The following is a 56,386-nucleotide window of genomic DNA, read 5'->3' on the forward strand; positions in this document are numbered from 1 at the left end:
TGCTTGATGGTGCTCCAGGTGTTCCCGCCGAGAGTGACCGGTACCTGGGTGTTGAGTTGGCCGTTGCCCTTGCCGGTGTAGATGTGGAGGGTGCCGTCACCCCAGATGGCCATCAGGTCGTCGATACCGTCCTTGTTGAAGTCACCGGCGGCAAGGTGCTTGATGGTGCTCCAGGTGTTCCCGCCGAGAGTGACCGGTACCTGGGTGTTGAGTTGGCCGTTGCCCTTGCCGGTGTAGATGTGGAGGGTGCCGTCACCCCAGATGGCCATCAGGTCGGCGACGCCGTCGCCGGTGAAATCGCCCTTGGTTATCTGCTTGACGGTGGACCAGGTGGTGCCGCCGAGCTGCGGGATGTGGGCGTCGAGTTGGCCGTTGCCCTTGCCAGGGTAGGCATGCAAGGTGCCGTCGCCCCAGACTGCGCTGAGGTCGGCGATCTTGTCGCCGGTCAGGTCGCCCTGCGCTGCGAACGCGGTGCTCGTGATCCACGGGTGCACGTCGTCGATCCGGGTCGCCACCGCTCCGGTACGGGTCTCGGAGGCGGGCGTGCCGAGGCAGCCGCCCTGCCAGGACCTGCTGGTGACGGCCACCAGCTGACGCGTGCTGCCCGCCTCGCGCAGGACGGGGCCGCCGGCGTCGCCCTTGCAGATGACCGAGTCGCCGACGGCCGCCAGATCGACGGTGCTGGCGCTGGCGGTACCGGCGGTGAAGGCAGCTGTATGGAGCCGGTCGGGTACCCAGTCGGTCTTCGTGCGTCCGAATCCGGCCGCGCGCAGGTTCTCCCCGCTGGCGGCCGGCGTGCTGGCCAAAGCGATGGGCTGAACGTTGTTGACGCGGGTGGCCAGCTTCACCATGACCAGGTCCCGGTCGGGGTGCGGGACGAGTTCGACCGCGCTCCGGACAGCGCCGGTCGTGCTCTGCTCCAGGTCCGGGCGGCCTAGGGTAACGGTGGTGAGGGACTGAGGTTTGCTGGGGACGTTGCCCGTCGAGTCGGCGAAGCAGCTCGCGGCGGAGAGGACCCACTGCGGGGCCACCAGGCTGCCGGTGCATGCGCGGCTGGAATCCCCGATCACGATCTGCGCGGTGTAGCCGTAGGAAGCGGCGTCCGCATTGGTTCCCTGCAGGGCCTGTGAGGGCGAGCTGAGCAGACCGATGGCTATCGCTGTGGCGGCGGCGCCGCCGATCCAGGTTGCGCGTGTGCGCGTGTGCGACATGACGTTCTCCGGTAGGTGAGTCAGAGTGGTCTCGCTGCGACCTGAAGCGGTCGAGGAGATCGGGCAGTGGAGAGAGGCCCCCACTTGCCTTGTGCCTTCTGGACAAGGCGCAGAGTCGGTTCAGGGGGAACCGCATCGCCGTGTGGCTGATCAGCGCCTCACCGTTCGCCGTTACTGGGAGGTCGTGATCCCGATGAGGTCGTGGTCGCGGCGCTGCGGGTCGGCAGTCTCCCCGACGGCCTTCCACTCGCTCGAGGCAACGCTGATGTTCTGCTCGCTGCCCTCAGCAGTCAGTGTGACATCGGTCTGGTGAGAGGCACCGCCCCTCACTCCATAGACCGTGGGAATCTCGAGGCTTAGGTGACCGCTCTTTCCGGTAACGCGGAAGCAGATCTTGCCCTTGGTCCGTGAGTACACCTCGAGCAGTCCGCTGGCCGAGGAGCAGTCGGCGAGCGTAATGTGTCCGTCACCGCGCTTGAGGACGAGGCCGAGTTCAGCCTGGATTCTGTCGGCATCCGGATAGCTGAAGTCTTCGACGGGGTAGGGCGGGAGTTCGCTGGTGGCAGCTTCACCGGAAGCCGATGCCTCGGTGGCAGACACCATGGTAGAGGCAGTGGCAATGCACGCTGCGGCCGCCGCAGCCGTCGCGATAATGCGATGTACAAGCTTCATACTTACTCCTTCAGAAATCAGAGAGAGAAGTAGAACCCTTCTCTTCCGTTCTTCAAGGTCGCGACCGTCTGGTAGCGGCCCAAGAGGTGAGGGCGCGCACAGGCGCCCTAAGCGGAACCTTAGTTCCGGGCTCGCCGCTTGCGGCGGAGTGGAGTCAACCGATAAGAAAGGCAACCACCGCCAGGACGACCGCAAAAGTAACGAGGAACACGGCCGCCTGTTTGTTGGCATTGTCGTCCGCTGGTTGACCTGCCCGCTGCCGAGCCTTCTGGCGAGCGAACCATCTGGCAAAGATGACCCTCGTGATCACCACTGTTAGCGCGATCAGCGTGAAGATGAAAAGTGCGTCTTTGCTCTCATAGTCGCGGGCCGCTGACTGCCCGGCGGCACTTGCCGCGCCGGCCAAGGGGACGGCGAGTGCCGCCAGTTTTTGCCGTCGAGTAGTGGCCATGGAAACTGCGGCAATCCCCAGGGCGACTCCGGAGAGAGCGGAGAGTACCCACCACCCCGTAATAGACAAATGGGATGTCAGCACAATTCCTCGCTGTTCTCGGTTTATGCACCCGGTGGGGCGATGAGGGAGGAGCGTTCTGACGTCTCCGCCTCACCGTCAGGTGTCTCTGCGTTACCAGGTCAGCAGGCCGATGACCGCGGTCGTCACATCTTCGGCGAGGCCGGAGACCGTGGCACCGACTTCTTCAGCCAAGCCGAACTTATCGAAAAGGCGGCCCTTGCCGAAGAATGCGGCGCCGAGTATGAACACCCCGACGGCAGAGTGGAACTCCGCACTTCTCCAGCCGTACGCCTGTCCGGTGTAGTAGGCACTCCCGCCCTGGAGAGTCAGGGAAGCAGCGCCAAGCACAAGAGCAGCTGTCCCAAGGGCAGGTGAGGCCGGTGACGGTATCAGGGCGAGTCCGCCGACCACCACTGAGGCTGTGCCAGCGATCGTGCTCCAGTGCCCGAGGACAGAAGCCCATTCCTTATCACTGCTGACGTCCTCAGGCCACAGACCCCGATCCACATACCAGGGCTTGTCGCTGTCGGAGGTCTGAGACGGGTCGGTCCCGCTTTCCTGGTTCCTCTTCGCTTCCTCGGCTGCCTTCTTTGCAGCCTCGGCCGCTTCGTCCTTTCGCTTGGTCGTCACGATCTTCAGCGCGTCACTGGCGGCGTCAGCCGCCGCTTTCGCGTCGTGCCCGGCCTGAACGGCGGAGGACTGCGCCGCAGTAGCGGAGGTCTGCGCAGCCGACGCGGACGAAACGGCCTGCGCTGCGGAAGATACGGCCTGTCTCATCGAATAGTTCGCCGAACGGGCCGCACCTCGAGCCACGGACGCCGCCTGGGTCGCCTTGGCCGCCGACTGAGCTGCTGCTGCGGCCGATGCGTCAGCGGCATCAGCGTGTGTCTTTGCCTGGTCAGCGAAGTTCGCGGCGTCCTTCGCGTGGTCCGTCGCCTTTTCCGCCCACTCGGCTGCGTCGGCAGCGGCCTGGCGGGCATCCGCGGCCGCCTTGGAGGCGAGGGCCGCGTCCACGAGTGCCTGAGCCGCGACCTTGGCAGCGTGGGCGATGGCCGCGCGCATAGCGGCGACATGAGTGGTGTGATCTTCGTCCAGCCGGGCGATGTTGAACTTGTCCCGGACGACGAAACTCCTCCGCATGAGGGCTGTGCCCTCCAGAACGATCTGCGCAGCCGACTTCATGTAGGGGCCGCCTGAATCAAGGAGGCTGAACACCTCGACGCGGTCGTCCTCCTTCACTGCCTCCGCCAGCTCTACGGTGAGGAAGCGGTGCAGCGCCATAGCGCTTCCGTCTGCCAGGGCCGCCTGGGCCTTGGCCTTGACGGCCTTCCCTGGATTCTGGTTCAGAATCTCGAACACCGCGACGCGGTTCTGAGTGGCTGCTGCTTCAATGACCCCGACAGTGAGGAAGTTGCGTGCAGCGTTGGGGTCATCGCTGGCCAGAGCAGCGTGTGCCGCTTCGGCCACGGCGGCCGTGCCCGCCTTGGCCGCGGCCAAAACGGTTTCCCGGTCGTCCTGCTGCTCGGCAAGAAGTCGGTCGGCATCGATCCAGTTGATGACGTCGTGGTCGGTGCCGGCGAGAGCGAACTCGGCGGCCTGCCGGGTCCAGGTGCCCTGAGAGACAAGCAGCCCGATGGCTGCCTTGCGGCCCGCCGTGACAGCTGCGGCTGTGTCTCCGTCCCGCAGCGCCGCGTCGGCAGCAGCGATGAGGTTCTTGATGTCGGTGGCGGTCTTGTCCGCCTGCGTGCGCTCCCTGGCAGCCCGGTTAAGTTCCTCGGTCTCGGCCTGGGCTCTGAGGCGGGCTTCCTCGACTCCGAGTTCCGTGTCCTCAGCGATGCGGGCGATCTCCGCCGCACGCGCCGCCTGCTCGACGGCCTGGGCTTCCTTGACCGCGTTGGAGGCGGTAGTCGCGGCCTGTACCGCAGCCTCTGCGTAGGCCTTGGACCGCTCGGCGTACTCGATCGCCTTGCCAGCGTTCGCGGCGGCGTCCTCGGCCGCCACCGCTGCCTTCTCCGCGTGCGCGGCGGCACTGTTGGCGGCGTCACGCGCTACGCGGGCGGCGCTGGCGGTCCTGTCCGCCAGCGTCCTGGCAGTGCCTGCGGCTTTGGTGGCCCGTGCGGCTGCCGCGTCAGCCTCGGCAGCTGCCTGCTTCGCCTTCGCGGCCTGAGATTGGGCGACACCAGCGGAGGCGGCCGCTGAGGCGGCAGCGTTGGCAGCCGCAGCAGCGTTCTGGGCCGCACTCGCGGCCGCAGAACCAGCAGAGGACGCTTGCTGAGAAGCAACAGCCGCCTGATCGGCGGCCGCGGCAGCGGTCCGCGCACGGCTTGCAGCGTCACGCGCACCCTGCGCGGCCTGACGCGCAGCCGAAGCCTTGGAGGCGTCCTTGGAGGCAGCGATCGCCCCGTTGTAAGCGCGCGACGCCGCGTTACCGGCCGCGGCTGCCGCCGCGGCCGCGGCCTGCGAAGCCTGCGCCGCTCGACTCGAGGCAGCCTGCGCGGTGCGGGAAGCCGATATGGCAGTGTTGGCGGCGCTTGCGGCACCCCGCGCGGCGCTCGCGGCGTCGTTGGCAGCCTGTGCCGACTTGCGGACATCACTCTGTGCCGCAGCTGCTTCCTCCGCGGCCTTGAGAGCGGCGGCCTTCGCTTTCTCGGCTGCTTCCTTCGCGCGATTGGACGCAGCAACCGCCTGTTCTGTCTGGAGCTTCGCCCTCCTGCCCTCACGTTCCACGATCTCGACCAGCTGGTCGATCGTCGCGGTCTCCTCGTCACGCGCTCGCGCGATGAACTGCCCGGAAGCAAGGAACTGGTGGATCGCGTTGGGCGAACCGTCGCTCAACGCGCGCTCGGCGTACTTCTTCACCTCAGGTGAAGCGGCGTTGAGGATGGCGAAGACCTCAACCCTCTCGTCCTCCTGCTGAGCGGTGAACCGGGTCTCCTCCAGGAACTTCCTCAAGGCCGACTCGGTGCCCGTGTCCAGAGCCTTCCTGGCCTCCCGCTTCACACCGGGGCCGCTGTTGTTCATCACAGTGAACACCGCCGCCCGCAGGTCCGTCTCGACAGGTTGCACGAAGCCGTCTCGCAGGTAAGCGGCGATCGCCTCGTCTCCGGCGGACAAGGCGGCGCTGGCTGACTCCCTGACCGACTTGTCTGCGTACGGAAGCGCTGCAAGAACGGCGAAGCGGTTGTCGTCCGCCTTCGCAATCGGCAGCTCGTTGGCCAAGAAGTTGGAGACGGCCGGAGGAGAGCCGACAAGGGCTGCGGCAGCAGCCTCGCGAACGGCGCGTCCTCCGGTCTTGTACGCCCATACCGCTTTGCCCCGGTCGGTGTCGGGCAAGCTGCCCGCAGCCGGGGTGTCTGCATCAGTGGCATAGGCAGGCCTGGTGCTCAAGCTGATGATTGACGGAAGAGCCGGGACGGCAGCGGCACCGGCCAGCGCGGTGATTACCCGGCGTCGACTCCAGAACGACGGTGGCGACACGTTCACGTTTCCCCCCCACGGGATGGAACAGTTCGAGAAACGGCACAGTCACACACGCCAGCACTTTCACGCCGACCCTAACTGGGTGCCGCATTAGCTGATTGCCGTACTAGCCGTAACACTATCCGATCTTAGAATGAATGTTCGCATGCGGGGTCCTGGCGGTGTCGCACCGATGGACGCGCAGGTGTCATTCGGCCTGGCCGCACCGAGGTTGATACACGGCCGGGTCACGTCTCGTGGAGGCCGCCGAGGGCACGTGCAGATGCGTCACGTCCTGGAAGCCTTGGAGGCGAAGCTCCCGAAGGCTACCGGGGATCTCGACGCCGCGCAGGCAGACCTGCTGGCGTTCACCGTGTTCCCACACGAGTTCTGGCGGCAGATCTGGCTGAACAACTCGCAGGAGCAGCTGAACAAGTAGGGCTGGCGTCGCACCGACGTGGTCGGCATCTTCCCCGACCGCACCGCCCTGATCCATCTGGTCGGCACCGTTCTGGACGAGCAGAACGACGAGTGCACCGGCACCCGCCGCTACATGGGGCGCTCGGAGACAGAACCGCGTCCGGTGTCCTGAGCGGCGCGGTCCTTCTACAGTCGGCCCCGCAGGGACTTCGAGCTGATCCCAAGCTCCCGGGAAACTTCGGTCACGCAGGGCTGTTGCAAAATCACGTGATCTTGTGGCGGTGCTGTTCAGGGGCCGATGACGTGGGGAGCGTGTCGTACACAACGAAGCTCCGTTGGTGCGAGTGACCTTCCCAAGTCTCTTGCACCCAACGGAGCTTCGATGTGCCGTCAGTCTGTCACGCCGTGCCTGGTCAAGTTGCCCGCCCTGGCGGGCCTAGCCGGGCTTCCGCTGACAGAACGGCTGGTCAGACTGCCCGACCCGCGCCGTCCGCGCGGGGTGCGTCACCCGTTCGTGAGCGTGCTGCTGATCGCTGCCTGCGCGGTCCTGGCCGGTGCCCGGTCCTACGCGGCGATCGGTCAGTGGGCCGCCGAGGCCCCGCAGGACACCCTGACCCGGCTCGGCGCCCGGGTCGCGACGGCACTTGCCGTGCGTATCCCCCCAAGCGGTGCCACGATCCGCCGAGTGTTCTCCGCGGCCTGTCCCGGGGGCCTCGTCGACCTGCTGGGCACCGACCCGGCCGGGACGGACGCGCTGGCCGTGGACGGGAAGACGGCTCGCGGCTCCCGCCGCCGTGCCGCACCGGCCGCTCACCTCCTCGCCGCGATGACCCGCCGCGGCGAGACGGTCGCCCAGCTCCGGGTTCCGGACAAGACCAACGAGATCGCATGCTTCACCCGGCTGCTGTCCCCTTACGACCTGGCAGGCGTCGTGGTCACCGCTGATGCCCTGCACACCCAGCGCGGTCACGTCCATTTCCTTCACGAGAAGGGTGCCCGCTTCCTCCTGGTCGTCAAGGACAACCAGCCGACCCTGTTCAAGACCCTGCGCTCATTGCCCTGGAAGCACGTCACCGCCCGCCACGCGGATCGCGATGTCGGGCACGGACGGCGCGAGCTGCGGGGCGTGAAGGCTCTGACGGTCACCGGCTTCGGCGTGGACTTTCCCGGTGTCGTCCAGGCTGCACGAATCATGCGGTTCCGCACCGACGCCACGACCGGCTGGCTCACACGCAAGACCATCTACGCCGTCACCGACCTGGCCTCGAAGGAAGCATCCCCGCAGCGACTCGGTCAACTGGCCCGCTCCCACTGGGGCATCGAGAACCAACTCCACCACGCCCGTGACCGCACCTTCCACGAGGACGACTCCAAGATCCGCACCCGCAACCTACCCCGCGTCATGGCCGGCCTGCGCAACCACGCGATCAGCACCCTCCGCCGGGCCGGACACCGCAACATCGCCGCCGCCTCCGCCACCTCTCCTACAGGCCCCACACCCGGCCGCTCGACCTCATCGGCCTGCCCTGACCAGCAAACTCACAAGATCACGCGACTTTGCAACAGCCCTGTTCGGTCACGGCAGGCGGAATTCTCCACCGAAGCTGACTGCTCAGCTCCTTGCCGGCCTCCTACGGGGCGATGCTGGTGCTGACATGGGTGTGGTAAATCATTGCTGCCGCTTGCAGCTCTCTGCGGCGTTCCTCGGAACTTTCCTGGCGTGGGCGTGGCTCATGTGGGCTTGATGTCCCTGGCCGTGATAGGGTGCTGCCGCCGGTGTGGAGCCGTGCGGGAGGGGCTGGCACCTGTGGGTGCGGGCTGGTAGGGCCCACCCAGGCCCCAGGCCTGGTGCATGGCGTCGGCGAAGGCCGCGGCCAGTTTGTGTTCGCCCGCAGGGCTGGGGTGGGTGCCGTCGTAGGTGTCGGTGGTGAGGGTGTACGACGGGGGGACGGAGGCCAGGAGGATCGGGGAGGCGGGGGTGGAGAGGTCCGCCGTCGTCTTGGCGAGGAGTTCGTTGAAGCGGGCGCACTCCGCGGCGAACGGGGCGTCCGTCGTGGCGCGGATGTTGGGGATGACCGGGAGCAGCACCAGGCGGATGTGGGGGTTGGCCGCGCGGGCTTCGGCGATGAAGTGGTGGGTGTTGGCGATGGTTTGGGTGCTGTTGGTGTAGAAGCCGAGGTCTATCAGGCCCAGGGAGACCAGCAGGATGTCCGGCCGGGCGGCGGTCGCCGCTTCGCGGATGGCCGGGGCCATATGGAGCCAGCCCTCGCCCCAGCCCGCGAGGTGGCGGCGGGCCGGGGGCGGGAAGGCGGGGTCGGCGTAGGCGTCGGAGGTGGCGGCCGTCGTGGCGTGGTCGTACAGCCCGGTGCGGGGGCCGACGATCTCGTACGGGCCGTCGGACAGCCGGGAGAGGTGCTGCCACATGCGGTAGCGCCAGGTGAAGTCGCCGGCGCGTCCGATGGTCATGCTGTCGCCGACGAACAGAAAACGCATGGGTAACATCCTCGCCGATCGTCGGTCGACTCAGCGATGTGAGGCTCGCCACGCGGGTGGAGAGAGCGCGGACTGGGAGAGCGCCGAGGGGAAGCGCGCCGAGGGGGAGAGTGCCGAGGGGGAGGGCGCGGAGGGGGAGAGTGCGGACGCGGCAGGCGGGGGCGCGGAGGTTGTCGACGGGGAGAGGTAGGCGGTCAGTTCGCCCTTGCCGGGCAGAGCGGGCAGGGGGTGGGCGGTCCAGGTGCGGGCGTAGCGGGGGACCGTCGCGTCCTCGCGGACGATGACCGCCATCGGCATACGGCGGGCCAGATCCTCGAGGCCGGCCACGGTGATCGAGCCGTCGTGGCCGCCGGTCTGGCGGGAGGAGCAGCCCGTGCCGAAGCCGATGCGGACGTATTCCGTGCCGTTGACGACGCACGGGGGGCGTACGCCCAGGCGGTTCAGCTCCGCGGAGATGCGTGTGAAGGCGACCCCGTCCTCACGGTAGCGGGCGGTGATCCGCGTCAGGGTCAGGTACTGGACGGTCAGATGGGCCGCCAGGGCCAGGACGAGGCCCGCGGCGACCAGGCTGCGCGGGCGAACGGTGCGCGCCAGGTGCATCAGGGCGTATGCCGTGGGGAGCGCCAGCAGCGCGTAGGCCGGGAGCAGGAAGCGGGGCGCCGCGTAGCCGATGAGCAGCAGATAGGGGAACGCGGCGAAGAAGCCGGTGAGGGCGGCCATGTTGAGCGCGGTGCGCTGCGGGGTGCGGCGGGCCGCCAGGCACCCGCCGATGACCAGCAGTGGAAGCGCGAAGAACCACAGTGCCGTCAGGGGGTCCCGCCACGGCACGTCGCAGGGGCGGCACAGCGTGCGGCCCGCCAGCGCCCGGACCTGGTCGTCGACGGCGACGTTCCAGCCCAGCTCGCCCTGGATCTCGCTGGCTCGGTGCAGCCGCGGCAGCAGCCCGCCGTAGCTGAGGTACGCCTCCGCCGCCCATGGCGCGCAGCCGATCGCCCCTCCGGCCACCAGTGCCAGCAGCAGCGCGGGGCGGCGTCGCCAGCGCCGTACGCACAGGGTCGCGACGGCGAGGGGGAGTGCCAGCCAGAAGGCGTCGGTGGGGCGCAGGAGGGCGGCGCAGGCGATCGCGGCGGCGAGGCCCGGCAGCGCCCGGCGGGCGGCGGTGTTCCGGCCGCGGGGGCGGAGGTAGTCGGTGAGCTCTCGTGCGGTGGAGGCTGTTGTGCCGTCGGCGGAGGTCCATTGGAGCGACGGGGCCGAGGGGGCCGCCTGGGTGCTGTGGTCCGACGGAACCCCGGCCGCGCGCAGGAAGCAGGCCGTGGCGATGAGGGCCGCGTAGGCGGCCCACAGGTTGGGCATGACCTGAGGCCCGTACAGGAGTGTGATCCACAGGGTGGCGAACAGCACCCCGGCGAGTGCCAGCACACGCACTGGCAGCAGCGGGCGCCACAGCCAGAGGGAGAGCAGCAGCGCGGCCCCGGACAGCAGTGCCAGATAGACGCGCAGGGCGGTGACCGACGAGGTCAGCACCGTCATGGGGGCCACGAGGAAGGTGATGCCGCGGGCGCGCGGGGCGCTGAAGAACGCCGCCGGGGCATCGGGGCTGACCTGGCTCACGTACACGGTCTCGTCCCAGCCGAGCCCGGTCCCGGGCACGCTGAGCACGAGCTGGAGGACGGTGAACGCCCCGGCCACGGAGCCGAGCCAGATGAGGTCGCGCAACCGGGACGGGGCGAGCAGGCGGGCGGCGGTGGATTCGGGCGGGTGGCTGACGGCTGAGGTCTGGGTCATGGGCTGCCTGTATATGTCGGGTATGGGGTGGTTTGGAGAGGATGCATCCGGGGTGTCGAAGCGCGTGGGAGGACGCGCCGACACCGACCGCAGGGGATGGCAGGCTTGGGGAATGCGTTCGCCTTCGTACGTCGCCGCCTCGGCAGCCTTCTCCGCTGCCCTCGCCGCCGCAACCGTGCTGACCGGATGTGGCGCCGCCGCCGCCGACGACTCGTCCTTCACCATCAAGGACCAACGGATCACGGAGTCCAGTGGTCTCGCCGCGAGCAAGCGGCACCCGGGTGTCTACTGGACGCACAACGACCAGGACGAGGGGCCTTACCTCTACGCCGTCGACGCGGAGACCGGTGAGACCGTCGCACGGGTCGCCATGCGCGGGGTCGGCGAGCCGCGCGACATGGAAGCCGTCTCCGTCGGGCCGGACGGAGACGTCTACGTGGGCGACATCGGCGACAACCTGGGCGGCGGCTGGGACCACGTCTGGATCTACCGCTTCCCGGAGCCGGAGAAGCTCAGCCCCGAACTGACCGTGCGGGCGACGCAGTACACCGTCCGGTACGAGGACGGGGCGCGGGACGCCGAGGCGCTGATGGTGCACCCCGCCACCGGGCGCGTCTACATCGCCTCCAAGAACGAGGACGGCGGTGGGCTGTACGAGGGGCCCGCCACGCTCACCGCCTCCGGGACGAACGTCTTCCGCAGGATCGCCGAAGTGCCCTGGGTGACCGACGGCGCGTTCTCCCCCGACGGCGGCGAGCTGCTGCTGCGCTCCTACTTCAGCGCCCGAGCGTACGAGTGGAAGGACGGCCGGCCCGGCGCCGACCGCAGGGTGCGCGCGCCGATCCAGCGGCAGGCCGAATCCGTCGCGTACACCCCTGACGGGAGCGCACTGATGTTCGGCACGGAAGGGGTGCAGAGCACCGTCCAGCGCGTGGAGTTGGAGGGGCGGCAGGACAAGACGGAGAACGGCGAGACGGGCGAGAACGGCGGGAGGAACGAGAACGGCGAGAAGGGCGAGAAGGGGAAGGGCGGGGGTGCGGCCGAAGGAGGTGCGTCCTCCTCGGACGGCGACCGGAATCTGACGTACGGGCTCGTCGCCGCCGCGGGCCTCGGGGCCCTCGTGCTGTGGCTGCGCGGCATGCGCCGCAAGGGCTAGCCCACGGGCTGTGGGCTGCAAGGGCTAGGGCACGGGCTGTGAGCCGCAAGGGCTAGCGCAGGGGCTGTGGGCCGCAAAGGCTGAGCCCTGCGCCGAGCCCCTGAGCCCCAAGGGTTGAGCCGCAAGGCCCACGGGCTGAGCCTCGATCCCCAGGGGCCGAGCCTCGGGGTCGGCGCGCCGAGCCCGCGGAGTGATCAGCTCCTCGAGAGGGGGCGCACCTCGTAGTGCAGCGTCCGGTCCCGCTTCACCTTGTGCGCCAGCGGCACCAGCAGCCCGTGCGTGACGGGGTACTTGCGCGCCAGCAGCTTCGCCGCGTGCGCGTTCTCCTCGCTGCCCTGGTCGAGCAGCCGGGCGCGGGCCCTGATCGGCGGGCCGGTCGGCGTGCCGCGCATCGTCGAAGGCGCGAGTTCGATGTCCGGATCGTTCCGCATCCGCTTCGCCTTCCAGGCCTTCGCGTAAGTGCGGACGTAGGCGTGGTCGCCTTCGACGACGATGTTGACGGGCGTGCCGACGCCTGTGCCGTCGCGTTTATGACTGGTCAGCAGGGCGGCCCACTGCTCGACAAAGGGTGTCAGGGCCGGTGTGCTGCTGCCTCCGCCGCCTCTGCTGCCTCTGCCGCCTCCGCTGCTTCCGCCGCCTCCGCTCGTGTCTCTATGGCGCATGTCTCCATGAAGGCACGGCCCGGCGCGGACGTCATCCGCTCGCGGGCCCGGGGCTGCCGGCGCTCCGCTGCTCCGCCCGTTCGCGTACGAGGGTCTCGAAGCCGGCGACGAGGCGGCGCAGCCCGAAGCCGAAGTGGTCGAATTCGGCGAACGCGTCCTTCGACAGGGAGGCCATCAGCGGATACTCGCCGCTCATCATGGCCCGCTCCAGGAACGGGCGCTGCCCCTCCCAGAACGCCTCGTCGCTCAACCCCGTCTGCTGCGCGGCTTCCGCGGCCTGCAGCTCCATCTGGGCGATGCCGTGGACGAAGCTCTGCACGCTGATGATCGCGGAGATCGTCTCGGGGTCGCTCAGACCCATGCCGCGCAGCCCGGCGAGGGCGAGTTCCAGGCCGCGTACAGCGCTGGGGCCCAGCACCGTACGGGCCTGGTTGACCTTCAGCAGCCAGGGGTGGGCGCGGTACTGGGCCAGATGGCCGCGGGCGAGCTTCTCCATGGCCTCGCGCCAGTCGATCTCGCCGGGGGGCGGGGTCGAGGCGCCCTCGGTTGCCTCGCCCTGGACCCTGTCGAGCATCAGGTCGAGCAGCTCGGCCTTGCCGGGGACGTACCGGTAGAGCGACATCGCGCCGACGCCCAGTTCGGCGGCGAGCCTGCGCATCGAGACGGCGGCCAGGCCCTCGGCGTCGGCCACCGTGATCGCGGCCGTGACGATCCGGTCGAGGCTGAGGCCTGGTTTGGGGCCGCGGGTGGGGCGCTCGCCGGTGCCCCAGAGGAGCTCCAGGCTGCGCGCGACGTCGCCGCTGCCGCTCGTTTCGGTCGTCGTCATGGCTTCACCCTAATGCGCTGGACAGAAACTGAGTACGGTGTACTCTCAATCTCGTACGCCGTACTCAGTTGCGTTTGACGATGCGAGCGAGGGGGTTCAGTGAGCGGATACGCGGTGCTGGCGGAGGCGCTGGAGAAGCAGTACGGGGAGGACACACGCGCGCTCGACGGGTTCGACCTGGCGGTGCGCAAGGGCACCGTGCACGGGCTGCTCGGGCCCAACGGCGCGGGCAAGACGACGGCGGTGCGCGTGCTCACCACGCTGCTGCGGCTGGACGGCGGACGCGCCGAGGTGGCGGGCGTGGACGTGGCGCGCCACCCGCGCCGTGTACGCAGCCGGATCGGCCTGACCGGCCAGTACGCAGCGGTGGACAAGCTCTTGACGGGGCGGCAGAACCTGGAGATGTTCGGCCGGCTGTTCCATCTCGGCGGCAGGCGGGCGCGGCTGCGCGCCGCCGAACTGCTGGAGCGCTTCGACCTGACCGAAGCGGCCGACAAGGGCGCGGGTGAGTACAGCGGCGGCATGCGGCGACGGCTGGACCTGGCCGCGTCGATGATCATGGCGCCGGATGTGCTGTTCCTGGACGAGCCGACGACCGGGCTCGATCCGCGCGGGCGCGGCGAGGTGTGGGACGCGGTGCGGGCGCTGGTGGCGGGCGGCACCACCGTACTGCTCACCACGCAGTATCTGGACGAGGCGGACAGGCTCGCCTCCCGCATCACCGTCCTCGACCAGGGGCGGGCGATCGCGGACGACACTCCCGACGGTCTGAAGCGCCGGGTCGGCGGGGACCGCATCGAGGTGGTGGTCGCCGAGCCGTCGGACCTTCCGGCGGCGGTCAAGGCGGTCGCGCGCGTCGCGGACGCGGGCACGGAGCCAGAGACGGCGATGACGGCGACGGCGACGGCGACGACCACGGACGAGAGGGGCTGCCGGGTGCACGCCGCGGTCAGCGGCGACCGGGTGGCGGCGCTGACGGAGGTCGCCCGGACGCTCCAGGAGGAGCGCGTCGCGGTGGAGGACATCGGGCTGCGCAGGCCGTCGCTGGACGAGGTGTTCCTGCGGCTGACCGGACACCGCACGGAGCGCACACACCGCACGGAGCGCACGGAGCGCACGGAGCGCACGGAGAGCGAGGGGGCAGCCGTATGAGCGTCGATCTGCGGGCGGTGTACGCGGGCGAGGAAGGACCGGGCCGCAGGGCCTACTGGGCCCTGGCCGACTGCTGGAACGTGGTACGCCGCGGCCTGACCCACTATCTGCGCCAGCCCTCGTACATTGTGTGGCAGCTGGGCTTCCCGATCGTGTCGGTGCTGCTGTACGGGTATGTCTTCGGCGGCGCGATGAAGCCGCCGGGCGGCGGGGACTACCGGGACTTCCTGCTGCCCGGCATGTTTGTGATGACCATGGCCTTCGGTCTGATGAACACCGCGATCACGATGGTCACGGACGCGTCGAAGGGGGTCGTGGACCGCTTCCGCTCGATGCCGATGGCGCCGTCCGCGGTGGTCGCGGGCCGGGGCGCGAACGATCTGATCGTGGCCTGCGCCGAGCTGACGATCCTGGCGGCGACCGCCCTGGCGATGGGCTGGCGCGCGGACGGCGGCCTTGCCGCGGCCGCCGGAGCCTTCGCGCTGCTGCTGCTCCTGCGGTTCTGCCTGATCTGGGTCGGCGTCTGGCTCGGCCTGCTCATCCCGAGCCCGGAGGCCGCCGGCGGCCTCTACGCGGTGGTCTTCCCGCTCACCATGGTCTCCAGCGTCTTCGTCCCGCCGTCCTCGATGCCGGACTGGCTGGGCGTGGTCGCCGCCTGGAACCCGATCTCCTCGACGGCCACGGCGACGCGCGAGCTCTTCGGCAACCCGGTGGCGAGCGACGGCAGCTGGATCCAGGAGCACGCCGTGCTGATGGCGGTGGTCTGGCCGGCGGCCGTCACCGCGGTCTGCCTGCCGCTGGCGGTCCGCCGCTTCCAGCGACTGAGCCGGTGAGGCCGGTGAGTCTGGTGAGGCCGGTGGGGTTGGTGACCTTGGTGAGGCTGGCTCAGGACTTCTTGGGCGTGGCTCCCCGGAGGAGCGCCTCGACGTCCAGCTTGACCTCCGCCCCGATCGACTCGGGGAGTGTGATCTGCTCGCCGGGGGCGGCGACGCGGTGAGTGTCGTACGTCCGCTCGGCGGGGTTCGGCTCGGTCAGGACGTGGATACGGCCGTGCTTGCCGTCGATGATCACGTAGACGGGGATCTGCGCCTCGGCGTAGGCGGCCACCTTGTCGCGGAGGTCCTGCTGGTAGTTGCTGGAGGTGACCTCTAGGGCGAGGCGGAAGCAGACCGGGTCATAGCAGTTGCTCTTGACGTGGTGTTCTTCGAAGTCTGCGTCGACGAGCGCGAGGTCCGGGATGGCGAAGTCCTCCGGGCCGCCGGGCAGCCAGAGTCCTACGTTCTGCAGCACTTCGGTTTCGCCGCCGTCGAGGCCGGCCATCATGAAGGGACGCATCAGCTTCGTCAGGCCACGAGCATGGGCACCGTCGGCGGGCGGGGTCGCGGTGAGAATGCCTCCGATGATCTCGACGCGATAGCCGGGAAGCTGCTCAGTCAGCTTGTCCGCTGCCTCAAGCAGGGTCACCGGCTCGTCGTGACAGGGGTGCTCGACTGCTGCGGCAGACATGAGGGCCTCCTGTTGGCTGGTGTCGAGACCATCGTCGTAGGCGGATACGCCCTGCCGTGTCCGTTCTCCGTACGGTCACCTGTACGAGTGAGGGCCCGCCGTGGCGGCGGGCCCTCGTAGTGCAGTGCACTGCGAACGTCAGAGGCGCTCGATCACATAGTCCACGCACGCCGTCAGGGCCTCGACGTCCGCCGGGTCGACCGCCGGGAACATCGCCACGCGCAGCTGGTTGCGGCCCAGCTTGCGGTACGGCTCCGTGTCCACGATGCCGTTGGCCCGCAGGGTCTTGGCGACCGCCGCGGCGTCGATCTCGTCCGCGAAGTCGATCGTGCCGATGACCTGGGAGCGCTTGGCCGGGTCCGTCACGAACGGGGTCGCGTACTTGGAGGCGTCGGCCCAGCTGTAGAGCGTGCGGGAGGAGGCGGCGGTGCGGTTCGTCGACCAGGCCAGGCCGCCCTGGCCGTTCAGCCACTTCAGCTGCTCGTTGAGCAGGAAGAGGGTGGCCAGCGCCGGGGTGTTGTACGTCTGGTTCTTGCGCGAGTTGTCGATCGCGGTCGGCAGGCTGAAGAACTCCGGAACATGGCGGCCCGACGCGTGGATGCGCCCGGCCCGCTCCAGGGCCGCCGGGGAGAACACGCCGATCCACAGGCCGCCGTCCGAGGCGAAGGACTTCTGCGGGGCGAAGTAGTAGACGTCCGTCTGCGCGATGTCGACCGGCAGACCGCCCGCGCCCGACGTCGCGTCCACCAGCACCAGCGCGCCCTCGTCCGCGCCGTCGACGCGCTTGATCGGGGCCGCGACGCCGGTCGAGGTCTCGTTGTGGGTGAAGGCGTAGACGTCGACGCCCGCCTCCGCCTGCGGCTCGGGGTGGGTGCCCGGCTCGGAGGAGATCACGGTGGGCTCGGCCAGCCAGGGCGCGAGCTTGGCCGCCTTGGCGAACTTCGACGAGAACTCACCGAACGACAGATGCTGCGACTTGTTGTCGATCAGACCGTGCGTCGCGATGTCCCAGAAGGCGGTGGAGCCGCCGTTGCCGAGGATCACCTCGTAGCCCTCGGGGAGCGAGAACAGCTCCCGTACGCCCTCGCGCACCTCGCCGACCAGGTTCTTCACCGGAGCCTGGCGGTGGGACGTGCCGAGGAGAGAGGCGCCCGTGGCGGCCAGCGCGTCCAGCGCCTCCGTGCGCACCTTGGAGGGGCCCGCGCCGAAACGGCCGTCGGCGGGCTTGATGTCAGCGGGAATCCGGATCTCAGCCACGGGCGCGAGCGTATCGGTTCTGCCGGGCGCGCGGTGACGCGGTCCGGCGGCTGAGACGCACACGTACACGCACATACACACACGTGCACGCGCTTCCGCACACGTACACAGGCGTACACACGCTTCCGCACGCATCCGCTCACGCATCACGCGTCGCGCGCCCGGGACGCGTCACGTCGGGCGGCGGCCCGACAGCTTCCGCAGATGGTCCACCAGCGCGATCAGCACGAACTTGCTCGACGAGTGGTCGCGCGCGTCGAACTCCACCATCGGCACATCGTCCCCGAGCCCCAGCCCCGCGCGGATGCTCTCCTCGCCCTCGAACGGCCCGCCGAAGTCGTTGGCCGCCACGATGAACGGCATCCCCAGATGCTCCAGACGGTCGATCGCGGGCCAGGCGTCGGCCAGGCACCGGGTGTCCACCAGGACCACCGCGCCGATCGTGCCGCTGAAGATGCGGTCCCAAAGGAACCAGAACCGTTCCTGGCCGGGCACGCCGAACAGGTGCAGGACCGTGTGGCCGCCCCCGACGGCGTCCGAGGCGCCGTCCAGGGTGATACGGCCGAAGTCGAGGGCGACGGTGGTCGCGATCTTCCGCCGGATTCTCGCCGCCCGGCTCATGGGCTCTTCCGTGTGCAGCGGACGGATCTCGCTGACGGAGCGCACCATCGTCGTCTTGCCCACCCCGAAGCCGCCCGCGACGACGATTTTGAGGGCGTGGGGCGCGCGGGGCTGAGGCGTCGCGACGCGGGTCATCGCTGCTCGTCGGTGCCGGTCAACATGTCTGGCCTTCCGGGGTGACGGGGCGTAGACGGGGTGTGTAGCGGGCTGTGGTGTGGAGCCGTGGAGCTGTGGTGCCGCGCCGTGCCGTGGAGCTGTGGGTGCCGTCCCGTGCCGTGGTGCGGGTCGGGCGCGGGCGCGGGTCGCCGTGGTGCCGTGGTGTGGTGCCGTGCGTCGCTGACGAAGTGGGGGTCAATATAGGGGGGTTGAGGGCCGCGGGAGGCGGTTCTCGGCAGGGTCGGCATCGCCTCCAGGTGTGACGCTCCGCACGTGGGCATGCTGGGCACATGACGCAACAGCAGGCACGGGGCCCGGCGCGCGGGCTGGCGGAGGAGCTGACGCGGGCCGTTCGGGGCGAGGTGGACTTCAGCGCCGCCGCCCGCGCCCTGACGACGATGGACGCCTCCAACTACCGGCGCGTCCCGGTCGGGGTCGTCGCGCCGCGGGACGCCGCCGACGTCGCCGCGGCCCTTGAAGTGTGCCGTGCGCACGCCACGCCCGTCGTGCCGCGCGGCGGGGGCACCTCCATCGCCGGGCAGGCCACGGGAGTCGGCGTCGTCCTGGATTTCACCCGGCATATGGACTCGATCGTGGGAATCGATCCGGACTCGCATACGGCGGTGGTGCAGCCGGGCCTCGTCCTTGACGAACTGCGGGACGCGGCACGCCCGTACGGACTGACCTTCGGCCCCGACCCGTCCACGCACAGCCGGTGCACGCTCGGCGGGATGATCGGCAACAACTCCTGCGGCGCGCACTCCGTGGCCTGGGGCACCACCGCGGACAACGTCGCCGAGCTGGACGTGCTGACGTACCGGGGCGCCGCGCACCGCCTTGCGCGCGGCTTCGGCGGCGGGCCCGACGGGGTGCGGGAGCTGGCCTGGGGGAATCTCGCGCTGCTGCGGACCGGATACCCGGAGAATCTGCCGCGCTGTATCTCCGGCTATGCGCTGGACGCGCTGCTGCCGGAGAAGGACGTCGACCTGGCACGGGCCTTCTGCGGCAGCGAGGGCACACTCGGGGTGGTGACCGAGGCCGTTGTGCGCCTGGTGGACGCGCCGCGCGCGCGGGCGCTCGCCGTGCTGGGCTACCCGGACGAGAGCGCGGCGGCCGAGGCCGCGGCGGGGCTGCTGCCGCTAGGGCCGCTGACCGTCGAGGGCATGGCCGAGGACCTGGTGCCGGGGGTCCGGTCGCTGCCGCGGGGCGGGGCCTGGCTGTTCGTCGAGACCGGAGGAGACACGGCGGCCGGGGCGCGGGCGCGGGCGGAGGCCGTCGCGAAGGCGTCGGACGCGCTGGACACGGCGGTGGTGGACGACCCGGCCGGGATGCGGGCGCTCTGGCGCGTACGGGAGGACGCGTCCGGGACCGCCACCAGGACCCCGGACGGCGGAGAGGCCTGGCCGGGCTGGGAGGACTGCGCGGTGCCTCCCGCGCGGCTCGGCGCGTATCTGCGGGACTTCCGGGCGCTGCTGGCGGCGCACGGGCTGCGCGGCACTCCGTACGGGCACTTCGGCGACGGCTGCATCCATGTCCGCATCGACTTCGATCTGCTGAGCGCTGGCGGCGTGGCGCGGTTCCGGGCCTTCTCGGAGGAGATCGCGGAGCTGGTCGTCGCGCACGGCGGATCGCTGTCGGGGGAGCACGGCGACGGGCAGGCACGGGCCGAGCTGCTGCCGAAGATGTACGGGGACGAACTCGTGGGGCTCTTCGGCCGCTTCAAGGACCTGTGGGACCCGGACGGCGGGCTCAACCCCGGCATGCTGGCCCGGCCCGACCGGCTGGACGAGCATCTGCGCTTCGAGGTGCTGCCGCGGGAGCGGGTGGCGGTCGAGTTCGGCTACCCGGAGGACGGCCGGGGCGGCGGGGACTTCTCGGCGGCGGTGCGGCGGTGCGTCGGGGTCGCCAAATGCCGGGCCGCGGCGACCGGCGGCGGTCCGGGGGTGATGTGCCCGTCGTTCCGGGCCACGGGCGAGGAGATGCACTCCACGCGCGGGCGGGCGCGGCTGCTGCACGAGATGCTCGCGGGCGAGGTGGTGACGGACGGCTGGCGGTCGCAGGAGGTGCGGGAGGCGCTCGACCTGTGCCTGTCCTGCAAGGGCTGCCGCAGCGACTGTCCCGTGGGCGTGGACATGGCCACGTACAAGGCGGAGTTCCTGCACCACCACTACGCGGGGCGGCTGCGGCCCGCCGCCCACTACGCGATGGGCCGGCTGCCTCAGTGGCTGCGGGCGGCCGCGCCGCTGGCGGACGCGGTCAACGCGGCGGCGGGCGTGCGACCGCTCGCGGCGGTCGCGAAACGCCTCGGCGGGATCGCGCCCGAGCGGCAGCTGCCACGGCTGGCGGGGGAGACCTTCCGGCGCTGGCTGCGCAGACGCCAGCGGGACCGGGAGACGGTGCTCGCCGAAGGCCGTACGGCGGTGCTGTGGCCCGACACCTTCACCGAGCACCTCTCACCGGAGGTGGGGCGTGCGGCGGTACGGGTGATGGAGGCTGCGGGCGTGGGAGTCGTGCTGCCCCAGGGGCGGGTGTGCTGCGGGCTGACGTATGTCTCCACGGGCCAGCTCCGGCGGGCGCGCACCGTCATGCGGCGCACCCTGGACGCGGTCGAGCCGCTGCTCGATCTGGGCGTGCCGGTGGTGGTGCTGGAACCGAGCTGCGCGGCGGCGCTCACCACCGACCTCCCGGAACTGCTGACCGGCGACCCCCGCGCACGCCGCCTCGCGGCCCTGGTGCGCACCTTCGCCCAGGGCCTCGAGGAGTGCGCCCAGCCGGACTGGTCGCCACCGCGCCTCGACCGCCCCGTCGTCGGCCAGACCCACTGCCACCAGCACGCCGTGCTGGGCGACGCGGCGGAGCGCCGCCTGCGGGAGCGGGCCGGCCTGACAGGCGAGCTGAGCGGCGGCTGCTGCGGGCTCGCGGGCAACTTCGGCTTCGAGAAGGGCCACTTCGAGGTCTCCGCGGCCTGCGCGGAGGAACAGCTGCTGCCGTCGGTGCGGGCCGCGGCCCCCTCCGCGGCGGTCCTGGCGGACGGCTTCTCCTGCCGCACGCAGCTGGACCAGCTGGGCGGCGTGCGGGGGCGGCACCTGGCGGAGCTGCTGGCGGACGCGCTGCCGGAGGAGGGGGCGGTGGAGGTTCCTGACCGGCCTGGCGGGCTTGATGGGCCTGGCTGACGCGGGTGCCGGAACTCGCCGCCCGGCTCGTGCGGGATGTACGCCTCAGGAGATGTACGGCTCCGTCGAACGCAGGCCGTGGTCGATACGCGCCCGAAGCGCAGGGTGCACCGGGTAGCCGTCAAGTTCGGCCGGGGCCACCCAGCTGACCTCCGCCGCTTCGGACGGGTCGGGTGCGATGCGGCCCCCGACGACGCGGGCGCGCAGGCAGATGTTGATGGGCTGGCGCACTTCGTCGATCCTGTCGCCGTGCCAGTAGGCGATGACATGGTCCGGTGTCGAGAACACCCCGACCAGCCCGATGACTTCGACCTCCAGGCCGGTTTCCTCGCGGCACTCCCGTACCCCCGCCTGCCCGACGGTCTCGCCCTTCTTGACCCCGCCCGTGGGAATGGTCCACAGGCCGTTGTCCACTCGCTTGAGCAGCAGCAGCCGCCCTTGGTCGTCACGGACGAACACGGACGCCGACGTCTTGCGGCTGGTCGGCTTGGGGGCGTCCGGGGCCTGCCAGTAGTCGATGCGGCGGGTGCGTTTGCTCATCGGGACTCCGTGACGACGATCTCGGCGGGCCGAACCCTGCCAGTTCCTCATTCCCGGGACCACAGCCCCGCCCCTACTCTGACTGAAACGGCACACGGAGAAGGGGCACCATGGACATCCCCGAGGATCTCAGCACCGGCGAACGCATCCGACTCCTCCGAGAATCCCGGGGCATGTCCCGAGCCGTGCTCGCCGGGATGTGCGGCCGTGGCCCCGACTGGCTCAAGAAGATCGAGTCAGGCGAGCGGGAGCTGCGCGCCAACCACCTCGTACTACGTCTGGCCGCCGCACTCCAGCTCTCCGACGCCTCCGCGCTGACCGGCTCGACTCAAGTCGGCCAGACCGTGCCGATTGGCCGTCTTCAGCATCCGGCCATGCCCGCGATCTGGGACACCGTCATGAACACGCGCCTCTCCCTCACCGCATCTGCAACGCAGCCCGATGTGGCCGGGCTGCAGGGACGCGTCGACCAGACGTGGCGGCTCTGGCACACCTCAAGCCGCAACCGCACCGAGGTCCTCAAACTGCTCCCACCACTGATCCGGGACACCGAGAACGCGACCCGGGCACTCGACGGCGACCAGCGCCGTGCCGCGCTCGTCGCGGTCTCGGACGTCTACCGCCTCACCGGGCAGGCCACCGCCTATATCGCCCCAGCGGAGCTGGCCTGGGTGGTCGCCGACCGGGCGATGACGGCCGCGCGGGATGCGGACCAACCGGCTGCGATCGCGGCCGCCGCCTGGAACATGGGCAACATCCTGCGTGAGACCGCGTATCCGGATGAAGCCCTTGGGGTGGTGACGGAGGCCGCCGAACTGATCCGGTCCCACCTCGACGACGCTCCGGATGACTGGCGCGGCATCTACGGCGCGCTCCAACTGCACGCCGCGGTCACGGCGGCGCGGGACGGCAGGTCGGGAGACGCGTGGCGCTACTGGGGCGCCGGTGATCAGGTGGCGAAGTCGCTGCCCGCCTCGTACGTGCACCCGTCCACCGTGTTCGGCCGGGCGAACGTCGACTTCCACGAGATCAGCGTGGCGGTCGATCTGAAGACCAGTCGCCAGGCGCTTTCCGCGGCGAACGACGTCGACCCGGACGAGATGCCCTCGGTGGAGCGGCGAGCGCGCTTGTGGGTGGAGGTCGCCCGTGGGCATCTGCAACGGGGGGACCACACGGCCGCGCTGCATGTGATGCAGCTCGCGCACCGGATCGGGGCGGAGACGGTCGAGTACACGCCGTCCGCTCGTACGGCGGTGGCCGAGCTGTGGCGGGATGTGCCTCGGGCGCTGCGCCCGGAGGCGGCGAGGTTGGCAGGGCGGATCGGTCTGCGCGAAGCAGGGTAGGGGGACACCGGGGGTAGCGGGGACGTCCTGTCCCCGTTACCGCGTGGTAGCGATCGTACGGTGACGGCCCGTCAAAGCCGATACCTGGAGAGCTGATGGCCACAACCTGGCATGCCTCACCGCGTCCGGGCGCGCCGCCCATGGGCGATGCCGACACCGGAGAGATCCGCGTACCACTGGACTTGTGGTGCGTCGACAGGCCGCAGGGTCAAGCCGATCTCGTCCTGTCCCGCGTCGAGGCCGAGCACGTGTATGCACATCTGTCCCGCCTGCTGAACCAGCCGCGGCTGTCGCACCCGCGCACCGTCCACCCGGCAGCGAGGGGAGCGTCGTGACCGTGTACGGACCGCTCCCAGTCCACCTGCTGCCTCCCGGCGACGTCCCCGACCCCGCGCCCGGATGCGGTGTCTGCGCGGCCCTGGCCCAGCAGCGTGCCGCAGCGCTCGCCGCCGGGGACCGGTCGAAGGCCGTGGACTGCAACGTCGAGCTCCGTAACCACCCCCACACCACCGGGAGCGACGCATGAACCCCGCAGCGAACCCGACGAGCCTCAGTACGGCGGGGATGCGGGTGGACGCCGAGCGGTTGCTGGCCTGTACCGCCGATGTGCCCGCGTACGACGGGCTGCATGAGCTGACCCTGCGGCTGCGCGGACATGTGATGTGGCTCGTTCCCGTCGTGAGCGACCGGATCGCCGCGTACCCGCGCAACGACGACGCCTTGGCCGCCGCGCTGGGCGGCGTCGCCCGGGCTCACCGTTGTCTTGATGAGCAGTTGACCGGCGCCGGCCTCACCCAGGCCGTCGACTACGCCCGGCGTCTCGCCCGCACGGTGCTCGCGCTCACCGGCTGCCTGGCCCGGCTTGAGCAGGGCTGGGGAGGGGATGCCTGAGGCGGGTCACGTATGCCGTTCCGACGTCACCTCGTGTGCCAGGGTGGACAGTTGGGGGAGCGCCGGGTGGGCCGGGCCCTGGCGGTGGGCCAGGAGGACCGGGATGTCGGGGGCGTCCGGGAGCGGGCGGTAGGTGACGCCTGGGTACGGGTGGAGCGCGGCCGTCGATGAGCCCGAGACGCCCGCGCCGCGGCCTGCCGCGATCGCGGTGAGCCAGTCGTCCGTGTTGGCGACGGTCAGCACGGCGGCCGGCCGGGCGGAGGGCGGCCACAGGTCGAGGGTCGTCGTGCCGGAGACCGGGTTGAGGATCACCGGGAGCGCCGCGAGGTCGGTGAGGGTGAGCGACGGGCGGTCCGCCAGCGGATGGTCGGAGGGGAGCGCGGCGACGCGGGGCTCCGTGAAGAGCAGCTCGGTGACCAGGCCGGGGACGTCCGCCGGGCCCCGCAGCACTGCCGCGTCCACCTCGCCGCGGGTCAGGCCCGCCGTGATGTCGTCGATGCGGAGGAGTTCCAGCGGGGTCTCGGGGTGCTCCTGTTGCCAGCGGCGCAGCAGGGGAGTGGTGTACGGGCCGAGCGCCGACCAGGCGTGGCCGAGCCGCAGCGGCCAGCGGCGCAGCCGCCCCGTGTCGAGTGCCTCGTCGAACGCGGCCACCGCGGCCGCCGCCTTGTCGCGGAAGGCCCTGCCCTCGGCCGTGAGTGCCACATGGTGGGTGGAGCGGTCTACGAGCAGTACGCCGAGGGCCCGTTCCAGCGCGGCCAGTGTGCGCGAGACCGCGGGCTGGGTGATGCCGAGCCGGTACGCCGCGCGGGTCACGCTGGACTCCTCCGCCACGGCGAGGAAGCAACGCAGATGACGCACCTCGATGCTCATGCTTCACAAGCATAACCGCAGACCAATAGACATTTCACTGCGGACGCGGCAGTCCCTACCGTGGGGCGGGTGAACAGCGAGACAGCGACGAGGGGTGCGGCCGGGCCCGCGCACCCGGCCCGCCAGGCGGGGCAGCAGGCGGGGCAGGCCGGACGGCCCGCAGGGGTCACGGAGAGCGGGCGCGGCGCGCAGGGTGGCCAGAGTGGGCGGGCCGGGCAGGGCGGGCGGCGCGGAGGGCCGTCCCTCGGGCCCGTCTCGCTCGTCGTAGCGGGCGCCCTGTCCGTGCAGTTCGGCGCAGCCGTCGCCGTGCTGCTGATGCCGCGCGCCGGGGCCCTCGGCGTCGTCACCCTGCGGCTGGGGCTCGCCGCCCTGGTGATGCTCGCCGTCTGCCGCCCCCGGCTGCGCGGGCACTCGCGCGCCGACTGGGGCACGGTCGTCGCGTTCGGCGCCGCCATGGCGGCCATGAACACGCTCTTCTACCAGGCGGCCGACCGCATCCCCCTCGGCGCGGCCGTCACCTTCGAGGTGCTCGGCCCGCTCGCCCTCTCCGTCATCGTCTCCCGGCGCTGGGTCAACCTCGTCTGGGCCGGGCTCGCCCTGGGCGGCGTGGTGCTGCTCAGCGGCGGCGGCTTCGACCGCCTCGACCCCGTCGGCGCGGCCTTCGCGCTCGCCGCGGGCTCGATGTGGGCCGCGTACATCGTCTTCAGCGCCCGCACCGGCCGCCGCTTCCCGCAGGCGGACGGCCTGGCGCTGGCCATCGGCGTCGCCGCGCTGCTCACCCTGCCGCTGGGCGTCGCCGAGGCCGGGACGACGCTGATCACACCCGCCGTTCTCGTCCTCGGCCTCGCGGTCGCACTGCTGTCGTCCGTCCTGCCCTACACCCTCGAACTGCTCGCCCTGCGCCGTCTGCCCGCCTCCACCTTCGCCGTGCTGATGAGCCTGGAGCCGGCGATCGCCGCGGGGGCCGGGTTCCTGGTGCTGCATCAGGCCCTTTCGCTCGTCGACGCGTTGGCGATCGCGCTGGTCATCGCGGCGAGCATGGGAGCGGTGCGGACGCAGGTGGCCGGAAAGGGCTAGTGCCCCTCCCGGCAAGCTTTGCCCTGTCGCGCCGCCCTGCACGCACGCTCGCTGCGTTGGCCAAAAGCCCAAGTAGCTCCGCTACGAGGGCTTCCGGCCGCCTTGCGATCGCACGCACCGGACGACGCTCCTTGACGGGCAAACATTGCCGGTCGCGGCACTAGAAATCAAAGCAAGCATGCTTGCTTGTTTTTGTCGGCGCTGCCATGNAAATCAAAGCAAGCATGCTTGCTTGTTTTTGTCGGCGCTGCCATGCTCCAGGGCACTGACGTCGTGCCCCGAGGGAGCGCCTCGTGTCCGATCCCGTCCCCGCCGCCGTGCCCGTCCCCATCGCCGTCCTCGACGATCTGAGACAGGAGAGCCGTGAGCTCGACCGGCTGGTGAGGGAGCTGAGTCCCGAGCGCTGGCGCACCGCGACGCCCGCCCCCGGCTGGACGGTCGCCCATCAGATCGCCCACCTGGCCTGGACCGACGCCGCCGCGCTGCTGGCCGCCACCGATCCCGACGCCTTCGCCGCCGAGGTCGAAAAGGCCCTCGGCGCGCCCGAGTCGTTCGTCGACGAAGGCGCGCGGGCGGGGGCCGCCGCGCCGCCGGACGCACTGCTCGCCCGCTGGCGGGAGGGGCGCGAACGGCTGCAGCACGCCCTGCGCGCGGCCCCGCCGGGCGCCCGGCTGCCCTGGTACGGCCCGCCCATGGGCGTTGCGTCCATGGCGAGCGCCCGGCTGATGGAGACCTGGGCGCACGGCCAGGACATCGCAGACGCACTCGGAGCCGTACGCAGCCCGACCGCGCGGCTGCGGCATGTGGCCCGCATCGGCGTCCGGACCCGCGACTACGCGTACGGGGCACGGGGGCTGACGCCGCCCGCGGACGCGTTCCGCGTCGAGCTGACCGCCCCGGACGGCACGGAGGTGTGGGTGTACGGCCCCGAGGACGCGCCCCAGCGCGTGACCGGCCCCGCCCTCGACTTCTGCCTGCTCGTCACCCAGCGCGCCCACCGCGCCGACCTCGCGCTGCGCGCCGAAGGCCCGGACGCCGACCGCTGGCTGGACATCGCCCAGGCGTTCGCCGGACCGGCGGGCCTCGGACGCCCGCCGAAGGGGTCGATATGACGGACCCGGTCCTCCGGATCGGCAACGCCTCCGGCTTCTACGGTGACCGATTCGACGCCATGCGCGAGATGCTCGAAGGCGGCGAACTGGACGTCCTCACCGGGGACTACCTCGCCGAGCTCACCATGCTCATCCTCGGCCGGGACCGGCTCAAGGACGCCCGCCTCGGCTACGCCAAGACCTTCCTCCGTCAGCTCGAGGAGTGCCTCGGCCTCGCCCTCGACCGCGGCGTGCGCATCGTCGCCAACGCGGGCGGGCTGAACCCCTCCGGCCTCGCCGACGCCGTGCGCGGCCTCGCCGAGCGCCTCGGCGTCCCCGCCCGCGTCGCCCATGTCGAAGGCGACGACCTGCTGGCACGCGGCCGCTGGGGCGCGGGCGTGCTCACCGCCAACGCCTACCTCGGCGGGGGCGGGATCGCCGCCTGTCTGCGCGCCGGGGCGGATGTCGTGGTCACCGGCCGGGTCACGGACGCGGCCCTGGTCACCGGCCCGGCCGTCGCCCACTTCGGCTGGGACCCCGAGGACCCCGGGTACTACGACGCCCTCGCCGGGGCCGTCCTCGCGGGCCATGTGCTGGAGTGCGGCACCCAGGCCACCGGCGGCAACTACGCCTTCTTCGCCGGACACGACGCCCGCTCCCTGCGCCGCCCCGGCTTCCCCCTCGCCGAGCTCCGCGCCGACGGCTCCTCCGTCATCACCAAACACCCCGGTACCGGCGGCCTCGTGGACGTCGGAACCGTCACCGCGCAGCTGCTGTACGAGACCGGCGGCGCGCGCTACGCGGGCCCGGACGTCACCGCCCGCCTCGACACCGTACGGCTGGAGCCGGACGGGCCGGACCGGGTGCGCATCTCCGGCGTACGCGGTGAGGCCCCGCCCCCCACCCTCAAGGTCGGCCTCAACCGCATCGGCGGCTGGCGCAACGAGGTCGTGTTCGTCCTCACCGGACTCGACATCGAGGCCAAGGCCCAACTGGTCCGGGACCAGCTCGAAGACGCCTTCGCCGCGGACGGCGGCAGACAGCGGCCCGCGCATGTGCACTGGGAGCTCGCCCGCACCGAGCGGGAGGACGGCGACACCCAGGAGCGCGCCAGCGCCTATCTGCGGCTCGTCGTCCGCGACGGCGACCCGGAGAAGGTGGGCCGGGCCGTCAGCGGCGCGGCCGTCGAGCTGGCGCTCGCCAGCTACCCCGGCTTCCATGTCACGGCCCCGCCCGGCAAAGGCGCGCCCTACGGCGTCTTCGAGGCGCGGTACGTCGACCTGGGCGATGCGCCACACACGGCGGTGCTGCCCGATGGGGAGCGGGTGGCCGTCTCCCCTCCCGCCCGTACCGAGCCGGCCGCCCCGGCGCACTCGCCCGCCTCCGTGCGCCCGTCCGCCTCCGTGCACTCGCCCGCCTCCGTGCGCCCGTCCGCCGGGCTGCCCGACCCGCTGCCGCCGGGACCGTGCCGGGCCGCGCCCCTGGGCCTCGTCGCTGGCGCACGCAGCGGCGACAAGGGCGGCGACGCCAACGTCGGGGTGTGGGCGCGCTCCGACGAAGCCTGGCGCTGGCTGGCCCACGAGCTGACCGAGGACCGCTTCCGCGCGCTGCTCCCGGAGACCGCGGGACTCGTCGTCGTACGCCATGTCCTGCCCAATCTGCGCGCCCTCAACTTCGTGGTCGAGGGCATCCTCGGCGAAGGCGTCGCCGCACAGGCCCGCTTCGACCCACAGGCCAAGGCACTGGGCGAGTGGCTGCGTTCGCGGTACGTCGACATTCCGGAGGTGCTGCTGTGACGGCCATCGACATTCCGGAGGTGCTGCTGTGACGGCCATCGATGTCAGGGGCGCCGAGTACGCCGCCAACCGCGAGGCCATGCTCGCCAAGCTGGCCGACCTCGAAGCCGAGCACGCCAAAGCGCTCGCGGGCGGCGGCGAGAAGTACCGCGCCCGCCACCGCGACCGCGGCAAACTGCTCGCCCGCGAACGCGTCGAGCTGCTCCTCGACCCGGACACGCCCTTCCTCGAACTGTCCCCGCTCGCAGCCTGGGGCAGCGACTACCCGGTCGGCGCGTCGATGGTCACCGGCATCGGCGTCGTCGCGGGCGTGGAGTGCGTGATCACCGCCAACGACCCCACCGTGCGCGGCGGAGCGTCCAACCCCTGGACCCTGAAGAAGGCCCTGCGCGCCAACGAGATCGCCTTCGCCAACCGGCTGCCGTGTATCTCGCTCGTCGAGTCGGGCGGCGCGGACCTGCCGTCCCAGAAGGAGATCTTCATCCCCGGCGGGGCGCTGTTCCGGGACCTGACCCGGCTCTCTGCCGCCGGGATACCCACGATCGCCGTCGTCTTCGGCAACTCCACGGCCGGCGGGGCGTACGTCCCCGGCATGTCCGACCACGTCATCATGATCGAGGAGCGGTCGAAGGTCTTCCTCGGCGGGCCGCCGCTGGTGAAGATGGCGACCGGCGAGGAGAGCGACGACGAGTCGCTGGGCGGCGCGCGGATGCACGCCCGCACCTCGGGACTCGCGGACTACTTCGCGGTCGACGAACCCGACGCGCTGCGGCAGGCCCGGCGCGTGGTCGCCCGGCTCAACTGGCGCAAGGCGCATCCGGCGCCGCCGCATCCCGTCGTGCCGCCGCGGCACGACCCCGAGGAACTGCTCGGCATCGTCCCCGGCGATCTGCGCACCCCCTTCGACCCGCGCGAGGTGATCGCGCGAATCGTCGACGGCGTCGACGGCGCTGACGGCGCTGACGCTTCGGATGGATCGGACGGGTCGGGTGGTTCGGGGTTCGACGAGTTCAAGCCCCTGTACGGGCCGAGCCTGGTGACCGCGTGGGCGCGGCTCGCCGGGTATCCCCTCGGGGTGCTGGCCAATGCGCAGGGCGTGCTGTTCAGCGAGGAGTCGCAGAAGGCGGCGCAGTTCATCCAGCTCGCCAACCAGCGCGATGTTCCACTGCTCTTCCTGCACAACACCACCGGCTACATGGTCGGCAAGGAGTACGAGCAGGGCGGGATCGTCAAACACGGCTCGATGATGATCAACGCGGTGTCGAACTCGCGCGTGCCGCATCTGAGCGTGCTGCTGGGCGCGTCGTACGGGGCCGGGCACTACGGCATGTGCGGACGCGCCTACGACCCCCGCTTCCTCTTCGCCTGGCCGAGCGCCAAGTCGGCGGTGATGGGGCCGCAGCAGCTCGCGGGCGTGCTGTCGATCGTCGCGCGGCAGTCGGCGGCGGCGAATGGGCAGCCGTATGACGACGAGGCCGACGCCGCACTCCGCAGCATGGTGGAGCAGCAGATCGAGTCCGAGTCGCTGCCGATGTTCCTGTCCGGTCGGCTGTACGACGACGGGGTGATCGACCCGCGCGATACGCGGACCGTGCTGGGGCTGTGTCTGTCGGCGATCCACACCGCGCCGGTGGAAGGCGCACGCGGCGGCTTCGGCGTCTTCCGGATGTGAGGGCTTGGAATGGTGCTTCGTTCTGTGCTGGGTTCTGTTCTGGTCGCGAACCGCGGGGAGATCGCCTGCCGGGTCTTCCGCACCTGCCGGGAGCTGGGCATCGCTGCCGTCGCGGTGTTCTCGGACGCGGATGAGGGCGCGCTGCACGTGCGGGAGGCGGATACGGCGGTACGGCTGCCGGGGGCGGCGCCCTCGGAGACGTATCTGCGCGGCGATCTGATCGTCAAGGCGGCGCTGGCGGCGGGCGCGGACGCGGTGCACCCGGGATACGGGTTCCTGTCGGAGAACGCGGACTTCGCGCGGGCGGTCGAGGACGCCGGGCTGGTGTGGATCGGGCCGCCGCCGGCCGCGATCGAGGCGATGGCGTCCAAGACGCGGGCGAAGGAGCTGATGGGGCTCGCTCAGCTGGACCCCGCTTCGCTGACCGAGGGCGATCTGCCGGTGCTGGTGAAGGCCGCGGCGGGCGGCGGCGGCCGCGGCATGCGGATCGTCCGCGAACTGCCCCTGCTGGAGGGGGAACTGGCGGCGGCCCGGGCGGAGGCGGAGTCGGCCTTCGGCGACGGCGAGGTGTTCGTCGAGCCGTACGTCGAACGGGGCCGGCACGTCGAAGTCCAGATCGCCGCGGACGCCTTCGGCACGGTGTGGGCGCTGGGCACGCGGGACTGCTCGCTCCAGCGCCGCCACCAGAAGGTGATCGAGGAGTGCCCGGCGCCGGGCCTGCCGGACGGGGTGTTCGGCGAGGTGCGCGGGTCGGCGGAGCGCGTGGCGCGGACGGTGGGGTACCGGGGAGTGGGCACGGTCGAGTTTCTCGTCTCGCCCGACGGCCGGGCGCACTTCCTGGAGATGAACACGCGGCTGCAGGTGGAGCACCCGGTGACGGAGGCGGTGTACGGGATCGACCTGGTCGCCCTCCAACTCCGCCTTGCGGAAGGGGCGGCGCTGCCCGACGCCCCGCCGGCGCCGCACGGGCACGCGGTGGAGGCGAGGCTGTACGCGGAGGATCCGGGGCGGGGCTGGACGCCGACGTCGGGCGCGCTGCACGCGCTGAGCTTCCCCACCCGCCCGCCCTCGTCGGTCGGGGGCTCCGCCCCCGACACCCCTGGCGGCTCCGCCGCCAACGCCTTCGGCGGCTCCGCCGCCTGGCCGGGCCCGGCCGCCGCGCGTGGCGCGGGCGGCGCGTCGGCCGCGGGCGGTGGTGTTGCGGGTCTGTCGGCTGAACCGGCGTCGCGTGCGCCGGGTGCGGCGGTGAACGTCGGGGGCGGCTTCGGCACGCCCGGCAGCCCGGCTGAACCTGCGGGTTCGGCTGGGGGTGGTGGTGTTGCGGGTCTGTCGGCTGAACCGGCGTCGCGTGCGCCGGGTGCGGCGGTGAGCGCCGGGGGCGGCTTCGGCACGCCCGGCGGTCCGGCGGGCCCGGAGAACGCCGCGGTGGGCGGAGACGACGCCTCTGCTGCGGTGGACGCGCATGCCCTCGCGGGCCGCCCCGCCGCCCCGGCGGCGCGCGCTCCGGTTGCGGCGGGCGTTGTCGGGGGCGAAGGCCCGGCCGCCCTCCCCTGGGTGCGGGTGGACGCCGGATACGCCGCGGGGGACGCCGTCGGGGTGCACTACGACGCCATGGTGGCAAAGGTGATCGCGTGGGGGGCCACCCGGGAGGAGGCCGTGCGGAGGCTCGCGGACGCGCTGCGGCGGGGGCGGGTGCACGGGCCGGTGACCAATCGGGAGGTGCTCGTACGGTCGCTGGAGCATCCGGAGTTCCGCGAGGGACGGATGGACACCGGGTTCTACGAGCGGCATCTGGCGGAGCTCACCGCGCCCGCCGGCGGCGAGCGGCACGCCGCGGTGGCCGCCGCGCTCGCGGACGCGGCGCGGCGGGGCGGGACGGGCCCCGGCGCATGGCGGAATCTGCCGTCGCAGCCGCAGACGAAGACATACGGCGAGCACACCGTCCGGTACCGCCGCACCCGCGACGGCGGGTACGCGCTCGTGGACGAACCGGGCGTGCGCGTCGCGGGTGTGACACCCCGGACCGTGTGGCTGGAGATCGACGGGGTCGTCCGGCGGCACGACGTCAGCGTGTACGGCGCGGCGCCGGAGCGGGTGTACGTCGACTCGGTCGGGACCGGCAGTCACGCACTCCTCGTCCGGCCCCGCTTCCCCGACCCGCAGGACCGCACCGAACCCGGCTCGCTGCTCGCCCCCATGCCCGGCACCGTCGTCCGCGTCGGCGAAGGGCTCAAGCCGGGGGCGCGTGTGCGGGCCGGGCAGCCGCTCGTCTGGCTGGAGGCCATGAAGATGGAGCACCGCGTCGACGCTCCCGCCTCCGGCACGCTCACCGCGCTCCACGCCGTCCCCGGCCGCCAGGTCGAGGTCGGTGAGCTTCTCGCCGTCGTCGACGAAGCACGGGACGACGCGGGGACCGGCGCGGGGACCGGCGCGGAGACCGGCGTAAAAGCCGAAGCGAAGGCCGACATGAAAGCCGACATACAGGACGACATACAGGACGACATACAGGACGACATGCAGGAGGACGAACCATCGTGAACCTGATCCTGGAAACGGAAGAGCACACCCAGCTGCGGTCCGCCGTCGCCGCCCTCGGCCGCCGCCACGGCCGCGGCTGCGACCCCGAAGCCCTGTGGACGGAGGCCGCGAAACTCGGCTATCTGGGCGTCAACCTCCCCGAGGAGCACGGCGGCGGGGGCGGCGGCATCGCCGAGCTGTCCATCGTGCTGGAGGAGCTGGGGGCCGCGGGCTGCCCGCTGCTGATGATGATCGTGTCGCCCGCCATCTGCGGCACCGTCATCGCCCGCTTCGGCACCGAGGAACAGCGCCGCACCTGGCTCCCCGGCCTCGCCGACGGCTCCCGCACGATGGCCTTCGGCATCACCGAGCCCGACGCCGGATCGAACTCCCACCGCATCACCACCACGGCGCGCCGTGCGGACGACGGCGGCTGGGTCCTCACCGGGCGCAAGGTCTTCATATCCGGCGTGGACATCGCCGACGCCACCCTCGTCGTCGGCCGCACCGAAGACGCCCGCACCGGGAAACTCAAGGCCTGCCTGTTCATCGTCCCGCGTGAGACCCCCGGCTTCACCCGTTCGCGGATCGACATGGAGCTGCACGCCCACGAGAAGCAGTTCGAGCTGGTCCTCGACGAGGTGCGCCTCCCCGCCGACGCCCTTGTGGGCGACGAGGACGCGGGGCTGCTGCAACTGTTCGCCGGGCTCAACCCGGAGCGCATCATGACCGCCGCGTTCGCCATCGGCATGGGCCGCTACGCACTGGACCGGGCCCTCGAATACGCCCGCGACCGCCAGGTGTGGCAGACCCCCATCGGCGCGCACCAGGCGATCGCCCACCCCCTCGCCCAGGCGCACATCGAGCTGGAACTGGCCCGGCTGATGATGCAGAAGGCCGCCGCCCTCTACGACGCGGGCGACGACGTCGCCGCGGGCGAGGCCGCCAACATGGCCAAGTACGCGGCGGGAGAGGCCTGTGTGAAGGCAGTCGACCAGGCCGTGCACACGCTCGGCGGCAACGGGCTCACCCGCGAGTACGGCCTCGCCTCCCTGGTGACCGCCGCACGCGTCTCGCGCATCGCGCCGGTCAGCCGGGAGATGATCCTCAACTACGTCTCTCATCAGACCCTGGGTCTCCCCAAGTCGTACTGACGCACGCCATGCTGGCCGTCCGCGCTGTCATCGCCAGCACCGCCGTCACCGACAAGGGGTCGTCGCCATGGTGTTCCGCAGTCCGTACGCAGCAGTCCCGGCCGTCAACGAGCCCATCCACCAGGCCGTTCTCGGCCGCGCCGGGGAGTTCGGCGACACCGTCGCCCTCGTCGACGGCGTGAACGGCCGGACCGTGACCTACGCCCAGCTCGACCGCTTCCACCGTCGCATCGCGGCAGCACTCGCCGACGCCGGACTGCGCAAGGGCGATGTGCTGGCGCTGCACAGCCCCAACACGATCGCCTACCCGGCCGTCTTCTACGGCGCGGCCCGCGCCGGGGCGTCCGTCACCACCGTCCATCCGCTCGCCACGCCGGAGGAGTTCGCCAAGCAGCTGAGCGACTCCTCCGCCCGCTGGATCGTCACCGTGTCCCCGCTGCTCGACAACGCCCGCCGCGCCGCGGAACTCGCCGGCGGCATCGCCGAGATCTACGTCTGCGACACCGCGGACGGACATGTCAGCGTGCTCGACATGCTCGGCTCGACCGCTCCCGAGCCGGAGGTCGCCATCGACCCCGCCGAGGACGTGGCGGCCCTCCCGTACTCCTCCGGCACCACCGGGGTCCCCAAGGGGGTGATGCTCACCCACCGCTCCATCGCCACCAACCTCGCCCAGCTCGCCCCGGCCATCCCGATGGGACCGGGCGACCGCATCCTCGCCGTGCTCCCCTTCTTCCACATCTACGGTCTGACCGCTCTGATGAACGCCCCTCTGCGCCATGGCGCGACCGTCGTCGTGCTGCCGCGCTTCGAGCTGGGGACCTTCCTCGCCGCGATCGAGAAGCACCGCATCAACGGCCTGTACGTCGCCCCGCCCATCGTGCTGGCGCTCGCCAAGCACCCGGCCGTCGCCGACTACGACCTGTCCTGTCTGGAGTACATCGTCAGCGCCGCCGCCCCGCTCGACGCGCACCTGGCGCAGGCCTGCTCCAAGCGGCTCGGACTGCCGCCCGTCCTGCAGGCCTACGGCATGACGGAACTGTCCCCCGGCACCCATGCGGTGCCGCTCGCCGCGCAGAACCCGCCTCCCGGCGCCGTGGGGCGGCTGCTCCCCGGCACCGAGATGCGGCTCCTCGCCCTCGACGGCTCCGGCAAGGACGCCGACGCCGGACAGGAGGGCGAGATAGCGATCCGCGGGCCGCAGGTGATGAAGGGCTACCTCGGCCGGCCCGACGCCACCGCCGCGATGATCGACGAGGAGGGGTGGGTGCACACCGGCGACATCGGGCGAGTCGAGGGCGACGGCTGGCTCTTCGTCGTCGACCGGGTCAAGGAGCTCATCAAGTACAAGGGCTACCAGGTGGCCCCCGCCGAGCTGGAGGCCCTGCTGCTCACCCACGAGGGCATCGCGGACGCCGCCGTGGTCGGCGTGCCGGACGACGACGGGAACGAGATCCCCAAGGCGTACGTCGTACGGCAGCGGTCCGCCGCGGACCTCACCGCCGACGAGGTGACGGCGTTCGTCGCCGAACGGGTCTCCCCGTACAAGAAGATCCGCCGGGTCGCGTTCGTCGACGGTGTGCCGCGCGCCGCCTCGGGAAAGATCCTGCGACGAGAACTGCGCGAGAGCGATCGCGAGAGGAAAACCGAATGACGCTGGTGCTCAGCGGCCGTGAACGCGGCATCGCCACCCTGACGCTCGACTCGCCCGCCAACCGCAACGCCCTGTCGGCGCGGCTCGTCGACGAACTGGCGCAGGCCCTCGCCGACTGCGCCCGGGACGAGGCCGTGCGGGCCGTGGTCCTCACCCACACTGGGACCGCCTTCAGCGCGGGCGCGGACCTGAAGGCCCCGCCCAACCCGTACACGTTCGTCGCGCTGCTGCGGCAGCTCGTCACCCTGCCCAAGCCGGTGGTGGCGCGCGTCGACGGACATGTGCGGGCCGGGGGCATCGGACTGGTCGGGGCCTGCGACATGGCGGCGGCGAGCGCGGGCTCCGACTTCGCGTTCACGGAGGTGCGGCTCGGGGTGGCGCCCGCGGTGATCTCCCTGCCCCTGCTGCCGCGCATGGACCCGCGGGCCGCCGAACGCTACTGCCTGACCGGGGAGCGGTTCACAGCGGCGGAGGCGGTCCGCGCCGGGCTGCTCACCGTCGCGGCCGAGGACGGCGACGTCGACCGCGTGCTCGCCCCGCTCCTCGACGGGCTGCGCAGGGCGTCCCCGCAGGGGCTGGCAGCGGCGAAGCAGCTGCTCGCGGCTAGGGTGCTGGAGACCTTCGAGCGCGACGCGGAGGACCTCGTACAGCGCTCGGCCTCGCTGTTCGCCTCACCCGAGGCGCGCGAGGGCATGACGGCCTTGCTGGAACGACGGGACCCCGCATGGGTGTTGTAGCGACCACGCACACCGGGCAGAACTCCGTGCCCGGTGCGCAGAACACCGCGCACACCGGGCAGAACACCGCGCCCGGCGCCGCAAGCGCCCCGAAGCAGGACCGCAGCCGGGCCACCCGTCAGCGGCTGCTGGAAGCCGCCGTGGCCTGCCTCGCCGAACACGGCTGGGCGGGCTCCACGGTCCTCGTCGTCGCCGAACGCGCCGGGGTCTCCCGCGGTGCGGCGCAGCACCACTTCCCCACCCGCGAGGACCTGTTCACGGCGGCCGTCGAATACGTCGCCGAGCAGCGCTCCAGCGCCCTCGCCTCCCTCGCGGGCGGGGACCGCAGGGAGATCGCCGCCGCAATCGTCGACCTCTACACCGGACCGCTGTTCCGGGCCGCGCTGCACCTGTGGACAGCCGCCTCGAACGAGGAACAGCTCCGCCCGCGCGTCACGGAGCTGGAGGCGAAGGTCGGCCGCGAGACGCACCGCATCGCCGTCGAGCTGCTGGGCGCGGACGAGTCCCGGCCGGGTGTGCGCGAGACCGTGCAGGGGCTGCTGGACATGGCGCGGGGGCTGGGGCTCGCCACTCTCCTCACCGACGACAGCGCGCGCCGCAGCAGGGTGGTCGCCCAGTGGGCGTCGCTGGTCGACGCCCAACTGGGCCCCTGATTCGAGCCGGTCAGGTGATTCCGCCGGCCAAGGCGATTCAGCCGATTCGGGGGATTCGGCCGATTCAGCCGATGCCGGCGATGTCGTCGTAGCCGGCGATCTCACGCGGGCTGCGCGAGCCCGGCCCCACATACCGCGCCGAAGGACGCACCAGCCGGCCCGTGCGCTTCTGCTCCAGGATGTGCGCCGACCAGCCCGCCGTGCGGGCGCAGGTGAACATCGACGTGAACATGTGCGCAGGAACCTCGGCGAAGTCCAGCGTGATAGCCGCCCAGAACTCCACGTTCGTCGCCAGGACCCGGTCCGGGCGGCGGCTGTGCAGCTCCTCCAGCGCGGCCTTCTCCAGCGCCTCGGCGACCTCGTAGCGCGGTGCGCCCAGCTCCTTGGCGGTGCGGCGCAGCACCCGGGCGCGCGGGTCCTCGGCGCGGTACACGCGGTGCCCGAAGCCCATCAGCCGCTCGCCCTTGTCCAGGGCCTGCTTGACGTACGCGACGGCGTCGCCCGTGCGCTCGATCTCCTCGATCATGCCGAGGACGCGGGAGGGCGCGCCGCCGTGCAGCGGCCCCGACATCGCGCCGACGGCGCCGGAGAGCGCGGCCGCCACATCGGCGCCGGTGGAGGCGATGACGCGGGCGGTGAAGGTGGAGGCGTTCATGCCGTGCTCGGCCGCCGAGGTCCAGTAGGCGTCCACGGCCTTGACGTGCTTGGGGTCCGGCTCGCCGCGCCAGCGGATCATAAAGCGCTCGACGACCGACTGCGCCTTGTCGATCTCCCGCTGCGGGACCATCGGCAGGCCCTGGCCGCGTGCGGACTGGGCGACGTACGACAGCGCCATCACGGCGGCGCGCGCCAGGTCCTCACGGGCCTGCGCCTCGTCGATGTCGAGAAGCGGCTTCAGCCCCCACACCGGGGCGAGCATGGCCAGCGCGGACTGCACGTCGACGCGGATGTCGCCGGAGTGCACGGGGATGGGGAAGGGCTCGGCGGGCGGCAGACCGGGGTTGAACGCGCCGTCGACCAGCAGACCCCAGACGTTGCCGAAGGACACCTGGCCGACCAGGTCCTCGATGTCGACGCCCCGGTAGCGGAGCGCGCCGCCCTCCTTGTCGGGTTCTGCGATCTCCGTCTCGAACGCGACGACTCCCTCGAGTCCAGGTACGAAGTCGGACATCAGGCGGCTCCTCAAGGTGGCTGCGACTTCAGGCGGGTTGCTACGCCCCGGCGGTGCCCGGTACGGCGGGCCGTCGGCGGGCCGTCCGGAAGCTGTGAGGGGGCCACAGTGACCCGACGCAAGATTTTGGCTGGTCCGGCTGATGCGGGGAAGCGTGACATCCGGCACACTGCCCCATTTCGGCGAGAGAGGATTAGTGGCACTCCGTGCCGGGCAGACTCCCCCGTCATTACCGGCCCATTCTGCCGTCGTCACCGGCGGATGGCCCTGTCACCACCGCCCGGTGGCACTGCGTACCCTCCTCGTCGCTGCCGGGACGCCCGCTCGGGAGCCGTGTGGGGTGCCCGCTCGGGCGCTGCGGCAGGATGAGCCCGTGACCGATCACCAGCCCGCACCTGCCCGGCGCGCCGTGCCGCCCGTCGTCGCCGGGGCCGTCGTCCCCGACCCGTCCGTCATGCGGGAGCAGTACCGCTCCACACCGCTGCACGAGAGCGACCTCGCCGCCACGCCCATGGAGCAGTTCGCGCACTGGTTCGCGGAGGCCGCGGCCGCCGCGCTGCACGAGCCGAACGCCATGGTCGTCTCCAGCGTCTCCGCCGACGGCCGGCCCTCCTCGCGCATCGTGCTGCTCAAGCACTTCGACGACCAGGGCTTCGTCTTCTTCACCAACTACGACTCCCGCAAGGGCCGCGAGATCGACGCCAACGCCTCCGTCTGCCTGCTCTTCCCCTGGCATCCGCTGGCCCGCCAGGTGATCGTCACGGGCGAGGCGTCGCGCGTCGGCCGCGCCGAGACCGCCGCGTACTTCCGCACCCGCCCCCACGGTTCCCAGCTCGGGGCCTGGGCCAGCGAGCAGTCCGCGGTCATCGCCTCCCGCGAGGAGCTGGCCGGCCGCTACGAGGAGCTCGCCGCCCGCTACCCCGAGGGCGAACAGGTCCCGGTGCCCCCGCACTGGGGCGGCTTCCGCGTCGCCCCGGACATGGTCGAGTTCTGGCAGGGCAGCGAGAACCGGCTGCACGACCGGCTGCGGTACGCGCGCGACGAGACGGCGGCCGGGGGCTGGCGGCTGGAACGCCTGTCGCCCTGACCGGCCCCCGGCCCGCCCAAGGGGTTCCGGCACGGTGTCGACGGGCTCCGACCGCCCGACGGCTCCGGCACAACGCCGGTGGCGAGCCGGAGCCCTCCGGCACGACGCCGACGGGCGCCGCTCGGCGCCGGGCGGGCCCCAAAGACCGGGCCCAGGCGGACTCCGGCGACGGACTCCTGCTACCGGCTCCTGCTACCGGCTCCGGCGACGGGCCCCGGCTACCAGGTCCTGCGGACTCCGGCTAACGGCCTCGGTGGGCCCGGCATGCAGAAACCCGCGGGCTCTGGTCTCCTCCGAGGAGGAAGCCGGCCGGACGTACCGGCGAGCCCGCGGGTCGGTGACTGCTTGGGATTTCGGCCGGCGGTCGGCCGAGGTGCACGTAGTGCGACGACGGGCCGCTAGCCCGCAGCCACCTCACGCGTCCGGTTGTCATACATCTGCCGAACCACCTCCTTTCCCGTGTGCTGCACACACTAGGAAGCGGGCGGTGCGCCCACAACCCCATTTCCAAGCGGCAACGATTTTCGGGAACAGAGTGTGTGCTGCGTCACGTTCCAGTTGAATGAACCTACGTGCATGAGCTGAAGCTGACGGGCATGAGCATGCGTGGGACGCGTCCTGCAGGGGGTCCAGGATGAGTGCTTCCAGGAGTGAGACGGCGGGTGCGGCGCTCGGGCCGGACGAGCCCGGGCCCGGGGAAGCGCGGCGGCGGGAGCGGGGCGGGGGGCCGGGAGCGGAGCTGCTGGCCGCGCTGCTGGACGGGATGGACGCCGCGCTCTGCGCCTTCGACGCGGACGGCGTGATCACCCACTGGAACCGGGAGGCCGAGCGGATTCTCGGCTGGTCGGCCGGGGAGGCGGTAGGGCGGCGCGGGTTCGCCGGATGGGCGGTGCGCAGCGCGGACGCCGGAGAGGTCGAGGCGCGGCTGCTGGCGGCCATGGACGCGCCGGGACGGCAGGTGCATGAGTTCGCGCTGCTGCGCAAGGACGGGAGCCGGGTGCTCGTACGGACGCAGTCGGCGCGGGTGCCGGGTGTGGACGGCAAGCCCACCGGCGTCTACACGGCCTTCAGCGAAGTCCATGCGCAGATCGACCTGGAGCGCTCGATCGCGCTGAGCGAGGCGCTGTTCGACGACGCCTCCTGGGGGGTCGTCCTGGTCGATGTGGATCTGCGCCCGACCGTCGTCAACGCCCATGCCGCGCGGGCCCTCGGCGCGGGACGGGTCTCGCCGCTGGGCCGGCCGCTGGGGGAGCTGGTCGTCCGGGGCGTGGAGGAACTGGAGGGCGCGCTGCACCACGTACTGGCCGAGGGCGCGCCCCGGGGGCTGGTCGAGCTGTGGGTGACCCTGAGGGCGACGGAAGGCCAGGACGACGCGGAGGGGGAGGGGGAGCGGCGGAGGTGCTGGCGGAGCGGGTTCCTGCGGCTCGCCTCGCCGCTCGCGGAGGAGCCGGTGCCCCTGGGCGTGGGCTGGCTGTTCCACGATGTGACCGAGCAGAAGCTGGCCGAGCAGGAGGCCGACAGGCTGCGCTTCCGGGCGAGCCAGCTGCACCGGGCGGGGCGCGCCGCCGTCGAGTGCGAGGACCCGATGGAGGCGGCGACGGCCTATGTCGACTTCGCGCTCGCGGGCTTCGCCGACCATGCCCTGATCGACCTGGTGGAGCCGGGCGGCGACCGGCTGGTCCGCGCGGCGGCGACGCCGTCCGGCGCGCCGGGGCCGTGCGTGCCCGTCGCGGGTGCGGGCCCGGAGGGCTCGGGCATCCCCGTCCGCTATCCGGCGGGTCATCCGGCCCTCCAGTCGGCGGACCGCGTCGGCTCGGTCCGCGCGAGCGCGGGCGCGGGGGCGGTTACCAGGGCGGGCGCGCGGGCGAGGGGCGGCGGGAGCCCCGCGGTGGACGTCGGCGGCCGGGCGGCCGGCGAGTGGGCCGAGGAGCGCCAGTGGCCGGGCGACACCGCGCACGCCCTGTGCACCCCGCTGCGCAGCCGCGGCCGCACCCTGGGGGTCCTCACCTTCCTGCGCACCGCCAGTCGCCCGCCGTTCGAACGGCCCGACGCGGTCTATGCGGAGAGCGTCGCGACCCTCGCGGCCGCGTCACTGGATCTGGCCCGCCTGGCCGCGCCGGGGGAGGACGGAGGGCCGTAGCCCGCTCGGCGGCGCTCGGCGGCAGACCGGCGGAGCCCGGCGCCGCCCAGCAGTGCGCGGCGGTCGGGACGATGCGGCGACGGTCGGCGGCGGGCCGGCAGATGCCCAGCGGCGCCCAGCGGCGCCCAGCGGCGCCCAGCGGCGCCCAGCGGAACCCGGCGGCGCCCAGCCGTGCGCGGCGGCGCTCAGCGACGGAAGAAGATCCGGTCCGCGTACTGGTCCATCATCCGGCCGTTCCACTCGTGGCCGCCGTCCACGTTCCCGGAGCGCAGCAGCGGGGGCTCGATGCCCTGCTCGACGAGGCGCTCCGCCGCAGCGGCCATCGTCGCCTGCATCAGCGCACAGGTGACCACCGTGGACGCGGGCGCGAAGGGGGCCTCGATCTCCTTGTGCGTCAGCTCGGCGTCGCCCACCGCGATCTTGGAGTCGAGGACGATGTCGCAGTGGTCCTTGAGGAAGGCGCCGGACGCATGGCGGGACCTGGTCTCATGTGCGTACGCCACCGAGGTCACGCCGATCACCGTCAGCCCGAGGGCGCGCGCGTTCATCGCCATCTCCACCGGCAGGGCGTTGCGACCCGACAGGGAGATGATCACCAGTACGTCGCCGGCGCGGGCGGGGCTGGAGTCGAGCACCGCGCCCGCCAGCCCGTCGACGCGCTCCAGGGCCGAGCCGAGCGTCGCTGGCATGACGTCGACGCCGACGGCGCCGGGGACGGCCAGCAGATTCATCAGGGCGAGGCCGCCGGCACGGTAGACGACGTCCTGTGCGGGGAGGGAGGAGTGCCCGGCGCCGAAGGCGAACAGGCGGCCGTCCGCGGCGACGGCGTCGGCGATCGCGGCCCCGGCGGCCGCGATGCTCGCGGACTCCTCGGCCCGTACGCGCTGCAGCAGACCGATCGCGGCGTCGAAGAACTGACCGGCCAGCTTGCTCTCGCTCATGCGCAGCCCTCTCGCACGGGTGGAATGTTCATGCCGCCGATCACGTTGCGGTCTGGACCATTGCCCTGTCAATACGGCCGTCAACGCGGCCGTTCCCCCACATCGACATGAACGATCGGCGGCGGGCTTGCACCGGCGCGGGACGGTTGTCAGTGGGATACGTCAGAATTGGTTTCAGGGCCGCCAGCACGATTCCATCGAGGGGCACGTATGTCCGGACTGATCGACACCACGGAGATGTATCTCCGCACCATCCTCGAGCTCGAAGAGGAAGGTGTGGTGCCTATGCGCGCCCGTATCGCCGAGCGGCTCGACCAGAGCGGTCCCACGGTCAGCCAGACCGTGGCCCGCATGGAGCGGGACGGCCTGGTCACGGTCGCGGGAGACCGCCATCTGGAGCTGACCGAAGAGGGCCGCCGGCTGGCCACGCGCGTGATGCGCAAGCACCGCCTCGCCGAGTGCCTGCTCGTCGACGTCATCGGCCTGGAGTGGGAGCAGGTCCACGCGGAGGCGTGCCGCTGGGAGCATGTGATGAGCGAGGCGGTCGAGCGGCGGGTGCTGGAGCTGCTGCGCCACCCGACCGAGTCGCCCTACGGGAACCCGATCCCGGGCCTGGAGGAGCTGGGCGAGAAGGCGGAGGCCGACCCCTTCCTGGACGCCGGGATGGTCTCGCTGGCCGACCTGGACGCGGGCGCGGAGGGCATGACCGTGGTCGTCCGCCGTATCGGCGAGCCGATCCAGACGGACGCCCAGCTGATGTACACCCTCCGCCGCGCGGGCGTGCAGCCCGGCGCCGTGGTGAGTGTGACGGAGTCCGCGGGCGGCGTGCTCGTGGGCAGCGGCGGCGAGGCGGCGGAGCTTGAATCGGATGTCGCCTCGCATGTCTTCGTAGCCAAGCGCTGACCCCGGGGCCCCGGGGCCCGTAGCCGTTGCCCTGGGCGCCATGACGTCCTGGAGCGCCCTGGGAGCCCCAGGCGTGCCCCGGGGCCCTGCTTGGCTTGAAGGGCCCCGGAGCCCTGGTCGCCCTGGAGCGTCCTCGGGGTGGCTTGGAGCGCCTTGTGGGTGGCTTGGCCCTTGGGGGCTCGGAGGCCGCGGAGGCCGCCGGGGCCGCTGAGGCGAGCGAGGGGCGTCCGGAGGCGTCCGGGCGGCGCGCGCTGGTCGCTTTTCCGTCCACCTGACTCCGATTTCCGTCCGGATTCCCGCTGGAACGGCAGCGCCCGAGGGAATCGCGTGCCACGCTGTGGCTGAGGCATATGACCCCATGGCCGGGGAGGGGATCTGGGTGATGCGCCCGCCGCGCACGTCGTACGCCCCGCGCGTGTCACGGCGCGCCGTTTCACGCGCCCGCGCACGGCACCCGAGGTCTTTCGGCCTTCCGGCGGCGACAGGGGTGGGCCCCGGCGCCTTGCGACGCCGGGGCCCGTCCTCCCCTGTGGCGACCCTGAGCCCCGAGCTCCCAGGGTCATCCCCTCGGACCGTTTTCCCCGAGCGGCCCGCCCCCCGGAGAAGATCTCCCCTGGGTCGTGGACGCCAATCCTTGAGCGTGGTCACTCGAATGAGCGGTGTTGCGCGGCGAAGCCGTGTTTCCAGCTTGTTCGAATAGAAGTTCGATAGTCTGGCGGGGCTCAACAGGGTTCGATCACCGGGGGAGAAGGGGGTGCCAGGTCATATGGTGCGGCGCATCGATGTCATCGGAGCCGGCGGCGTACGCCTCGCCGCATGGGAGTTCGCCGACCCTCCCAAGGGCCGCAGCGGCGACGGCGAGCCCGCTCCGGGCGTATTACTGCTCCACGGCCTGATGGGCCGTGCCTCGCACTGGGCCTCCACGGCCCGCTGGCTGGCCGAGCGGCACCGCGCCGTCGCGCTCGACCAGCGCGGGCACGGCCGCAGCGACAAACCGGCGGACGGCCCCTTCACGAGGGACGCGTACGTCTCCGACGCCGAGGCCGCGATCGAACAGCTCGGCCTCGCCCCGGCGGTCCTCATCGGCCACTCCATGGGCGCCCTGACGGCATGGCAGCTCGCCGCCAAACGCCCTGACCTGGTCCGGGCCCTGGTCATCTGTGATATGCGGGCCTCCGCGCTGGGAGCGGCCTCACAGCGAGAGTGGGAGGAGTGGTTCCGCTCCTGGCCGGTCCCCTTCGCCACCCTCGCCGACGTCCGCAAGTGGTTCGGAGAGGACGACCCTCGGGTCGAGCGCCCCAGCCCCTCCCGGGGGGAGTTCTTCGCCGAGGTCATGGCGGAACGGGCCGACGGCTGGCGCCCCGTCTTCTCCCGTCGGCAGATGCTCGTCAGCCGAGCCACCTGGGTCTACGACGCCCACTGGGAAGAGCTGGCCCAAGTCCTCTGCCCCACCCTGGTCGTTCGCGGCCTCGACGGCGAACTGGGCCGTGCGGAGGCCTCGGAGATGGTCCGCGTCCTCCCCCGCGGCCAGTACGGCGAAGTCGCCGACGCAGGCCACCTCGTCCACTTCGACCAGCCGGAGGGCTGGCGTTCGGCGATAGAGCCCTTCCTGGACGGCGTGCTGACGCCCTGAGACCCGGCCCCGGGGAGAGCTGACGCCGCCCGTGGCCGGGGAACACCGGATGCCGCCCCCCACCGCGACCCGCCATACGCGGTCCTGGCTCGGAGCCCGGCGACCTGGAGCGCCGGACCCGACCCGGTCCGCGAACCGACGAAGACGCGGGGCGGGGCCTGCGGCGCGACGACCGGATACGATGATCGTCATGACCGGCCTGCCCGCAACGACGACCCTGTGGCGCCCGACCGGGCCCGAGGAACTGGAGCTCGTCCGACAGCTGAACTGGCGTGCCTGGCCGCCCCGGCTGCCCGAGCAGCCGATCTTCTATCCGGTCCTCAACGAGGACTACGCCGTCAGGATCGCCAGGGACTGGAACGTGCGGCACGACGGGGCGGGCTTTGTCACCCGCTTCGAGGTCGACGCCGGTTTCCTGACCCGGTACCCCGTCCGGCAGGCCGGAGGGGAGACGATCCTCGAACTGTGGGTTCCGGCCGAGGAACTCGACGAGTTCAACGCCCATATCGTCGGGGAGATACAGGTGGTCCACGAGTTCCGCTGAGCCGAAGGGGTACGGCCCGGGCCGGGAGCCCGGGCCGCACCCGTGGTCGGCGGTCAGGCCGTGACGGTCCGCATCACCGGGATCCAGAGTTCCGCGTCCGCCCGGTCCCAGTTGCTGCCCGCCCCGGTCGGGTGCGGGGCGGGCCCGGTCGGCCACGGGGGACCTGTCATCGGGGTCGTGTCATCGGGGACGACGTGGTTCCCTGCCGGGATTCCGCCTCCCGTACCCCACGATGTAGCCGGTGGCCAGCAGCAGCCCCACCACGCCGACCGCGAGCGCGCCCAGAATCTCGACGATCCCAGCACCTTGTGCGACGGCGGTGATGAAGCCCCCGATTCCGCCCACGGAGGCCAGCACACCGAGGATCAGGGTCCTGTGGGTGCGGGACAGCAGATCGAGGAGCTGCCCTCCGCCCCGGCCCGACGGGTTCTCGCGTCGTCTGTTCACACCGCTCACTTCCAATGCACCCTTCCCGGGTCCTTGGGGGCCATGATCTTCGCATCGGGTCCCTGGGAGGCGCTCTGCGCCGGGGTGTAGTAGAAGTCCAGTCCCGTGGCCACCACGCCGGCGGGGAAGCCGAAGACCTTTCCGCCCAGCCAGCCCGCCTTGTTCATCAGCGTCGGCTTGCGGTGTCGCCCCCCTCCGCCGGAACTCTCCATCAGCGAGGCCTCCATGCCGGCCGCATAGGCGGGCGTTCCGGCGATGAAGTACGACTCCGCGTCGGCCCACTTCCCCTTCTGCGCGCTGTTGGCGCTGTTGAGCCACGCCCGGTAGCCGATGAACTCCGCCGCCGGCTTGAGCCAGGACTCGCCGAACTTCCCCTTGGAGGCGTTGTCCAGCTTGGTCTGGATCTCCTTGTCGGAGAGTTCCTTGAGCGAGATCTTCTTGCCGCTGTCCTCCTGGGCGCGCTCCTTGCGCATCCGCCGGGCGTCCGCCAGGCTGACCGGCGCCGTCGGCAGAAAACCGATGTGGTACTTGTCGCTCATGTCCTGCAGGGACCAGCGCAGCGTCTCATCGGTCTTGCGGGCGTCCTCGAGGGCCTGCTCGGTTCGCTCCTTGTAGCCCTTGATGATGGAGGTGTACGCCTCCTGGAGCTTGGCGAGTTCGTTCGGCTCCACCTTGGCGGAGTCCACGAAGACGGAGCCGTCGCCGGTGTTGAGCGACAGGTGCGTATGGCCCGCCAGCTCGGCGGCGATGTCGTCGAGCACCCTCTTCGCGGAGCGGAAGGACTCCAGGCAGTTGTTCAGGAAGCGGTGGACGCTGTCCGCCTCGTGCTCCGCGTTGTCTATCTGGTTCTTGATCCCTCTGAGCGTCGTGAACGCCGCCTCCGCGGTCTCGCCTTCCCAGTCCGACTCGCGAAGCCCCTTGGCCACGACGTTGTTGAAGGTCCACCCGGCCTGGTGGACGAGGCCCGGAAGCCCCGCCCAGGCGCCCACCGCGGCGGAGAGCTTCTCCAGGTTCACATTCCTCAGGTCCGTGTAACTCAGTGCCACGCCGACCCCTTAGATGACGTCGCCGGGCTGGTACTTGCGCTCCTTGTCGAAGCTTCTCTTTCGCTCGGCTTCCTCGTCGCCGAACGAGTTCGCGGCCGACCTGAGCTCCTTCGCGAGCCCCTCGTTGCCGATCCGCCCCGAGACGTACTTGACCCCCTTCTTCCAGGAGGTCAGAAAGGCGGCGAACGCCTCGTCGGAGGCGAAGCCCTTCATGGAGCCCGATACCTCGGACGTCTTGGAGATCACGCTCTTGTGCGCTTCCGCGAACTCCTTGGCCGCCTCGGTCTCCGCTTTGTTGGCGCGGCCCCGGAGGACGGCGGGCGTCACATGCAGCTTCGGCTTGCCGCCCTGACCCCCTCCGCCGTCGAGCTGGTTCAGTCGGGTGCTTGTCGGGCTCTGCGTACCGGCGTCGGATATGTGCCGGGCCCACTCGTCTTCAAAGGACATGGTGCTTGGATTCACCCCGTGCTACGTGCTCTGCTCGTCCCCCGTAGGACGTGCACACTGGGGTGCACGGTACCTCGTCCGGGTGTCAGGCCCCGTCTGCCGCCCGGCGGTAGGTGCACACCTGGACGCCGGCGCCGCTGGTGACCGTGGAGACCAGCTCCAGCGGGAGCTTCGTGCCGTCGTCGGGGAAGATCGTCTTTCCGCCGCCGAGGATCACCGGCATGACCATGAGCTTCAGCTCGTCGACCAGACCCTCGCCCAGCAGGGTGCGCGCGAGCGATGCGCTTCCCATGACCAGCAGATCGCCGTCGCCGGCCGTGCGCAGCTCCCGGATCTGAGCGACGGCCTTGTCGCCCGGGATGAGCTGCGTGTTGTTCCACGTCAGATCCGACTCGCCCAGCGTCCGGGACACGACGTACTTCCGGACGGCGTTCATCCGGTCCGCGAACGGATCACCGGCCCGCTCCGGCCACGCCCCGGCCATCGTCTGCCACGTACGCCGCCCGAACAGCAGCGCCTCCGCCTTCCCCAGCGCCTCGTCGAAGGCCCCGCCGACCACCTCGGGGTCAAAGTACGGCTGCGTCCAACCGCCGTGGGCGAAGCCGCCCTCGGTGTCCTCCTCCGGCCCACCCGGTGCCTGCACGACGCCGTCGAGGCTGATGAACTCGCTGATCACGATGCGCATGGGAACCGCTCCTCGTTGTCTCGTCCGGGGTTACGGCAATGGAGACCGCCGCGCCACTCCGGAATCATCGCTCCCACGCGACCTTGTCAGAGAGATCCAGGGCACATGCGGTGACTCACCCGCCGACTGCTCTGTGACCGCCCTCCTTGGCGGCGGCTATGAGGGCGTGCAGCGCGGCGGGGGTGGTGGTGAGGGCGGTGCCGGGGGCGTCGCTCTCGCGGAGGTGGACGGCGGTGGGGGTCGCGCCCACCTCCACACAGTTGTTGTCGTCGCCAGCCCCGGAGAACGAGGACTTCAGCCAGGTGATTCCTACCGTCATGGGTGGGCCTTTCACATGTCGTGTGCGATGCGACGGATGAGATCGCGAGACTCGGCAGCCGATAGGGCCATGCCTTGGGTCTTCTCGAAGAGCGTGCGGTACTTGTGCACTTGAGGTGCGGCATCAATCAGGAGGCTGCCGTGGGCGGCGTCGAGCTGGACTGTGTCCAGCTCGGGTACGGGGCCGCTCGCGTGAAGCATCGCGAAGCCTGCGCCCGCAAAGCCTTCGATGTCGAAGGGGATGACACGCACGGTCACATTCTCAAGCTCCGACATCTCCAGGATGTGTTCGAGCTGGGATCGGCTGGTCTTGGTGCTGCCCACCTTGATGCGCAGTGCCGCCTCGTGGATGACCGCGTCGAAGGGGACGGCTCGCGGGCTGGTGAGGATGGACTGCCGCCGTACTCGGAAGGCGATCCGATGTTCGAGCTCGCTGTCAGGCAGCTGTGGGACCACGTAGGTCAGCATGGCGCGCACATGGTCTTCGAGTTGGAACAACCCAGGAATGTGGATCACCTCCACTTGCCGCAAGCAGTGCGCGTGGTGTTCCAGTTCGGCGAGATCCAGGAGTCGTGGCGTGAGGACGCCGCGGAACTCTTCCCACCAGCCTTCTACGCGCTCGGTCGCCATTGCAGCCAATGCGTCGATCAACTGGGCGTTTCCGCACTCGTAGTACGACGCGAGTCTGCGTACCCGCTCCTCGCTGACCCCGAAGCGGCCCGCTTCCAGATGGCTCATCTGCGTCGCGCCTGAACCCAGCAGGGCTGCCGCATCGCGTGCCGTCACACCCGCGGCTTCGCGGAGCCTGCGCAACTCCGTGCCCAGACGTTCCTGACGTGCCGTGGGGTTGCTCCTCGGCGGCATCGGCTCTCTCTTCTCAAGGCTGAGTGTGTTGAGTTCACCCTGCCACGGTCCACCGCCCAGCCTCGATTTTCGCCGGACAAGGTTGATACGTATCAACCTTGTCCGCTACGGTCGGTAGTGCAGTCGACACAGTATGGAGTGCGGTCTTCGTCCTGCCTGAACTCGGCTGCGGAACGGTCCAGTTGGACGTGCATCCGACCTCCCATTCGGAGCTGATACGCCATGCCCTACTCGTACACGCTCTTCTGTCCTCCCCTCCCCACATCCCCCCGCATCGCGCGCGACTTCGTCGCCTCCGTGCTGCGTGCCCAGGAGCTCGACGACTTCGTCGACCGGGCAACGCTGTGCACCTCGGAACTCGTCACCAACGCCTACCGGCACACCATGGGGATCGGGTCCCTCCTCTGGCTGGCCGTGCGGGACAAGGGCGTACGGGTCACCGTGTACGACGGAGAGCGCCGACGCCCCGTGATGCTGCACGGCTACGACGGCGCGAGCGGGCGCGGCATGTGGCTGGTGGACGCCGTCACCGAGGGGCGGTGGGGTACCGAGACCGGCGCGCCCCTCGGGTTCGGGGCTCAAGGCGGCAAGGGCGTCTGGTTCGAGCTGGTCAGAACCTGCTGAGCGAGAGGCTGAGCCGATGAACCGCACGCACCCGCCATCATGTTCAACGCAAACGTCGCCGCCGTTGCGAAGGATCTGCCGCTGTGAGCCCCTCTCCCGTCAACGACGAACTCCTCCACGCCCTCATCCGCGCCGCTGAATCCGAGGCCATCGAGAAGACCGTCGTCGGCGCGGTCATCGCCGACCCGGACGGAAAGGTGCTGCTGCTGCACCGCGCTGCCGGGGACTACCTCGGCGGGCTGTGGGAGCTGCCCTCCGGCGGCGTCGACGAAGGCGAGGGCCTGATCGAGGCACTGCGGCGGGAGGTCGCCGAGGAGACCGGGCTGACGGTGTCCGCCGTGGGCGACTACCTGGGCCACTTCGACTACCGCTCCGGCAGCGGACGCAAGAGCCGTCAGCTCAACTTCGCCGTCGCTACGACCGATCAGACGGTGCGGCTCGCCGAGGCCGAGCATGACGCCCACCTGTGGGCGGACCGCCCCGCGCAAGACCGGGCGTCCAGCGCGGTCCGGTCCGTCCTCGACACCTGGCGCAGCCGGACGGCCTGAGGCTCAGCCGATCGGCTTCCGGGTCTCCTCGCGGATCTTCAGCGTCGTGCGGGCAAGCGCGTCGAGGTCCAGCTCCTCCGGCGACTTCTGCGCCGACGCAGCCTCGGCGAGGCCGACCGTCGCCGCGGTGTTGTCGTCCGCCCAGGCGCACATCGGGACGGCAGCCGTTCCCCCGGGGGACTGCTCCACGGAGATGACCTGGCAGGTGACGGTCACCTCCGAGCCCTCCGGCGTGGTGTCCCTGGGAGCCACGACGACGGTCGTGCCCTCCGCGTCACCCGCGCCCTTGAGGGCCTTGGTCCGTGCCCGGTCCGGGTCGTTGATGCGGGCGTGGAAGCCGGAGAAGATCAGCACACCGGGCTGCGCACCCGTGGATGTGTACTGGCCGACCACGGCCTTCGGGTCGAGGACGCCCGACTGCCGCGCGTCTTGGAAGTCGGTCTTGCTCATGTCCGCGTTGGTCTTCTCGGAGCTGTCGTCGGCCAGTTGGTACTCGTCGTCGAGCAGGGTCTGCGGCAGCGCCAGCTCGTAACGTGCTTCCGGGAAGCTCGACGAGCCGCCCCCGTCGATGTCGCGGTAGGCCAGATACCAGGCGAGCGCCGCACCGCCGACGACCGTGGCCAGCACCAGGGCCACCACCCGGCCGGTGTTCTTCTTCGGGGCCGGGGGAGGGGGTGGCGGGGTTCCCCATCCGTATCCCGGACCGGAGCCGTATCCGGAGCCGTATCCGGGGCCGGTGCCGTATCCGGGGCCGGGCTGGCCCGGATACGGCTGCTGGGGATGGCCCGGCTGTGCCGGGTACGGCGCCTGAGCCCCGAATCCCGCCTGCGGAGGGTGCGGAGGCTGAGGGTGGGGCTGAGGCTGCCCGTAGGGGTACGGGCTCGGGTTCGGCGGAGGTGTCGACATGATCGTTCAGGCTAGTTCAGCCGACGCGCCGTCATGCCCGCCGTACCCGCCATGCCCGCCGTACCCGTCATGCGCGTCAAACCTTGCTGACCGCCGTCAGGATCTCCGGAAGGCGCTTCGCCGTCTGCGGGGCCGCCAGCCGCAGGCCCGCCCAGCCGATGAGAGCGCCGTATGCCGCGCCCGCGGGGAGGAGGAGCCAGCGGGCTCCTTCCGCGCCTGTCGCGTGGAGCCAGATGGCGGCGGCGATCAGCGGGGCGCACAGCAGCATGCCGGCGACCATGCCGCCGAGGATGGACATCCAGGCGATGGCCCCCTGGCCCGGGGCGACGTTCTTGTACGCGCTGTCCTGGGGGATGGAGTACGGGAAGCGGGCCGAGGCCACCGCGCCCGTCGCCAGCATCGCGCCCAGCAGGGCCAGGGAGAGGCCCAGGACCTCGGGCAGCACGGCCCAGTCGCCCAGCAGGGCGGCGGTGAGGACCACCACGAAGACCGTGTAGGGGAGGGTGACCAGCAGCAATGCCAGGGCACGCGCGCGCAGTTCCTCGTACGCGTCCCGGGGGGACGAGATCGTCAGCGCCACCATCCAGAACGCCGAGGTGTCCTGACCGAACTGGTTGTACATCTGGACGCCGAGCATCCCCGCCGCGAAGCACGCCAGATAGACCGAGCCCGTGCCCTGCAGGGCGTTGAACAGCGGCACGATCAGACCGATCGCCAGCGACGTCGTCCACGCCGCTTTCGTCTTGGGGTCGCGCCACACATAGCGCAGGCTCCGCTGCATCACCGTGCCCGTACGCCCGTCGGGCAGCAGCGCGTGGAGGCCGCCGCCGCGTCCGGCGGCGGGGTCCTTGCGCGTGGGCTCCGCGGCCGCCGCGAGCGTGGAGCCGTCCGGGGAGGTCATCAGCTTCGTCAGACTGCCCTGCCACAGCCGCAGACAGCCGGCCAGCGCGGCTCCGGAAAGCGCCAGCTGCACGGCCGCCGTGGCGTACGCGCCCTTGCTCGCCGCGTCCACCGCGGCGAGCGCGGAGGCCGGGGGCAGCCACTGCACGATCTGCGCCGCCGGGTCGAGCGCCGCGAGCCCGCCCGCCTCGGTCAGCCGCTGGGTGCCGAAGTTGACCAACTGGATGCCCACCGCGATCACCAGACCGCTCAGCACCGCGAGATCGCGGCCCTTGCGCGAGGTGAGCAGCCGGATGTTGCCCGCCGCGACGGCCCGGGCCAGCGCCACGCACACCAGCAGCGTCAGCGGCACGGCCACGACGGAGACGAGCACCCCGGCCGCCCCGTGCGCCAGGGCCAGTGCGCAGCCGACCGCCAGGCACAGCGTGAACAGCGGCCCGATGCCCACCAGCGAGGTGACCAGCAGCGCCCGGACCAGCGGTCGCGGCCGCAGCGGCAGCATCACCAGACGCGTCGGGTCCAGCGTCTCGTCCCCGCTCGGGAAGAACAGCGGCATGGTCGCCCAGCCCAGCGCAAGCAGCCCGATCAGCAGGACGACCGGGGACAAGGCGTGGCCGTGGCCGCGCAGCACGAGTAGGCCGAGCATCAGGCCCGCCGCGAACAGCACCGTCAGCACGAGCGATGTGACGAAGACCGCCGTACGGCCCGAGGACTGGCGCAGGCCGTTGGCCAGCAGCGACAGCTTGAGCCGTACGAAGACAGTCGTGAGAGACGGCGAGCGGGGGCTCACCGGGGCGTTCACTGGGGTGGTCACCGGGGTCGTCATCGCGCGCCGCCGCCCAGCCAGTCCAGCGACTGCCCCGCGTCCCGGCCGTTCGCGCCGACGAGTTCCAGGAACGCCTGCTGCAGCGACGGGGCGTCCCCGCGCACCTCGGCCAGCGGCCCCTGGGCACGGATGCGGCCGGCCGCCATCACGGCCACCCAGTCGCACAGCGACTCCACCAGCTCCATCACATGGCTGGAGAAGACGACGGTCGCGCCCGATGAGGTGTAGCGCTCCAGCACTCCGCGGATCGTCTGCGCCGACACCGGGTCGACGCCCTCGAACGGCTCGTCCAGGAACAGCACTTCCGGGTTGTGCAGCAGCGCGGCCGCCAGGCCGATCTTCTTGCGCATGCCGGTCGAGTAGTCGACGACCAGCTTGTGCTGCGCTCCCGCGAGGTCGAGCACGTCCAGCAGCTGGGCCGCCCGCTTGTCGACCTCGCCGCCGGGCAGCCCGCGCAGCCGCCCGTTGTACGCCAGCAGCTCACGCCCGGACAGCCGCTCGAAGAGACGGAGACCCTCCGGCAGCACGCCGATACGGGACTTGGCCTCGACCGGGTCGCGCCAGACGTCGTGTCCGGCCACCTCGACACGGCCCTTGTCGGGGCGGAGCAGCCCGGTCACCATCGACAGCGTGGTGGTCTTTCCCGCGCCGTTCGGACCGACCAGACCGATGAACCGTCCCGCGGGCAGCGTCAGATCGACACCCGAGACCGCGACCTGATCGCCGAACCTCTTCCACAGGTCCTGGACGAGAACGGCGGGCGGCGCCTGTGACGCTCCGCCCACCGCAGAAACTTCAGATACCTCAGATGCCGCAGATACCTCAGATGTGGAAAGTGCTTCCGTGGCCTGGTGCGCTGCCTGGTCCGGCATGGCGGCCCGCCTTTCGATGTCCCCGTACGTACGGGGACCACCCTAAGCAACGCCGCAGAGGGGGTGCAGGGCTCAGCCCCCGGTGGGCCCCGGCCTGCGCGCCGTCCTCGCCGTGGCGGCCTCCCGCCCGCACGCGTACGCCAGCGGGCTGATCAACTCCTCCGCGTCCGGCAGCCAGCGGTTGGCGGGCGTCGGGCGGCGCGCCCACTGCACCGCGCCACGGCCGCCGACGCGGGTCGGCGGAGCCGCCACATAGTGGCCCTCGCCGCGCGGGGCGAGATCGATCGCACTGGGCGTCCAGCCGAGTCCGCGGACCAGGTCGGGGACCTTGGCCGCGCCGCCGGGAAGGACGAAGAACAGCATCCGCCGGTCCGGGGTGCAGGTCACCGGGCCGAGCGGAAGGTCCATCCGCTCGAGCCGGGCCAGTGCCAGAAAGCCGGCGGACTCCGAGACGTCGAGCGCGTCGAACGTACGGCCGGTGGGCAGCAGGATGGAGGCCCTTGGGTGCTTGGACCACAGCCTGCGCGCCGCCACAGCGCTGCCTGTCGCCTGGTGCGCCCAGTCGGGCCTGGCCGGGTGCGCGCCCGGCGCCGGGCAGGCCGCCTCGCCGCACGAGCAGACTTCCCTGCCGTCCACCGGCTCCAGCCAGGTGCCGGGGAACACGTCCCAGTGCCGCTCCTCCGCGTACCGCACGGCGCTGTCCAGCAGCTGCTCGCCCCGCTGCTGGGGGATCCGCGCGGTTTCGGCGCCGCCTCCGGAGACTCCGCTGACTCTGCTGACGGCGCTGACTGAGCTGACTGCGCTGACTCCGATGGTCTCTTCCACGACACACTCAACTCCCCCCTTCACCTTGGGTTACGGGCGTCACGGCGCGGGTGGTGGAGCATCGATCCTGCATACGGGGCGCATGGGTGCACGGGCAGGGGCGCGCATGCTGTTGCGCTGCGGGGGGCGGGTAGCCAACTGCGGGAGACGCGCCTACCGGCAAAAAGCGACAAAGACCGAACCATTCTGCATTCTCCGTATATCAGCCGGGCACTGATCACTGTGGTGGACCGATCAGCCGGCCTCAGGGGGTAGTCAATGGCAGCCAGGCCTCTCGTCGCCCGACAGCCGAACGAGCGATTGCAGGCGCTCATCCAGGAAGCCGGGTGTTCCAACGCAGGGCTGGCCCGTCGCGTCAACATGGTCGGCGCGGAACGGGGGTTGGATCTCCGGTACGACAAGACGTCGGTGGCCCGCTGGCTGCGCGGCCAGCAGCCGCGCGGACGGGCGCCGGGCATCATCGCCGAGGCGCTGGGCCGAAAGCTGGGCCGCACGGTCACGATCGACGAGATCGGGATGGCGAACGGAAAGAACCTCGCCTCCGGCGTGGGGCTGCAGTTCTCGCCGACCGTGCTCGGCGCGATCGAGCAGGTCTGCGAGCTGTGGCGCAGCGACGTGGGCCGCCGCGACTTCCTGTCGGGCTCCGCGGTCGCGGCCTCCGCGCTCGTAGAGCCCAGCCGGGACTGGCTGATCACCGGCGCGGACCCGCAGGTGGCGCGGAACGCGGGCGCACGTGTCGGGATGTCCGACGTCGCGGCGGTACGGGCGACGACCGGCGCGCTCACCGAACTCGACCACCGGTTCGGCAGCGGCCATGTGCGGCCCGTGGTCGTGCACTACCTCAACAGCGTGATCTCCGGGCTGCTCTCCGGGTCGTACCGGGAATCGGTCGGACGCGAACTGTTCGCGGCGGTCGCGCGGCTGACCGAACTGGCCGGCTATATGGCCGTCGACACCGGTCAGCCCGGCCTCGCCCAGCGGTACTACATCCAGGCGCTGAGACTGGCGCAGGCGGCGGGCGACCGCGGCTACGGCGGCTATGTGCTGGCCGCTTCGATGAGCCACCTCGCGGCACAGCTCGGCAATCCGCGAGAGATCGCGCAGCTCGCGCGCGCCGCCCAGGAAGGGACGCGGGGGCACGTCACGCCGAGGGCGGAGGCGATGTTCCTGGCGGCGGAGGCGCGCGGGCACGCGCTGCTCGGCGACTCCCGCACCTGCCTGAAGGCGGCGGGGCGGGCGGTCGAGGTGCTGGGGCGGGCCGACGGCGCGTCCGGGGACGACCCCGCGTGGATCGCCCACTTCGACGGGGCGTATCTCGCGGACGAACTGGCCCACTGCTATCGCGACCTGGGGCAGCCCGGGCCCGCCGCGCGCCATGCGGCGGACGCCCTCGAAGGCCACCCGGAGTCGCGGGCCAGGCGGCGGGCCATCGGCTATGTCCTGCTCGCCTCGGCGCAGGTCCAGCAGCGCGAGGTGGAGCTGGCGTGCGCGTCGGGGGCGCGGGCCGTCGAGCTGATGGGGTCGCTGCGGTCCAGCCGGGGCGCGGAGTATCTGGATGACCTCCAGCTGCGCCTGGAGCCGTACGCGGCCGAGCCGGCGGT

The 56,386-nt window shown here is 71.4% G+C and carries 51 protein-coding genes and 1 pseudogene (1 of these 52 cut by a window edge); 27 read left to right on the forward strand and 25 right to left on the reverse strand.

Annotation, left to right across the window (positions count from 1 at the left end):
- The 4 genes from QCN29_RS25380 to QCN29_RS25395 form a co-directional block, all read right to left on the reverse strand.
- Positions 1–1,211 (reverse strand): trypsin-like serine protease (locus tag QCN29_RS25380; protein WP_279931038.1); only part of this gene is annotated, 1,211 nt, incomplete at its 3' end.
- A 171-nt stretch (positions 1,212–1,382) separates the two neighbouring features.
- Positions 1,383–1,883, reverse strand: coding sequence for a hypothetical protein (locus QCN29_RS25385; protein WP_279931039.1), 501 nt, complete (start codon positions 1,881–1,883; stop codon positions 1,383–1,385).
- Positions 1,884–2,037: 154 nt separating this feature from the next.
- Positions 2,038–2,334 (reverse strand): hypothetical protein, encoded by a 297-nt coding sequence (locus tag QCN29_RS25390; protein ID WP_279931040.1) that lies wholly within the window; start codon positions 2,332–2,334, stop codon positions 2,038–2,040.
- Between the two features lie 174 nt (positions 2,335–2,508).
- The gene (locus QCN29_RS25395; protein WP_279931041.1) at positions 2,509–5,880 is read right to left on the reverse strand and encodes an ALF repeat-containing protein; all 3,372 of its coding nucleotides are present in this window, start codon (positions 5,878–5,880) and stop codon (positions 2,509–2,511) included.
- Between the two features lie 256 nt (positions 5,881–6,136).
- Between QCN29_RS25395 and QCN29_RS25400 the strand changes: the two are divergent.
- Positions 6,137–6,415 (forward strand): annotated as a pseudogene (locus QCN29_RS25400) (transposase); the annotation flags it as partial.
- A 243-nt stretch (positions 6,416–6,658) separates the two neighbouring features.
- Positions 6,659–7,930 carry an ISAs1 family transposase gene (locus QCN29_RS25405; RefSeq protein WP_279931042.1) on the forward strand — a complete coding sequence of 424 codons (1,272 nt, stop codon included), beginning with the start codon at positions 6,659–6,661 and terminating at the stop codon, positions 7,928–7,930.
- A 77-nt stretch (positions 7,931–8,007) separates the two neighbouring features.
- On the opposite strand, the gene QCN29_RS25410 is transcribed toward QCN29_RS25405, so the two are convergent.
- Both QCN29_RS25410 and QCN29_RS25415 read right to left on the reverse strand, forming a co-directional pair.
- Entirely contained in the window at positions 8,008–8,769 is a 762-nt protein-coding gene (locus QCN29_RS25410; protein ID WP_279931043.1) for an SGNH/GDSL hydrolase family protein, read from the reverse strand.
- 30 nt (positions 8,770–8,799) lie between these two features.
- Complete coding sequence (locus tag QCN29_RS25415; protein ID WP_279931045.1) at positions 8,800–10,554, reverse strand: hypothetical protein; 1,755 nt, start codon at positions 10,552–10,554, stop codon at positions 8,800–8,802.
- A gap of 112 nt (positions 10,555–10,666) precedes the next feature.
- Here QCN29_RS25415 and QCN29_RS25420 point away from each other — a divergent pair, with 112 nt between their 5' ends.
- Positions 10,667–11,710, forward strand: a complete 1,044-nt coding sequence (locus QCN29_RS25420; protein WP_279931046.1) for a WD40 repeat domain-containing protein — start codon at positions 10,667–10,669, stop codon at positions 11,708–11,710.
- Positions 11,711–11,904: 194 nt separating this feature from the next.
- On the opposite strand, the gene QCN29_RS25425 is transcribed toward QCN29_RS25420, so the two are convergent.
- Together QCN29_RS25425 and QCN29_RS25430 are read right to left on the reverse strand one after the other, a co-directional pair.
- Positions 11,905–12,372, reverse strand: coding sequence for a PPOX class F420-dependent oxidoreductase (locus tag QCN29_RS25425; RefSeq protein ID WP_279931047.1), 468 nt, complete (start codon positions 12,370–12,372; stop codon positions 11,905–11,907).
- 31 nt (positions 12,373–12,403) lie between these two features.
- The gene (locus tag QCN29_RS25430; RefSeq protein WP_279931048.1) at positions 12,404–13,198 is read right to left on the reverse strand and encodes a TetR/AcrR family transcriptional regulator; all 795 of its coding nucleotides are present in this window, start codon (positions 13,196–13,198) and stop codon (positions 12,404–12,406) included.
- A gap of 99 nt (positions 13,199–13,297) precedes the next feature.
- Here QCN29_RS25430 and QCN29_RS25435 point away from each other — a divergent pair, with 99 nt between their 5' ends.
- Together QCN29_RS25435 and QCN29_RS25440 are read left to right on the forward strand one after the other, a co-directional pair.
- Positions 13,298–14,350 carry an ATP-binding cassette domain-containing protein gene (locus QCN29_RS25435; protein ID WP_279931049.1) on the forward strand — a complete coding sequence of 351 codons (1,053 nt, stop codon included), beginning with the start codon at positions 13,298–13,300 and terminating at the stop codon, positions 14,348–14,350.
- Positions 14,347–15,183 (forward strand): ABC transporter permease, encoded by an 837-nt coding sequence (locus tag QCN29_RS25440; RefSeq protein WP_279931050.1) that lies wholly within the window; start codon positions 14,347–14,349, stop codon positions 15,181–15,183. Before QCN29_RS25435 ends, QCN29_RS25440 begins: the two co-directional genes overlap by 4 nt.
- Positions 15,184–15,235: 52 nt before the next feature.
- Here QCN29_RS25440 and QCN29_RS25445 read toward each other — a convergent pair whose 3' ends face one another.
- From QCN29_RS25445 to QCN29_RS25455, 3 genes are all read right to left on the reverse strand, one after another.
- Positions 15,236–15,856 carry a Uma2 family endonuclease gene (locus tag QCN29_RS25445; RefSeq protein ID WP_279931051.1) on the reverse strand — a complete coding sequence of 207 codons (621 nt, stop codon included), beginning with the start codon at positions 15,854–15,856 and terminating at the stop codon, positions 15,236–15,238.
- Between the two features lie 138 nt (positions 15,857–15,994).
- Complete coding sequence (gene serC / locus QCN29_RS25450) at positions 15,995–17,113, reverse strand: phosphoserine transaminase (RefSeq protein WP_279931053.1); 1,119 nt, start codon at positions 17,111–17,113, stop codon at positions 15,995–15,997.
- Between the two features lie 171 nt (positions 17,114–17,284).
- On the reverse strand, positions 17,285–17,869 hold the full coding sequence (locus QCN29_RS25455) for a GTP-binding protein (protein WP_279931055.1): 585 nt from the start codon (positions 17,867–17,869) through the stop codon (positions 17,285–17,287).
- A gap of 311 nt (positions 17,870–18,180) precedes the next feature.
- Between QCN29_RS25455 and QCN29_RS25460 the strand changes: the two genes are divergently transcribed.
- A complete protein-coding gene (locus QCN29_RS25460) occupies positions 18,181–21,063 on the forward strand; it encodes an FAD-binding and (Fe-S)-binding domain-containing protein (RefSeq protein ID WP_279931057.1) in 2,883 nt (960 codons plus the stop codon).
- Between the two features lie 45 nt (positions 21,064–21,108).
- On the opposite strand, the gene QCN29_RS25465 is transcribed toward QCN29_RS25460, so the two are convergent.
- Positions 21,109–21,603, reverse strand: a complete 495-nt coding sequence (locus tag QCN29_RS25465; RefSeq protein ID WP_279931059.1) for an NUDIX domain-containing protein — start codon at positions 21,601–21,603, stop codon at positions 21,109–21,111.
- A gap of 110 nt (positions 21,604–21,713) precedes the next feature.
- Here QCN29_RS25465 and QCN29_RS25470 point away from each other — a divergent pair, with 110 nt between their 5' ends.
- From QCN29_RS25470 to QCN29_RS25485, 4 genes are all read left to right on the forward strand, one after another.
- A complete protein-coding gene (locus QCN29_RS25470; protein ID WP_279931060.1) occupies positions 21,714–22,946 on the forward strand; it encodes a helix-turn-helix domain-containing protein in 1,233 nt (410 codons plus the stop codon).
- A gap of 95 nt (positions 22,947–23,041) precedes the next feature.
- Positions 23,042–23,281, forward strand: coding sequence for a hypothetical protein (locus QCN29_RS25475; RefSeq protein WP_279931061.1), 240 nt, complete (start codon positions 23,042–23,044; stop codon positions 23,279–23,281).
- Positions 23,278–23,472: a hypothetical protein gene (locus QCN29_RS25480; RefSeq protein WP_398859940.1), complete on the forward strand. Its 195-nt coding sequence runs from the start codon at positions 23,278–23,280 to the stop codon at positions 23,470–23,472. Before QCN29_RS25475 ends, QCN29_RS25480 begins: the two co-directional genes overlap by 4 nt.
- Positions 23,469–23,837: a DUF6415 family natural product biosynthesis protein gene (locus QCN29_RS25485; RefSeq protein WP_279931062.1), complete on the forward strand. Its 369-nt coding sequence runs from the start codon at positions 23,469–23,471 to the stop codon at positions 23,835–23,837. The genes QCN29_RS25480 and QCN29_RS25485 overlap by 4 nt, the downstream gene beginning before the upstream one ends.
- Before the next feature lie 6 nt (positions 23,838–23,843).
- Here QCN29_RS25485 and QCN29_RS25490 read toward each other — a convergent pair whose 3' ends face one another.
- Positions 23,844–24,707 carry a LysR family transcriptional regulator gene (locus QCN29_RS25490; RefSeq protein WP_279931064.1) on the reverse strand — a complete coding sequence of 288 codons (864 nt, stop codon included), beginning with the start codon at positions 24,705–24,707 and terminating at the stop codon, positions 23,844–23,846.
- A gap of 69 nt (positions 24,708–24,776) precedes the next feature.
- Here QCN29_RS25490 and QCN29_RS25495 point away from each other — a divergent pair, with 69 nt between their 5' ends.
- The 9 genes from QCN29_RS25495 (at position 24,777) to QCN29_RS25535 (ending at position 37,058) form a co-directional block, all read left to right on the forward strand.
- Positions 24,777–25,784 (forward strand): EamA family transporter, encoded by a 1,008-nt coding sequence (locus QCN29_RS25495; protein ID WP_279931066.1) that lies wholly within the window; start codon positions 24,777–24,779, stop codon positions 25,782–25,784.
- 293 nt (positions 25,785–26,077) lie between these two features.
- Complete coding sequence (locus QCN29_RS25500; RefSeq protein ID WP_279931067.1) at positions 26,078–26,896, forward strand: TIGR03084 family metal-binding protein; 819 nt, start codon at positions 26,078–26,080, stop codon at positions 26,894–26,896.
- Positions 26,893–28,671 carry an acyclic terpene utilization AtuA family protein gene (locus QCN29_RS25505; RefSeq protein ID WP_279931068.1) on the forward strand — a complete coding sequence of 593 codons (1,779 nt, stop codon included), beginning with the start codon at positions 26,893–26,895 and terminating at the stop codon, positions 28,669–28,671. The genes QCN29_RS25500 and QCN29_RS25505 overlap by 4 nt, the downstream gene beginning before the upstream one ends.
- Positions 28,672–28,699: 28 nt before the next feature.
- On the forward strand, positions 28,700–30,343 hold the full coding sequence (locus QCN29_RS25510) for an acyl-CoA carboxylase subunit beta (RefSeq protein ID WP_279931069.1): 1,644 nt from the start codon (positions 28,700–28,702) through the stop codon (positions 30,341–30,343).
- 24 nt (positions 30,344–30,367) lie between these two features.
- Positions 30,368–32,881, forward strand: coding sequence for an ATP-binding protein (locus QCN29_RS25515; RefSeq protein ID WP_450170027.1), 2,514 nt, complete (start codon positions 30,368–30,370; stop codon positions 32,879–32,881).
- Positions 32,878–34,014 carry an acyl-CoA dehydrogenase family protein gene (locus QCN29_RS25520; RefSeq protein WP_240137791.1) on the forward strand — a complete coding sequence of 379 codons (1,137 nt, stop codon included), beginning with the start codon at positions 32,878–32,880 and terminating at the stop codon, positions 34,012–34,014. Before QCN29_RS25515 ends, QCN29_RS25520 begins: the two co-directional genes overlap by 4 nt.
- 67 nt (positions 34,015–34,081) lie before the next feature.
- Positions 34,082–35,668, forward strand: coding sequence for a 4-coumarate--CoA ligase family protein (locus tag QCN29_RS25525; protein WP_279931073.1), 1,587 nt, complete (start codon positions 34,082–34,084; stop codon positions 35,666–35,668).
- The gene (locus tag QCN29_RS25530) at positions 35,665–36,405 is read left to right on the forward strand and encodes an enoyl-CoA hydratase family protein (RefSeq protein ID WP_240137789.1); all 741 of its coding nucleotides are present in this window, start codon (positions 35,665–35,667) and stop codon (positions 36,403–36,405) included. Before QCN29_RS25525 ends, QCN29_RS25530 begins: the two co-directional genes overlap by 4 nt.
- The gene (locus tag QCN29_RS25535) at positions 36,393–37,058 is read left to right on the forward strand and encodes a TetR/AcrR family transcriptional regulator (protein ID WP_279931075.1); all 666 of its coding nucleotides are present in this window, start codon (positions 36,393–36,395) and stop codon (positions 37,056–37,058) included. Before QCN29_RS25530 ends, QCN29_RS25535 begins: the two co-directional genes overlap by 13 nt.
- 64 nt (positions 37,059–37,122) lie before the next feature.
- Here the strand turns inward: QCN29_RS25535 and QCN29_RS25540 are convergent, their stop codons facing one another.
- Positions 37,123–38,229: a citrate synthase 2 gene (locus tag QCN29_RS25540; protein WP_279931076.1), complete on the reverse strand. Its 1,107-nt coding sequence runs from the start codon at positions 38,227–38,229 to the stop codon at positions 37,123–37,125.
- 454 nt (positions 38,230–38,683) lie between these two features.
- Between QCN29_RS25540 and pdxH the strand changes: the two genes are divergently transcribed.
- Together pdxH and QCN29_RS25550 are read left to right on the forward strand one after the other, a co-directional pair.
- Positions 38,684–39,316 (forward strand): pyridoxamine 5'-phosphate oxidase, encoded by a 633-nt coding sequence (gene pdxH / locus QCN29_RS25545; protein ID WP_279931110.1) that lies wholly within the window; start codon positions 38,684–38,686, stop codon positions 39,314–39,316.
- A gap of 634 nt (positions 39,317–39,950) precedes the next feature.
- Positions 39,951–41,456: a PAS domain-containing protein gene (locus QCN29_RS25550; protein ID WP_279931077.1), complete on the forward strand. Its 1,506-nt coding sequence runs from the start codon at positions 39,951–39,953 to the stop codon at positions 41,454–41,456.
- 185 nt (positions 41,457–41,641) lie between these two features.
- Here QCN29_RS25550 and QCN29_RS25555 read toward each other — a convergent pair whose 3' ends face one another.
- A complete protein-coding gene (locus tag QCN29_RS25555) occupies positions 41,642–42,397 on the reverse strand; it encodes an SIS domain-containing protein (RefSeq protein ID WP_279931078.1) in 756 nt (251 codons plus the stop codon).
- Positions 42,398–42,607: 210 nt separating this feature from the next.
- Between QCN29_RS25555 and QCN29_RS25560 the strand changes: the two genes are divergently transcribed.
- The 3 genes from QCN29_RS25560 to QCN29_RS25570 all read left to right on the forward strand — a co-directional run bounded on the left by QCN29_RS25560 (position 42,608) and on the right by QCN29_RS25570 (position 45,477).
- Entirely contained in the window at positions 42,608–43,300 is a 693-nt protein-coding gene (locus tag QCN29_RS25560) for a metal-dependent transcriptional regulator (RefSeq protein WP_240137785.1), read from the forward strand.
- Positions 43,301–44,066: 766 nt separating this feature from the next.
- Positions 44,067–44,933 (forward strand): alpha/beta fold hydrolase, encoded by an 867-nt coding sequence (locus QCN29_RS25565; protein ID WP_279931111.1) that lies wholly within the window; start codon positions 44,067–44,069, stop codon positions 44,931–44,933.
- A gap of 190 nt (positions 44,934–45,123) precedes the next feature.
- Positions 45,124–45,477 carry a hypothetical protein gene (locus tag QCN29_RS25570; protein WP_240137784.1) on the forward strand — a complete coding sequence of 118 codons (354 nt, stop codon included), beginning with the start codon at positions 45,124–45,126 and terminating at the stop codon, positions 45,475–45,477.
- 180 nt (positions 45,478–45,657) lie between these two features.
- Here the strand turns inward: QCN29_RS25570 and QCN29_RS25575 are convergent, their stop codons facing one another.
- The 6 genes from QCN29_RS25575 to QCN29_RS25600 form a co-directional block, all read right to left on the reverse strand.
- Complete coding sequence (locus QCN29_RS25575; protein ID WP_279931080.1) at positions 45,658–45,924, reverse strand: hypothetical protein; 267 nt, start codon at positions 45,922–45,924, stop codon at positions 45,658–45,660.
- A 5-nt stretch (positions 45,925–45,929) separates the two neighbouring features.
- Positions 45,930–46,970, reverse strand: coding sequence for a hypothetical protein (locus QCN29_RS25580; protein WP_279931081.1), 1,041 nt, complete (start codon positions 46,968–46,970; stop codon positions 45,930–45,932).
- Positions 46,971–46,979: 9 nt separating this feature from the next.
- Positions 46,980–47,417, reverse strand: coding sequence for a hypothetical protein (locus tag QCN29_RS25585; protein ID WP_279931082.1), 438 nt, complete (start codon positions 47,415–47,417; stop codon positions 46,980–46,982).
- Positions 47,418–47,502: 85 nt separating this feature from the next.
- The gene (locus QCN29_RS25590; protein WP_279931083.1) at positions 47,503–48,102 is read right to left on the reverse strand and encodes a dihydrofolate reductase family protein; all 600 of its coding nucleotides are present in this window, start codon (positions 48,100–48,102) and stop codon (positions 47,503–47,505) included.
- Between the two features lie 115 nt (positions 48,103–48,217).
- Entirely contained in the window at positions 48,218–48,421 is a 204-nt protein-coding gene (locus tag QCN29_RS25595) for a DUF397 domain-containing protein (protein WP_279931084.1), read from the reverse strand.
- A gap of 11 nt (positions 48,422–48,432) precedes the next feature.
- Complete coding sequence (locus QCN29_RS25600) at positions 48,433–49,380, reverse strand: helix-turn-helix domain-containing protein (RefSeq protein ID WP_318036739.1); 948 nt, start codon at positions 49,378–49,380, stop codon at positions 48,433–48,435.
- A gap of 126 nt (positions 49,381–49,506) precedes the next feature.
- Between QCN29_RS25600 and QCN29_RS25605 the strand changes: the two genes are divergently transcribed.
- Both QCN29_RS25605 and QCN29_RS25610 read left to right on the forward strand, forming a co-directional pair.
- Positions 49,507–49,908 carry an ATP-binding protein gene (locus QCN29_RS25605; protein ID WP_279931086.1) on the forward strand — a complete coding sequence of 134 codons (402 nt, stop codon included), beginning with the start codon at positions 49,507–49,509 and terminating at the stop codon, positions 49,906–49,908.
- A gap of 83 nt (positions 49,909–49,991) precedes the next feature.
- Entirely contained in the window at positions 49,992–50,456 is a 465-nt protein-coding gene (locus tag QCN29_RS25610) for an NUDIX hydrolase (protein WP_279931087.1), read from the forward strand.
- A 3-nt stretch (positions 50,457–50,459) separates the two neighbouring features.
- On the opposite strand, the gene QCN29_RS25615 is transcribed toward QCN29_RS25610, so the two are convergent.
- The 4 genes from QCN29_RS25615 to QCN29_RS25630 form a co-directional block, all read right to left on the reverse strand.
- Complete coding sequence (locus QCN29_RS25615; protein ID WP_279931089.1) at positions 50,460–51,362, reverse strand: hypothetical protein; 903 nt, start codon at positions 51,360–51,362, stop codon at positions 50,460–50,462.
- 76 nt (positions 51,363–51,438) lie between these two features.
- On the reverse strand, positions 51,439–53,088 hold the full coding sequence (locus tag QCN29_RS25620) for a transporter (protein WP_279931091.1): 1,650 nt from the start codon (positions 53,086–53,088) through the stop codon (positions 51,439–51,441).
- Positions 53,085–53,960, reverse strand: coding sequence for an ABC transporter ATP-binding protein (locus tag QCN29_RS25625; protein ID WP_279931092.1), 876 nt, complete (start codon positions 53,958–53,960; stop codon positions 53,085–53,087). The genes QCN29_RS25620 and QCN29_RS25625 overlap by 4 nt, the downstream gene beginning before the upstream one ends.
- Before the next feature lie 72 nt (positions 53,961–54,032).
- Positions 54,033–54,785 (reverse strand): bifunctional DNA primase/polymerase, encoded by a 753-nt coding sequence (locus tag QCN29_RS25630; protein WP_398859951.1) that lies wholly within the window; start codon positions 54,783–54,785, stop codon positions 54,033–54,035.
- Between the two features lie 258 nt (positions 54,786–55,043).
- On the opposite strand from QCN29_RS25630, the gene QCN29_RS25635 reads away from it, so the two are divergent.
- Positions 55,044–56,386, forward strand: the 5' portion of a protein-coding gene (locus QCN29_RS25635; protein ID WP_279931093.1) for a tetratricopeptide repeat protein. It continues 40 nt past the right edge of the window; 1,343 of the gene's 1,383 nt are visible here — the first part of the coding sequence; its start codon is at positions 55,044–55,046; its stop codon lies beyond the right edge, outside the window.

Source organism: Streptomyces chengmaiensis, from assembly GCF_029846775.1.
GTDB classification, from domain to species: Bacteria; Actinomycetota; Actinomycetes; order Streptomycetales; family Streptomycetaceae; genus Streptomyces; species Streptomyces chengmaiensis.

Excerpts from the sequence above, each read along its gene's own strand:
- QCN29_RS25445 (WP_279931051.1), bottom strand. The coding sequence starts at position 15,856 with ATGTCTGCCGCAGCAGTCGAGCACCCCTGTCACGACGAGCCGGTGACC.
- QCN29_RS25430 (WP_279931048.1), bottom strand. The coding sequence starts at position 13,198 with ATGACGACGACCGAAACGAGCGGCAGCGGCGACGTCGCGCGCAGCCTG.
- QCN29_RS25390 (WP_279931040.1), bottom strand. The coding sequence starts at position 2,334 with ATGGCCACTACTCGACGGCAAAAACTGGCGGCACTCGCCGTCCCCTTG.
- QCN29_RS25440 (WP_279931050.1), top strand. The coding sequence starts at position 14,347 with ATGAGCGTCGATCTGCGGGCGGTGTACGCGGGCGAGGAAGGACCGGGC.
- QCN29_RS25410 (WP_279931043.1), bottom strand. The coding sequence starts at position 8,769 with ATGCGTTTTCTGTTCGTCGGCGACAGCATGACCATCGGACGCGCCGGC.
- QCN29_RS25590 (WP_279931083.1), bottom strand. The coding sequence starts at position 48,102 with ATGCGCATCGTGATCAGCGAGTTCATCAGCCTCGACGGCGTCGTGCAG.
- QCN29_RS25570 (WP_240137784.1), top strand. The coding sequence starts at position 45,124 with ATGACCGGCCTGCCCGCAACGACGACCCTGTGGCGCCCGACCGGGCCC.
- QCN29_RS25620 (WP_279931091.1), bottom strand. The coding sequence starts at position 53,088 with ATGACGACCCCGGTGACCACCCCAGTGAACGCCCCGGTGAGCCCCCGC.
- QCN29_RS25415 (WP_279931045.1), bottom strand. The coding sequence starts at position 10,554 with ATGACCCAGACCTCAGCCGTCAGCCACCCGCCCGAATCCACCGCCGCC.
- QCN29_RS25585 (WP_279931082.1), bottom strand. The coding sequence starts at position 47,417 with ATGTCCTTTGAAGACGAGTGGGCCCGGCACATATCCGACGCCGGTACG.
- QCN29_RS25560 (WP_240137785.1), top strand. The coding sequence starts at position 42,608 with ATGTCCGGACTGATCGACACCACGGAGATGTATCTCCGCACCATCCTC.
- QCN29_RS25615 (WP_279931089.1), bottom strand. The coding sequence starts at position 51,362 with ATGTCGACACCTCCGCCGAACCCGAGCCCGTACCCCTACGGGCAGCCT.
- QCN29_RS25565 (WP_279931111.1), top strand. The coding sequence starts at position 44,067 with ATGGTGCGGCGCATCGATGTCATCGGAGCCGGCGGCGTACGCCTCGCC.
- QCN29_RS25625 (WP_279931092.1), bottom strand. The coding sequence starts at position 53,960 with ATGCCGGACCAGGCAGCGCACCAGGCCACGGAAGCACTTTCCACATCT.
- QCN29_RS25530 (WP_240137789.1), top strand. The coding sequence starts at position 35,665 with ATGACGCTGGTGCTCAGCGGCCGTGAACGCGGCATCGCCACCCTGACG.
- QCN29_RS25525 (WP_279931073.1), top strand. The coding sequence starts at position 34,082 with ATGGTGTTCCGCAGTCCGTACGCAGCAGTCCCGGCCGTCAACGAGCCC.
- QCN29_RS25505 (WP_279931068.1), top strand. The coding sequence starts at position 26,893 with ATGACGGACCCGGTCCTCCGGATCGGCAACGCCTCCGGCTTCTACGGT.
- QCN29_RS25475 (WP_279931061.1), top strand. The coding sequence starts at position 23,042 with ATGGCCACAACCTGGCATGCCTCACCGCGTCCGGGCGCGCCGCCCATG.
- QCN29_RS25470 (WP_279931060.1), top strand. The coding sequence starts at position 21,714 with ATGGACATCCCCGAGGATCTCAGCACCGGCGAACGCATCCGACTCCTC.
- QCN29_RS25605 (WP_279931086.1), top strand. The coding sequence starts at position 49,507 with ATGCCCTACTCGTACACGCTCTTCTGTCCTCCCCTCCCCACATCCCCC.
- QCN29_RS25595 (WP_279931084.1), bottom strand. The coding sequence starts at position 48,421 with ATGACGGTAGGAATCACCTGGCTGAAGTCCTCGTTCTCCGGGGCTGGC.
- QCN29_RS25385 (WP_279931039.1), bottom strand. The coding sequence starts at position 1,883 with ATGAAGCTTGTACATCGCATTATCGCGACGGCTGCGGCGGCCGCAGCG.
- QCN29_RS25425 (WP_279931047.1), bottom strand. The coding sequence starts at position 12,372 with ATGCGCCATAGAGACACGAGCGGAGGCGGCGGAAGCAGCGGAGGCGGC.
- QCN29_RS25485 (WP_279931062.1), top strand. The coding sequence starts at position 23,469 with ATGAACCCCGCAGCGAACCCGACGAGCCTCAGTACGGCGGGGATGCGG.
- QCN29_RS25540 (WP_279931076.1), bottom strand. The coding sequence starts at position 38,229 with ATGTCCGACTTCGTACCTGGACTCGAGGGAGTCGTCGCGTTCGAGACG.
- QCN29_RS25405 (WP_279931042.1), top strand. The coding sequence starts at position 6,659 with ATGTGCCGTCAGTCTGTCACGCCGTGCCTGGTCAAGTTGCCCGCCCTG.
- QCN29_RS25555 (WP_279931078.1), bottom strand. The coding sequence starts at position 42,397 with ATGAGCGAGAGCAAGCTGGCCGGTCAGTTCTTCGACGCCGCGATCGGT.
- QCN29_RS25455 (WP_279931055.1), bottom strand. The coding sequence starts at position 17,869 with ATGACCCGCGTCGCGACGCCTCAGCCCCGCGCGCCCCACGCCCTCAAA.
- QCN29_RS25460 (WP_279931057.1), top strand. The coding sequence starts at position 18,181 with ATGACGCAACAGCAGGCACGGGGCCCGGCGCGCGGGCTGGCGGAGGAG.
- pdxH (WP_279931110.1), top strand. The coding sequence starts at position 38,684 with ATGCGGGAGCAGTACCGCTCCACACCGCTGCACGAGAGCGACCTCGCC.
- QCN29_RS25465 (WP_279931059.1), bottom strand. The coding sequence starts at position 21,603 with ATGAGCAAACGCACCCGCCGCATCGACTACTGGCAGGCCCCGGACGCC.
- QCN29_RS25420 (WP_279931046.1), top strand. The coding sequence starts at position 10,667 with ATGCGTTCGCCTTCGTACGTCGCCGCCTCGGCAGCCTTCTCCGCTGCC.
- QCN29_RS25550 (WP_279931077.1), top strand. The coding sequence starts at position 39,951 with ATGAGTGCTTCCAGGAGTGAGACGGCGGGTGCGGCGCTCGGGCCGGAC.
- QCN29_RS25535 (WP_279931075.1), top strand. The coding sequence starts at position 36,393 with ATGGGTGTTGTAGCGACCACGCACACCGGGCAGAACTCCGTGCCCGGT.
- QCN29_RS25490 (WP_279931064.1), bottom strand. The coding sequence starts at position 24,707 with ATGAGCATCGAGGTGCGTCATCTGCGTTGCTTCCTCGCCGTGGCGGAG.